The 50,199-nt window shown below is 67.8% G+C and carries 46 protein-coding genes and 6 pseudogenes; 22 read left to right on the top strand and 30 right to left on the bottom strand.

All coding sequences use genetic code 11. From position 1 onward, the window contains the following. The 5 genes and pseudogenes from E3O28_RS16460 to E3O28_RS14275 form a co-directional block, all read left to right on the top strand. A pseudogene (locus tag E3O28_RS16460) lies at window positions 1-418 on the top strand (hypothetical protein); the annotation flags it as partial. 273 nt (window positions 419-691) lie between these two features. Next, complete coding sequence (locus E3O28_RS14290) at window positions 692-2,815, top strand: APC family permease (RefSeq protein ID WP_104099145.1); 2,124 nt, start codon at window positions 692-694, stop codon at window positions 2,813-2,815. A gap of 3 nt (window positions 2,816-2,818) precedes the next feature. Then, window positions 2,819-3,235, top strand: coding sequence for a CrcB family protein (locus tag E3O28_RS14285; protein ID WP_134401837.1), 417 nt, complete (start codon window positions 2,819-2,821; stop codon window positions 3,233-3,235). After that, window positions 3,232-3,600: a fluoride efflux transporter CrcB gene (gene crcB / locus E3O28_RS16455; protein WP_166784841.1), complete on the top strand. Its 369-nt coding sequence runs from the start codon at window positions 3,232-3,234 to the stop codon at window positions 3,598-3,600. Before E3O28_RS14285 ends, crcB begins: the two co-directional genes overlap by 4 nt. A gap of 171 nt (window positions 3,601-3,771) precedes the next feature. Then, window positions 3,772-4,032 carry a DUF3073 domain-containing protein gene (locus E3O28_RS14275; protein ID WP_134401839.1) on the top strand — a complete coding sequence of 87 codons (261 nt, stop codon included), beginning with the start codon at window positions 3,772-3,774 and terminating at the stop codon, window positions 4,030-4,032. Window positions 4,033-4,195: 163 nt separating this feature from the next. Here E3O28_RS14275 and purM read toward each other — a convergent pair whose 3' ends face one another. The 6 genes from purM to E3O28_RS14245 form a co-directional block, all read right to left on the bottom strand. Beyond that, on the bottom strand, window positions 4,196-5,299 hold the full coding sequence (gene purM / locus E3O28_RS14270; RefSeq protein WP_104099463.1) for a phosphoribosylformylglycinamidine cyclo-ligase: 1,104 nt from the start codon (window positions 5,297-5,299) through the stop codon (window positions 4,196-4,198). Next, a complete protein-coding gene (purF, locus tag E3O28_RS14265) occupies window positions 5,296-6,903 on the bottom strand; it encodes an amidophosphoribosyltransferase (protein ID WP_104099462.1) in 1,608 nt (535 codons plus the stop codon). The genes purM and purF overlap by 4 nt, the downstream gene beginning before the upstream one ends. 116 nt (window positions 6,904-7,019) lie before the next feature. Then, the gene (locus tag E3O28_RS16565; RefSeq protein WP_174721915.1) at window positions 7,020-7,418 is read right to left on the bottom strand and encodes a hypothetical protein; all 399 of its coding nucleotides are present in this window, start codon (window positions 7,416-7,418) and stop codon (window positions 7,020-7,022) included. 270 nt (window positions 7,419-7,688) lie between these two features. Continuing rightward, window positions 7,689-8,141, bottom strand: coding sequence for a MarR family transcriptional regulator (locus tag E3O28_RS14255; RefSeq protein WP_104099461.1), 453 nt, complete (start codon window positions 8,139-8,141; stop codon window positions 7,689-7,691). Continuing rightward, on the bottom strand, window positions 8,138-8,770 hold the full coding sequence (locus E3O28_RS14250; RefSeq protein WP_134416565.1) for an SDR family oxidoreductase: 633 nt from the start codon (window positions 8,768-8,770) through the stop codon (window positions 8,138-8,140). The genes E3O28_RS14255 and E3O28_RS14250 overlap by 4 nt, the downstream gene beginning before the upstream one ends. 119 nt (window positions 8,771-8,889) lie before the next feature. Next, window positions 8,890-9,249, bottom strand: coding sequence for a sterol carrier family protein (locus tag E3O28_RS14245; RefSeq protein WP_134372374.1), 360 nt, complete (start codon window positions 9,247-9,249; stop codon window positions 8,890-8,892). A gap of 195 nt (window positions 9,250-9,444) precedes the next feature. On the opposite strand from E3O28_RS14245, the gene purD reads away from it, so the two are divergent. From purD to E3O28_RS14220, 4 genes are all read left to right on the top strand, one after another. Further along, on the top strand, window positions 9,445-10,722 hold the full coding sequence (gene purD, locus E3O28_RS14240) for a phosphoribosylamine--glycine ligase (protein ID WP_134416563.1): 1,278 nt from the start codon (window positions 9,445-9,447) through the stop codon (window positions 10,720-10,722). Window positions 10,723-11,077: 355 nt separating this feature from the next. Continuing rightward, window positions 11,078-11,998 (top strand): phosphoribosylaminoimidazolesuccinocarboxamide synthase, encoded by a 921-nt coding sequence (locus E3O28_RS14230; protein WP_134342005.1) that lies wholly within the window; start codon window positions 11,078-11,080, stop codon window positions 11,996-11,998. Window positions 11,999-12,126: 128 nt separating this feature from the next. Beyond that, window positions 12,127-12,510, top strand: coding sequence for a VOC family protein (locus tag E3O28_RS14225; RefSeq protein WP_134401841.1), 384 nt, complete (start codon window positions 12,127-12,129; stop codon window positions 12,508-12,510). Between the two features lie 298 nt (window positions 12,511-12,808). Next, complete coding sequence (locus E3O28_RS14220) at window positions 12,809-13,636, top strand: VOC family protein (protein ID WP_104099465.1); 828 nt, start codon at window positions 12,809-12,811, stop codon at window positions 13,634-13,636. Window positions 13,637-13,699: 63 nt separating this feature from the next. Here the strand turns inward: E3O28_RS14220 and E3O28_RS14215 are convergent, their stop codons facing one another. Continuing rightward, a complete protein-coding gene (locus tag E3O28_RS14215) occupies window positions 13,700-14,434 on the bottom strand; it encodes a TetR/AcrR family transcriptional regulator (protein ID WP_166784840.1) in 735 nt (244 codons plus the stop codon). Between the two features lie 136 nt (window positions 14,435-14,570). Here E3O28_RS14215 and kynA point away from each other — a divergent pair, with 136 nt between their 5' ends. The 7 genes from kynA to E3O28_RS14175 all read left to right on the top strand — a co-directional run bounded on the left by kynA (window position 14,571) and on the right by E3O28_RS14175 (window position 20,644). After that, window positions 14,571-15,425 (top strand): tryptophan 2,3-dioxygenase, encoded by an 855-nt coding sequence (kynA, locus tag E3O28_RS14210; protein ID WP_134416559.1) that lies wholly within the window; start codon window positions 14,571-14,573, stop codon window positions 15,423-15,425. A 115-nt stretch (window positions 15,426-15,540) separates the two neighbouring features. Beyond that, the gene (locus E3O28_RS14200) at window positions 15,541-16,545 is read left to right on the top strand and encodes an amidohydrolase (protein ID WP_104099454.1); all 1,005 of its coding nucleotides are present in this window, start codon (window positions 15,541-15,543) and stop codon (window positions 16,543-16,545) included. A 245-nt stretch (window positions 16,546-16,790) separates the two neighbouring features. Further along, entirely contained in the window at window positions 16,791-18,131 is a 1,341-nt protein-coding gene (locus E3O28_RS14195) for an aminotransferase class V-fold PLP-dependent enzyme (protein WP_174720230.1), read from the top strand. Window positions 18,132-18,170: 39 nt separating this feature from the next. Further along, window positions 18,171-18,440 carry a phosphoribosylformylglycinamidine synthase subunit PurS gene (gene purS, locus E3O28_RS14190; RefSeq protein ID WP_104099452.1) on the top strand — a complete coding sequence of 90 codons (270 nt, stop codon included), beginning with the start codon at window positions 18,171-18,173 and terminating at the stop codon, window positions 18,438-18,440. After that, window positions 18,440-19,138: a phosphoribosylformylglycinamidine synthase subunit PurQ gene (purQ, locus tag E3O28_RS14185; protein ID WP_104099451.1), complete on the top strand. Its 699-nt coding sequence runs from the start codon at window positions 18,440-18,442 to the stop codon at window positions 19,136-19,138. Before purS ends, purQ begins: the two co-directional genes overlap by 1 nt. Before the next feature lie 59 nt (window positions 19,139-19,197). Further along, window positions 19,198-20,301 carry a tellurite resistance/C4-dicarboxylate transporter family protein gene (locus tag E3O28_RS14180; RefSeq protein WP_104099450.1) on the top strand — a complete coding sequence of 368 codons (1,104 nt, stop codon included), beginning with the start codon at window positions 19,198-19,200 and terminating at the stop codon, window positions 20,299-20,301. A 10-nt stretch (window positions 20,302-20,311) separates the two neighbouring features. Further along, a complete protein-coding gene (locus E3O28_RS14175) occupies window positions 20,312-20,644 on the top strand; it encodes a cupin domain-containing protein (RefSeq protein WP_104194316.1) in 333 nt (110 codons plus the stop codon). A gap of 55 nt (window positions 20,645-20,699) precedes the next feature. Here the strand turns inward: E3O28_RS14175 and E3O28_RS14170 are convergent, their stop codons facing one another. From E3O28_RS14170 to pdhA, 3 genes are read right to left on the bottom strand one after another with little or no spacing between them, the layout of a single operon-like run. After that, on the bottom strand, window positions 20,700-21,992 hold the full coding sequence (locus tag E3O28_RS14170) for a dihydrolipoamide acetyltransferase family protein (RefSeq protein WP_174721914.1): 1,293 nt from the start codon (window positions 21,990-21,992) through the stop codon (window positions 20,700-20,702). Next, window positions 21,989-23,005, bottom strand: coding sequence for an alpha-ketoacid dehydrogenase subunit beta (locus E3O28_RS14165; protein WP_104099447.1), 1,017 nt, complete (start codon window positions 23,003-23,005; stop codon window positions 21,989-21,991). The genes E3O28_RS14170 and E3O28_RS14165 overlap by 4 nt, the downstream gene beginning before the upstream one ends. Beyond that, window positions 23,002-24,132 (bottom strand): pyruvate dehydrogenase (acetyl-transferring) E1 component subunit alpha, encoded by a 1,131-nt coding sequence (pdhA, locus tag E3O28_RS14160; RefSeq protein ID WP_104099446.1) that lies wholly within the window; start codon window positions 24,130-24,132, stop codon window positions 23,002-23,004. Before pdhA ends, E3O28_RS14165 begins: the two co-directional genes overlap by 4 nt. A 138-nt stretch (window positions 24,133-24,270) precedes the next feature. Between pdhA and E3O28_RS14155 the strand changes: the two genes are divergently transcribed. Further along, window positions 24,271-24,921 carry a TetR/AcrR family transcriptional regulator gene (locus tag E3O28_RS14155; RefSeq protein ID WP_134416553.1) on the top strand — a complete coding sequence of 217 codons (651 nt, stop codon included), beginning with the start codon at window positions 24,271-24,273 and terminating at the stop codon, window positions 24,919-24,921. On the opposite strand, the pseudogene E3O28_RS17080 reads toward E3O28_RS14155, so the two are convergent. Together E3O28_RS17080 and E3O28_RS14145 are read right to left on the bottom strand one after the other, a co-directional pair. After that, window positions 24,854-25,116 (bottom strand): annotated as a pseudogene (locus E3O28_RS17080) (hypothetical protein); the annotation flags it as partial. The gene E3O28_RS14155 and the pseudogene E3O28_RS17080 overlap by 68 nt on opposite strands. Window positions 25,117-25,149: 33 nt before the next feature. Continuing rightward, window positions 25,150-27,957 carry a vitamin B12-dependent ribonucleotide reductase gene (locus tag E3O28_RS14145; protein ID WP_134416551.1) on the bottom strand — a complete coding sequence of 936 codons (2,808 nt, stop codon included), beginning with the start codon at window positions 27,955-27,957 and terminating at the stop codon, window positions 25,150-25,152. Window positions 27,958-28,414: 457 nt separating this feature from the next. On the opposite strand from E3O28_RS14145, the gene E3O28_RS14140 reads away from it, so the two are divergent. Then, the gene (locus E3O28_RS14140) at window positions 28,415-28,966 is read left to right on the top strand and encodes a cob(I)yrinic acid a,c-diamide adenosyltransferase (protein WP_104099443.1); all 552 of its coding nucleotides are present in this window, start codon (window positions 28,415-28,417) and stop codon (window positions 28,964-28,966) included. A 52-nt stretch (window positions 28,967-29,018) separates the two neighbouring features. Here the strand turns inward: E3O28_RS14140 and E3O28_RS14135 are convergent, their stop codons facing one another. Further along, on the bottom strand, window positions 29,019-29,384 hold the full coding sequence (locus E3O28_RS14135; protein ID WP_134416549.1) for a hypothetical protein: 366 nt from the start codon (window positions 29,382-29,384) through the stop codon (window positions 29,019-29,021). Between the two features lie 164 nt (window positions 29,385-29,548). Between E3O28_RS14135 and E3O28_RS14130 the strand changes: the two are divergent. Beyond that, window positions 29,549-30,127, top strand: a pseudogene (locus tag E3O28_RS14130) (wax ester/triacylglycerol synthase domain-containing protein); the annotation flags it as partial. A gap of 516 nt (window positions 30,128-30,643) precedes the next feature. Here the strand turns inward: E3O28_RS14130 and E3O28_RS14125 are convergent. The 5 genes and pseudogenes from E3O28_RS14125 to mgrA form a co-directional block, all read right to left on the bottom strand. Then, the gene (locus E3O28_RS14125) at window positions 30,644-31,864 is read right to left on the bottom strand and encodes a type II toxin-antitoxin system HipA family toxin (RefSeq protein ID WP_134416545.1); all 1,221 of its coding nucleotides are present in this window, start codon (window positions 31,862-31,864) and stop codon (window positions 30,644-30,646) included. Continuing rightward, window positions 31,857-32,189 carry a helix-turn-helix transcriptional regulator gene (locus E3O28_RS14120; protein WP_134416543.1) on the bottom strand — a complete coding sequence of 111 codons (333 nt, stop codon included), beginning with the start codon at window positions 32,187-32,189 and terminating at the stop codon, window positions 31,857-31,859. Before E3O28_RS14120 ends, E3O28_RS14125 begins: the two co-directional genes overlap by 8 nt. Before the next feature lie 368 nt (window positions 32,190-32,557). Further along, window positions 32,558-32,821 (bottom strand): annotated as a pseudogene (locus E3O28_RS14115) (IS1380 family transposase); the annotation flags it as partial. A 121-nt stretch (window positions 32,822-32,942) separates the two neighbouring features. Continuing rightward, window positions 32,943-33,461: a hypothetical protein gene (locus E3O28_RS14110; protein WP_166805262.1), complete on the bottom strand. Its 519-nt coding sequence runs from the start codon at window positions 33,459-33,461 to the stop codon at window positions 32,943-32,945. A gap of 148 nt (window positions 33,462-33,609) precedes the next feature. Continuing rightward, entirely contained in the window at window positions 33,610-34,635 is a 1,026-nt protein-coding gene (mgrA, locus tag E3O28_RS14105) for an L-glyceraldehyde 3-phosphate reductase (RefSeq protein WP_134416541.1), read from the bottom strand. 152 nt (window positions 34,636-34,787) lie between these two features. Between mgrA and E3O28_RS14100 the strand changes: the two genes are divergently transcribed. From E3O28_RS14100 to E3O28_RS14090, 3 genes are all read left to right on the top strand, one after another. Further along, entirely contained in the window at window positions 34,788-35,249 is a 462-nt protein-coding gene (locus tag E3O28_RS14100) for a DUF3817 domain-containing protein (RefSeq protein ID WP_134341998.1), read from the top strand. A gap of 116 nt (window positions 35,250-35,365) precedes the next feature. After that, entirely contained in the window at window positions 35,366-37,675 is a 2,310-nt protein-coding gene (gene purL / locus E3O28_RS14095) for a phosphoribosylformylglycinamidine synthase subunit PurL (protein ID WP_134416539.1), read from the top strand. 185 nt (window positions 37,676-37,860) lie between these two features. Beyond that, window positions 37,861-38,814, top strand: coding sequence for a hypothetical protein (locus E3O28_RS14090; protein WP_134342000.1), 954 nt, complete (start codon window positions 37,861-37,863; stop codon window positions 38,812-38,814). A 114-nt stretch (window positions 38,815-38,928) separates the two neighbouring features. On the opposite strand, the gene E3O28_RS14085 is transcribed toward E3O28_RS14090, so the two are convergent. From E3O28_RS14085 to E3O28_RS16750, 12 genes and pseudogenes are all read right to left on the bottom strand, one after another. Beyond that, the gene (locus tag E3O28_RS14085) at window positions 38,929-39,882 is read right to left on the bottom strand and encodes an SDR family NAD(P)-dependent oxidoreductase (RefSeq protein WP_104099433.1); all 954 of its coding nucleotides are present in this window, start codon (window positions 39,880-39,882) and stop codon (window positions 38,929-38,931) included. Between the two features lie 107 nt (window positions 39,883-39,989). Further along, window positions 39,990-40,310, bottom strand: a pseudogene (locus E3O28_RS14080) (chorismate mutase); the annotation flags it as partial. Between the two features lie 211 nt (window positions 40,311-40,521). After that, entirely contained in the window at window positions 40,522-41,577 is a 1,056-nt protein-coding gene (locus E3O28_RS14075; RefSeq protein ID WP_347232391.1) for a DMT family transporter, read from the bottom strand. Window positions 41,578-41,922: 345 nt separating this feature from the next. Beyond that, window positions 41,923-42,582 carry a GNAT family protein gene (locus E3O28_RS14070; protein WP_233194019.1) on the bottom strand — a complete coding sequence of 220 codons (660 nt, stop codon included), beginning with the start codon at window positions 42,580-42,582 and terminating at the stop codon, window positions 41,923-41,925. 227 nt (window positions 42,583-42,809) lie between these two features. After that, a complete protein-coding gene (locus E3O28_RS14065) occupies window positions 42,810-44,096 on the bottom strand; it encodes an adenylosuccinate synthase (RefSeq protein WP_134416537.1) in 1,287 nt (428 codons plus the stop codon). Beyond that, window positions 44,097-44,591: a DUF3151 domain-containing protein gene (locus tag E3O28_RS14060; protein ID WP_233191138.1), complete on the bottom strand. Its 495-nt coding sequence runs from the start codon at window positions 44,589-44,591 to the stop codon at window positions 44,097-44,099. It lies immediately after the preceding gene. 8 nt (window positions 44,592-44,599) lie between these two features. Further along, window positions 44,600-45,193, bottom strand: a complete 594-nt coding sequence (locus E3O28_RS14055; RefSeq protein WP_104099429.1) for a TetR/AcrR family transcriptional regulator — start codon at window positions 45,191-45,193, stop codon at window positions 44,600-44,602. 61 nt (window positions 45,194-45,254) lie between these two features. Further along, the gene (locus E3O28_RS14050; RefSeq protein ID WP_104099428.1) at window positions 45,255-47,345 is read right to left on the bottom strand and encodes a YhgE/Pip domain-containing protein; all 2,091 of its coding nucleotides are present in this window, start codon (window positions 47,343-47,345) and stop codon (window positions 45,255-45,257) included. After that, window positions 47,346-48,056: an ATP-binding cassette domain-containing protein gene (locus E3O28_RS14045; RefSeq protein ID WP_134416535.1), complete on the bottom strand. Its 711-nt coding sequence runs from the start codon at window positions 48,054-48,056 to the stop codon at window positions 47,346-47,348. A 142-nt stretch (window positions 48,057-48,198) separates the two neighbouring features. After that, window positions 48,199-49,434 carry a hypothetical protein gene (locus tag E3O28_RS14040; RefSeq protein ID WP_134416533.1) on the bottom strand — a complete coding sequence of 412 codons (1,236 nt, stop codon included), beginning with the start codon at window positions 49,432-49,434 and terminating at the stop codon, window positions 48,199-48,201. Window positions 49,435-49,545: 111 nt separating this feature from the next. Continuing rightward, on the bottom strand, window positions 49,546-49,914 hold the full coding sequence (locus tag E3O28_RS14035; RefSeq protein WP_104099425.1) for a DUF4440 domain-containing protein: 369 nt from the start codon (window positions 49,912-49,914) through the stop codon (window positions 49,546-49,548). 84 nt (window positions 49,915-49,998) lie between these two features. After that, window positions 49,999-50,199: pseudogene (locus E3O28_RS16750) on the bottom strand (hypothetical protein); the annotation flags it as partial.

Below are 50,199 nucleotides of genomic sequence, written 5' to 3'. Positions count from 1 at the left end.
GGCCGCCGCCGGCGCGGCAGCCGGCGCCGCGGCCGGGGCCCGAGCCGGTGCGGCAGCCGCATCAGCCGCGGCTTCAGCCTCGGCCGGGGCGGGATGGCAGACCGGCCCAGCGGAATCGGCAGCGAGCGGCAGCACATCGGGAACCACATTCGACGGAACAGGTGCCCGCGCCGGAACCGTCGAAGGCGATTCGGGATCCAACGCCGCCTCGACGCCCGACCCGCGTCTCGAGTCCAACCGGGCGCTGCATGAGGCCGACCTGGTGCTGAACGAGTTCCGTCAGCAGCTGCGCGCGGACCTGCGCCAGGCTGCCACACGGTCCGGCGTGCCGACCACGCTCGTGCCGGAACTTCGGGCTCGCCTGGTCGAGGTGCGCGCGGACATCCTCGCCGCCCTGCACCGGCAGCGCGGCCACTAGCCCGGAGCGGTGCAACAGCACCCCGCACACAGAACACCCTCGCCAGCTGCGCGGGTGTTCTGTGTGTCACCGTCGCAACCGGGTCAGACGGGACGGGCCGCGATCTCCTCGGCGGTGGGGTGGCGCGGTCGGTGCATCCCCCCGAACGGTCGATCGCGTGCAGGGACATCAGGGCGCCGCAGATCGGGCAGACCGGGCGCACCCGACACGCCCGCACGGCGGCCGACTCCCCTGGATTTGACAGAGGAATCCAAGGGAGTAGTGTCGTCCCTCGTGACACCAGAGGGAACCCCCCAGGCACCAGAAACACGTTCACCGAAAAGGTGGATCATCGGCGACCCGCTCTCGACCGAAAAGCTCGACGGCCAGTTGCTGCCCAAGCACCTCGCCCTCCCCATCTTCGCGAGCGACCCGCTGTCGAGCGTCGCGTATGCGCCGCAAGAGCTCCTGATGATCCTGACGCTCGGCGGGCTGGCCTTTCTCAGCTTCGCGCCCTGGGTCGCGGCGTGCGTCGTGCTACTGCTCGTCGTGGTCGTCGCGTCGTACCGCCAGCTGATCAAGGCCTACCCGTCCGGCGGCGGCGACTACGAGGTCGCGCACAAGAACCTCGGAGAGAAGGCCGGCCTCGTCGTCGCGTCCGCCCTGCTCGTCGACTACGTGATGACCGTGGTCGTGTCGGTGGCCAGCGGCGTGGACAACATCATCTCCGCACTGCCGGGCCTGGCGCCGTTCCGGGTGGAGTTCGCGGTCTTCTTCGTGATCCTGCTCGCGGCGGTCAACCTGCGCGGCGTGCACGAGTCGAGCAAGGCTTTCGCCATCCCCACCTACCTGTTCATCGCCAGCGTGCTGCTGATGGTCGTCGTGGGCCTCGCCCGGGTCGCCCTCGGCGATACCCCGATGGCCGAGTCGGCGAACTACGACGTAGAGGCCCAGAGCCTGGCCCAGTCGGCGTTCATCCTGCTGCTGCTGCGCTCCTTCGCGAGTGGGTGCAGCGCGCTCACCGGCGTCGAGGCGATCGCCAACGGGGTGCCCGCGTTCAAGCATCCGAAGGTCAAGAACGCCCAGCGCACGCTGGTGCTCATGGGCGGCATCGCCATCACGCTCTTCATCGGCCTGACCGCGCTCGCCCTGTTCTCGAAGGTGCACTACGCGGAGAATCCCTGCGACCTGATCGGCTGGGAGGAGTGTGCGACTTCCCCGCAGCGCAGCCTGATCGCCCAGATCGCGGCGGCCACCTTCGGCAACAACTCGATCATGTTCTTCGTGCTGCAGGCCGCGACCGCGGCGGTGCTGCTGCTGGCCGCCAACACGGCGTTCAACGGCTTCCCGCTGCTCGGCTCGGTACTCGCCAAAGACTCCTACGCCCCGAAATCGCTCAGCACCCGCGGCGACCGCCTGATCTACTCCAACGGTGTGCTGCTGCTGGCCCTCTTCGCCTGCATCATCCTGGTCATCTACCAGGCCAACCTGACCGTGCTGATCCAGCTCTACATCATCGGCGTCTTCGTCTCCTTCACACTCGGGCAGACGGGCATGGTGCGGCACTGGCTGACCCTGCTGAAGACGAACCCGCCGAACCGGGCATCCATCATCGCCAGCCTCTCGATCAACGGCTTCGGCGCGCTGCTCACCGGCGTGGTGCTGATAGTGGTCACCATCACCAAGTTCACCCACGGCGCCTGGCTCGTCTTCGTTTTGATGCCTGTGCTGTTCACCCTCATGCTCGGCGTCAACCGGTACTACCGCGACGTCGCCAAGGAAATCGAAGTGGATGCCGACACCATCTTCGGCTCGTCGGGCGACCACGCGATCGTGCTGGTCGGCAAGATGCAGAAGCCCGTTCTCAAGGCGTTGGACTACGCGATCGCGGCCCGCCACGAGAGCATCGAGGCCGTACACATCTCCGTCGACGTCGACGAGACCAAGGCGCTCAAGCGCGCCTGGGTGCAGCAGAATATCCAGGTGCCGTTGCGCATCGTACAGTCGCCCTACCGGGATATCAGCTGGCCTCTGATCAGCTACATCAAGGATCGGCGCGAGGACCACGGCTCCGAGGTCGTCACCGTGTACACCCCGATCTACATCGTGGGCCACTGGTGGGAGGGTCTGCTGCACAACCACAAGGCCCGGCGGCTGCGCCAGAAACTCATGCTCGTGCACGGCGTCACCATTGCCCTGGTGCCGTGGCTGCTCGACTCCTCCGAGCTCATCTACGGCCGGCGCTCCCGGCCCGTGCCCGGCCAGGACCGCCGCGGCGAGCCCGTGCGCCCCCGACCGATCCCGCGCCGCCCGCTCGCTCCGGCGACCAAGGACATCCCGATCCGACCCACGCCGGTCGTCGGCACGGTTCCGCCGAATTCCCGGCCGTCCGCCGCGCGGCGCCGCAAGAGGAAGTAACGGATGCGCCTTGCTCCCGGCGTCTTTCTCGGCGGCATGGTCGGCACGGGCCTTCGACTCGGCATCGATCAGGCTCTCCCGCACGCCGACACCGACTTCCCGGCGAGCACGCTGATCGCCAACACGATCGGCGCGTTCATCCTCGGCTGGCTGGTGGCCGGCCTGTGGACCCGCCCGGGCCTGTCGGCCTGGGTCAAGGCCGCCCTCGGCACGGGGGTGCTCGGGTCGTTCACGACCTACTCCGCCGTCATGGTGTCCCTGGTCGCGCTCGGCGCGGCCGGATTCCCGACTCTCGGCTGGATCTACCTGGCGGCCACTCTGCTGATGGGGTTCGGGGCCGCGGCCCTCGGCCTGCAGCTGGGGGCGCAGCTTCGACACCGCGTGTTGCCGGACATTCCGGATGCCGGGAGCACTCTGTGAGCACCTGGCTGGTCCTCGGCGTACTCGTCACCGGTGGCGCGGCGGCGGTCATCCGTTACTTCGTCTCGCGTGCCCTCCCCGTCGGCCCCGGGCGGCTGCCGCTCGGCGTGTTGATCGTGAACGTGGCCGGATCGTTGATCGGCGGCGTGGTGCTCGGTCTCTCCGAGCGTGCCGCGGTGTCCGCCGACGTGCAGCTGATCCTGTTGACCGGGGTCTGCGGCGGCCTGACCACGTTCAGCACCTGGAGCGTCGAGACCGTCGAACTGACGCTCACCGGGCGTCGGCGAGCTGGCATTGTCAACCTGATCGGCACTCTCCTGCTCGGGTTCCTGGTCTGTGGTGCGGGCTACCTCCTCTCCCGCTGAGGTACAGTGAAGGAACGCTGATTGTGAACGTGCTCGGCGAACCGCTGCTCAGGATTTGCATCCTCGGCCCGTTCGGCCCGCCATGCTAAACTGACGGCTAGTTTTCACCATATTCGGCAACTCCCGGGAGACGTTCCTCTCACCCGGCCTGGCATCGTTAGGGGGTCTCGCATGGGGCGCGGCCGTCAAAAAGCAAAGCACACCAAGGTTGCCCGCGAGCTGAAGTACTTCAGCCCGGACACCAACTACAACGCGCTTGAGCGCGAGCTCACCGGGCATCCGGCCAACGACCCGCGCCTCGATGAGGACCTGGCGAAGTGGCCGGAGTACGAGGCCGGCAAAGACGCAGACACCGACGACGAAGCCGAAGCCGAAGCCGCCGACCAATACGTCGACCATTACGCCACCGAAGACGAGCAGAAGCGCGCCTGACGCTCGGCTCATCTCGGCTCGGCTCGCCGAGCTTTGCTCCTCCGCGGCCCCGTGCCTCAGCGGGTGCGCGCAAATGGCCGCCATCGTTTCACCGATGGCGGCCATTTACGCGCACGGGGCGCCGGGCGGGGCGCCCGACGGGCCGCCCCGCCGGGCGGCCTGGCTAGAGCGCGTAGCCGCCGACCAGGCGCACGGCGCCGCCGTTCACGCCCTTGGCACCCTGCTCAAAGCCCGCGAGGTCGTGCGGGGCGGTCGAGACACGGCCGGCCACCCAGGCCGGCACTCCCTCGGTGGCGAGGCGCGCGATGACGGATGACGCCGATTCGGCCGCGACGACGGCGAACATGCCGACACCCAGGTTCCAGGTGCCCTCCGCGCTCTCGAGCGAGGAGCCGGCGAGTTCGCTGAGCACCCGGAAGACCGGGGACGGCGACCAGGTGGACCGGTCGACCTCCACCCAGGCGCCGAGCGGGAGCACGCGAGCGAGGTTCGCCGCGATGCCGCCGCCGGTGACGTGGCTGAGCGAGTGCACGACGCCGGCGAGCTCCGGGTCGGAGATCACGCCGAGCAGCGGCCCGGTGTAGAGCCGCGTCGGCTCGAGCAGGACCTCGCCGACCACGCCTCCGAAATCGGCGGACGTGTCGGTGTAGCCGATGCCGCGGTTGGCGAGGATGTGCCGCACGAGCGAGTAGCCGTTGGAGTGCAGGCCCGAAGAGGCCAGCGCCACGACGACGTCACCGTGGCGGACCTTCTCCGCGCCGAGCACCTGGTCGGCTTCCACCACGCCGGTGGCGGCGCCGGCCACGTCGTAGTCGTCAACGCCGAGGAGGCCGGGGTGTTCGGCGGTCTCGCCGCCGACGAGTGCGGTGCCGGTGGCGGCGCAGGCGCGGGCGATGCCCGCGACGATGTCCGCGATCCGCTCGGGGACGACCTTGCCGCACGCAATGTAGTCGGTCATGAAGAGCGGGCGGGCCCCGACGACGATGATGTCGTCGACGACCATGCCCACAAGGTCCTGGCCGATCGTGTCGTGCTTGTCGATGGCCTGGGCGATCGCAACCTTGGTGCCGACGCCATCCGTTGACGTGGCCAGCAGCGGGCGCGTGTAGCCGGTGAGGAAGGAGACGTCGTAGAGGCCGGCAAAACCGCCGAACCCGCCGAGCACCTCGGGACCGTGCGTGTTCGACACGGCCTCCTTCATCAGGGAGACGGCGAGGTCGCCGGCCGTGGTGTCCACTCCGGCCGCCGCATAGGATGCGTTGCTCATTCTTGTCTTCCTGGGTCGCCGATCGGGGGCTTACCCTGTGTGACCAAGGATTCTTCGCGCAGTGCTTCCTGGCGCAGTGAGGTGGGGGCAAGCAGAGGCTCGAATTCCGAGTCGGGGCCTGGGTCACATCCGTTCGAGGCGGCGGCCGGACGTTCCAACAGGTTCTTGCCCAGGTGTGCTGAGTCGGGCAGCGGGATCGGATAGACCCCGGTGAAGCAGGCCGTGCATAGGCGTTCGGGCGGCTGCTCGGTCGCGGCGATCATGCCCTCCGGTGAGAGATACCCGAGCGAGTCGGCGCCGATGGCCTGGCGCACCTCGTCGACGCCGAGGCCGGTCGCGATCAGTTCCGCGCGGGAGGCGAAGTCGATGCCGTAGAAGCAGGGCCAGGTGATCGGCGGGCTCGAGATGCGCACGTGCACCTCGGCCGCACCGGCCTCCCGTAGCATGCTGACCAGGGCACGCTGGGTGTTGCCGCGCACGATCGAGTCGTCGACGACGATCAGCCGTTTGCCCTTGATCACGGCCTTGAGCGGGTTGAGCTTGAGCTTGATTCCCCGCTGGCGGATGGTCTCCGACGGCTGGATGAAGGTGCGCCCCACGTAGGAGTTCTTCACCAGACCCTGGCCGAACGGAATTCCGGATGCCTGCGCGTACCCGATCGCGGCCGGCGTGCCGGACTCGGGGGTCGGGATGACGAGGTCGGCCTCGACGGGGTACTCCTGGGCGAGGCGACGGCCCATCTCGACCCGCGCCTCGTGCACGCCGCGGCCGGCGATGGTGGTGTCGGGCCGGGCCAGGTAGACGTACTCGAACACGCAGCCGGCGGGCTTCGCTTCGGCGAAGCGCTGCGTACGCAGGCCGTCTTCGTCGATGGTGATGAGCTCGCCCGGCTCGACCTCGCGCACGAAGCTGGCGCCCACGATGTCGAGGGCGGCGGTTTCGGATGCGACCACCCAGCCACGCTCGAGGCGGCCGAGCACCAGCGGGCGCACCCCCTGCGGGTCGCGGGCGGCGTAGAGGGTGGTCTCGTCCATGAAGACGAGGCTGAAAGCGCCGCGCAGACGCGGCAGAACCTCGAGCGCCGTGGCTTCGAGGGTGTGGTCGAGATCGCCGGTGAAGAGGGCGGTGATCACTGCGGTGTCGGTGGTGTTGCCGCGGGCGAGCTCGCCCTCCACCTTCGGGTAGCGTTCGTGCACGAGCTGCAGGAGCTCGGCCGTGTTGGTGAGGTTGCCGTTGTGGCCGAGGGCGACCGTGCCGCCCGAGGTTCGGCCCAGGGTGGGCTGGGCGTTCTGCCAGCTGGACGATCCGGTGGTCGAGTAGCGGGTGTGCCCGACGGCGATGTGGCCGATCAGTGTGCTCAGCGCGGCCTCGTTGAAGACCTGGGAGACCAGGCCCATGTCCTTGTAGATCAGGATCTTCGAGCCGTCACTCGTGGCGATCCCGGCCGACTCCTGGCCCCGGTGCTGCAGGGCATAGAGGCCGAAATAGCTGAGCTTAGCCACCTCCTCACCGGGAGCCCAGACGCCGAAAACGCCGCAGGCATCCTGCGGCCCCTTCTCTCCGGGGAGTAGATCATGGCCTAAAAGTCCGTCGCCGCCAGCCAAATCGGTGCCTCTTCTACTATCAGTGCTCGGGGAAGTGTGTGCTGAGAGTTGTGGGGTAACCGGGAGCTTCTCCGCTTCGGTCCGGTGAGCCGTGTTGTTGGGACGGGCGGGTTGAGCTAGCCCCGATCAGAATTCGACGAGTCGGATACGGCATCCGGAGACTCGGAATCGCTCGGACCGACAGCTGCCATTCTATCGACGACGACCGTCTTCCCGCGGCGGGAGATGACACGGTCGATGATGATGGCGACGACGGCACCCAGGGCGACGCCCAGCGTGAGGAACGCGAGCAACAGGAATCCGAAGACCTGGGTAGCCCCGAACTCGGCGTTCTCGGGAAACACGACCGTGAGAACCAGGGCCGCGATCGCACCGATCAGGGCGCCGAGGAGCATGAAGTTGAAGAAGCGGGGCGAGCGCCGCACGGTGACGGTGGACTTGTCGACGATCGATTCGCCGGCACTCTCAACGGTGCCGGAATCGGACTCCTGCTCGGGCTGTTGGTCTGAGATCACGCTTTCATTCTCGCACGCCTGGTCGGTCCTGCGGCTGTGTGTTGGCTCTGCCCGGCGGATGCCAGCCTGCCCGGATGAATGAGATTGCGGTACGCGGGAGCGCGAACATCGACCTCGTCGTGCGGCAGCCGCGGCGGCGCGTCAGGGTGGCGCGGTGGACTTCCGCGGACACGGAGGTTCAGTGTTCGGCGATCACCGCGGCGGCCGGTGGACGATCCACCACGGCAGAGCCGAGCGACCCGGTCGCGCCTGTCACAATGACCGCACCCCTCAGGATCCCTTGACCTGTGCGAGCAGTCCAGCGAGCTCGGTCAGTGCGTCATCGGTCAGCGTGTCGAACCATGGTGCGGAGCGTTCTATCGCGAGAGTTTCGAACGCCTCGACCTGGGAACGCGCGAATCCGGTGAGCCTGAGGAGCCGCACCCGTCCGTCCTGGTCGGATGCGAACTGCTCGACCAGGTCATGCTCGCGCAATTGGTCGACGAGTTGAGTGATGGCCCCCGGTGTGACGTGCAACAGTGCGGCAAGCCGGCCCGGAGTGACAGAGTCCTGCGCGTGAGCGAGGACGAAGAGGACATCCAGCTGGGTGCGTGTGAGGACCGTGCTACCGAACGGAGTCGATCGCGGGCTCGCGATCGACCGCGACAGACGAACGACCGCCGCCAGGACCTCCCCCATCTGCCTGGACCGGTGCGAGGTGAGCAGGCGCGCCGATTGTGTCATGCGCTGATAAACGGCATCTGCCCGATGAAGGTGCGATCCTCCACCTGGGTGAGGATGAAGTCCGCGAGATCATCTCGACTGATCTGGGTGCTCGCGTCAACGCCCACCCATCCCACCCGGTAAGTTCCAGCACCCGGCTTCTCGGTCAACCGCGGACCACGAACGACCGTCCACTCCAACCCGGACGCCTCGAGCACCCGAAGGTGCTGCTCCGCGTCGGCGAGAACATGCCCGGACAGGGTCTTCAGCAAGAACCTGATGACGCGGTCTGCGGGCCCGGGCCGGTCCAGTGGAGCGGTTAGCCCGCCGCCCGACAGGGTGACGATCCGCTTTACTTCGTGCCGCCCCATCGCGTCCACGATGAGCTGGTTGCCCTCGGTCTGCAGGGTCGGCGGCGACCCCTTGACCTGCCCGAACAGGCTGAGCACGGCGTCTGACCCCGCCACCGCCTGATCCACGGCATCCGCGTCCAACACGTCACCGCGAATAACCGTCAGAGCCGGCGACGTGGTGACGAGCTTGGCCGGATCACGCACCAGAGCCCGCACCTCGCATCCCGCGGCAAGAGCTCGCGTCAGCACGCGATGACCGGTCTTACCGGTCGCACCGAACAAAGCAATCACTGTCATGAGAATTAGTTTAGTCGCTAAATGTTGTGATCGGATGATGCTGCCACCGAACCACAACGACGGGGAAAACTAACGAGGGAGAAAAGGGGGAGTCGCGTCCGAGACGGAGGTGGGAGGCGTCAGAGAAGCGGTAGGTGCCCGACCAGGTCGGCGCGCTGGCCGGAGGCGGCGATGCGACCGGATGCGATGCCATCAGCCCACGAGAGCGTTCCGATGGCGAGGGCGAGCCAGGTGGGAGCATCCGTCTCAATGACGTTCGGCGGTGTGCCGCGGGTGTGGCGCGGACCGGCGATGCATTGCACGGCCCCGAACGGCGGCACGCGAACCTCGAGTGTGTTGCCGGTGGCCTTCTCGGCGAGCAGCTGCAGCGTGTACCGAACCGCCAGGGCACGGATGTCCCGGCTCGCCTCACCCTGCTGCGCCGCGTATTCGCGCACCGCCGCGCGCCCCACGCCGTCGTCAATCCTCGCTCGTGCCACGCCACCAGTCTGCCTCCTGTCTGCGGTCCGTGCCGGCCGCTCCTTGCGCCGCCAGCCCACCTCGCGCGCATGCTGCGCCGCTGCGCGCCTGGCACACCATGCGCGTATCAGCGCAGCACGGGCGCAGCGCTCTTGCGCCAATGCCCGCTGTCCGCCGCCCGCGCGGGGCTACGCGGCATCCGCTAATCTGACGGGGTGAAGATTCTGGTCCTCGGTTCCGGTGCCCGCGAGCACGCCATCATCACCGCGCTGCTCCGCGAGGAGCCGCGCCACGACATCGTGGCGGCGCCAGGCAATGCCGGCATCGCCCGGGATGTGCCGGTGATTCCGCTCGACCCGGCCGACCCCGAGCAGGTCACGAACTACGCGAACCTCAACGGCATCGAGCTCGTCGTGGTGGGGCCGGAGGCGCCGCTCGTCGCCGGGGTCGCCGATGCGCTGCGCACCCGGGGCATCCCGGTATTCGGTCCGGACCGGGCCGCAGCCGCCCTCGAAGGCAGCAAAACCTTCGCCAAACGCATCATGGACGCCGCGGGCGTGCCCACCGGACGCGCTGAACGCGCCGGGTCGCTCGCCGAAGCCACGTCCGCACTCGACGAGTTCGGGGCGCCCTACGTGGTGAAGGCCGACGGCCTCGCCGCCGGCAAGGGCGTGCTCGTCACCGTGGACCGTACGGCCGCGATCAACCACGCCACCTACTGGCTTCAGCACGGCAGCGTGCTGATCGAAGAATTCCTGGACGGGCAGGAGGTCTCCCTCTTCCTGCTCAGCGACGGCCACAGCGTGCTGCCGCTCTCCCCCGCCCAGGACTACAAACGCCTCGGCGACGGTGACCTAGGCCCGAACACCGGCGGCATGGGCGCCTATTCGCCGCTGCCCTGGCTCGACGCCGAATTCGGCAGTGAACAGACTTTCGTAGACGAGGTCATCGAAACGATCGCGTTGCCCACGGTGCGCAAGCTCGCCGCCGAGGACACCCCCTTCATCGGTCTGCTCTACTGCGGCCTCATTCTCACGACCGAGGGCATCCGGGTGATCGAATTCAACGCCCGATTCGGCGACCCGGAGACCCAGGTGGTTCTACCGCGCCTGGTCACGCCACTGTCGGGTCTGCTGCTCGCGGCCTCCACCGGCGGCCTTGGCGGCCTGGCCCGCCCGGTATTCTCGGCTGACGCCTGCGTCACGGTCGTGCTCGCGAGCGAGAACTATCCAGATGCGCCGGTCACCGGACGCGCTCTCACCGGCCTGGCCGCGGCATCCGCTGTGCCCGGCGTCAGTATTGCGCATGCGGCGACGGCCGTCGTCGACGACACCCTCGTGTCCACCGGCGGACGCGTGCTCAGCGTCGTCGCGGTCGGCGACGGCTTTGCGGATGCCCGCGCCCGCGCCTACGAGGCGCTCACCCTGATCACGCTTGAGGGTTGCCAGTTCCGCACCGACATCGCGGCCCGCGTCGCCGCTGTCGCCCGCTGAGCCCGCGTCGCCGGTGTCGCCCGCTGAGCCCGCGTCGCCGGCGTCGCCCGCCGAGCCCGCCGAACCCTCGTCTCACTGGCCCGGCTGAGCTGTCGCCGCCCGCCGTTTCCGTGGCCAACTCAGGAGATCCATTCGGCGAGCGCTGAGAACACCCGAGAACACCAGGCCGGATGACACCGGCAGCGCAGATCTCCTGAGTTAGCCCCTCCCCCTGGGATCCTCGGCGCGGAAGCGCGGCACGCCGCGGGCGGCACGAGCCCGGCACGAGCCCACACCGGCACCGCGTTGGCGCGGGCACCGGCCGGTGCGCAAGAATATAGCCGTGACCGCACTAGACCAGCCCGCCGCATCCGCTCTGCCCGACCTGCCGGGATGGCGTCACGCCTACTCGGGCAAGGTGCGCGACCTCTATGTTCCGGATGCCGCGGCCGACCTCGCGACCGCCGCACGCGTGCTCGTGGTCGCCAGCGACCGCGTCAGCGCGTTCGACCACGTTCTCGAGCCCGGCATCCCGGGCAAGGGCGAACTGCTCACCACTCTCAGCCTCTGGTGGTTCGACCAGCTCGTGGGCTTCCCCAACCACCTCGTGCCGGACCACACCGTCAACGGGGCTGTGACCAGCCTGCTCCCGTCCGCCGTTGCCGGGCGCGCCATGCTCTGCAAGACCCTCGACATGTTCCCGATCGAATGCGTCGTGCGCGGGTACCTGACCGGATCGGGCTGGAAGGAATACCAGTCCACCCAGACGGTGTGCGGCATCCAACTGCCTGCCGGCTTGCAGAACGGCGACCGCCTGCCCGAACCCATCTTCACCCCGGCGTGGAAGGCCCCGATGGGCGAGCACGATGAGAACATCTCGTTCGAGCGCACGGTGGAGCTGGTCGGGGCCTCCGTTGCCGACGAGCTGCGCCGCCTGTCGCTGGAGATCTTCGGCCACGCCTCGGCGATCGCCGAGAAAGCCGGGGTCATCCTGGCCGACACGAAATTCGAGTTCGGCGCCGACCGCCTCACGGGCGCCATCACGCTCGCCGACGAGGTGCTCACCAGCGACTCGAGCCGCTATTGGGACGCCTCGCTCTGGCAGTCCGGCACGACCCCGGAACAACGGATGGCCAGTTTCGACAAGCAGATCGTTCGCGACTGGCTCGCGGCCAACTGGGACCTGACCGGCACACCGCCGGCACTTCCGGCGGAGATCATCGGGCAGACCGCGGCCCGTTACCTGGAACTGCTGGCGCGGCTGACGCACGCGGCTTCCGCGGCCGGCGCGGCGTAGGCGAGGCCGCGGTGGCCCGCGTTTCTCCGCGGGCACCGCACCGTCGCTGGGTTTCCCCGCAGCCGGGCGTGCCGTCGCGAGGCGTCACGGCCCGGCGGCCACGGGCCGCAAACTGATACGCTCCGGCCATGCGAATCAAGATGTGCAGCGTCCACGTGAACGATCCGTCCGCCGCGTTCGACTTCTACACGTCCGTGCTCGGATTCGAGAAGCTGATATCCATGCCGGAGCACCAGCTGTACATCGTGAAGTCCCCGGAAGACCCCGACGGGGTCGGCCTCCTCCTCGAGCCGAGCGACAACAAGGTCTACCAGAAGTACGCTCAGGGCATCCGCAGCCTCGGGCTGCCGGCCATCGTGTTCGGCACACCGGATGTGCAGGCCGAGTACGAGCGACTCCGCACCCTGGGCGTTCAGTTCGCCGGCGCCCCCAGCACGGATGCCTACGGCACCTCCGTCATCTTCGACGACACCTGCGGCAACCTGATCCAGCTCCACGAAGACGAGCAGTAGCGAGCGCCCTGACTGCCGGGTCGCGTTCTGCGCTCCGACCCGCTCCCGACTCCCGATCCCCCTACAACTCCCGACTCCACCTCCCGACTCCAATCTGGGGCTAACTCAGGAGATCCCGACCAAGGCCGTCCCCGGGGCCACTGTTTCCGCGGCGGATGGCGTCCGATCGCGACCGTGCCGCCGGATCTCCTGAGTTAGCCCCCGCCACGCGGCGCACGGCCGGAATACCGGGCCCGGATCATCCGTTGGGGCCAGTGTGAATCGATTTGCGAACGATCTGCTGCCCGCATCCACCGGCATGGGCGCGGTGACCCTGCGGGTGGGCGACCTCGACGCCATGATCACGTATTACCGCGACGCGGTGACCCTCGAGCTACAGAGCCACGAGGGGCCGGTCGCCGTGCTCGGGCGCGGAACCACACCGATCGTTGTTCTGCAGCACGCCCCGGAGCTGGCCGCCGCCGAGCCCCGCTCGAGCGGGCTGTTCCACACCGCCATCCTCTTCGATACGCAGGCGCAGCTCGCCGCGGCCGTCTACTCGGTGGGCACAACGCATCCGGGATCGTTCACCGGCAGTGCCGATCACCTGGTCAGCCAGGCCTTCTACTTCACCGACCCGGAGGGCAACGGCATCGAGCTGTACTGGGACCGCGACCGCACCGAGTGGAGCTGGACCCACGGCCAGGTCGAGATGGCCACCCTCTACCTCGACCCGAACACCTTCATCGGCGAGCACCTGACCCGGGACGGTCAGGCGCATCCGTCGGTCGGCAACGCCATCGTCGGGCACGTGCACCTTTCCGTCGGCGACGTGGGCACGGCCCGCGAGTTCTACGTGGACCGCCTCGGCTTCGAGGCGACGGCGACCCTCGGCGGCCAGGCCCTGTTCGTCTCGGCCGGCGGCTACCACCACCACATGGCCATGAACACCTGGAACAGCGCCGGCGCCGGCAAGCGCCGACTGGCCCTCGGGCTCGGCGAGGTCGATATCATCCTGCCGGGCTCCGACGACATCGGTGCCCTCAACGAACGGATGTCCCACTTCGGCGTGCAGACCCGTCACGACGGGCAGACCCTCGGCTTCGACGACCCGTGGGGCAACCAGATCGTGGTGCGCACGAAGTAGCCCGCACGGCGTCAGCGCACGGCGTCAGCGCGGCTCACCCCGCCGACGCCGAACGCAGATGTCCTATGCGCCGGCCTCGGGCGCAGCACCGGCTCCCGGCGCCGCACCCGTGCCGCGGGAGGCCGCCCGGGTGGCACGGCGGCTCAGGCCGTGCACGGCCGCCTGGTATTCCTTGGCTCCCAGCGGACGTCCCGGCAGCTTGGGCCGGCCCCGGTCGACGGCCCGCAGCCCGTCGAGCACGATCGACAGCTGGCGCCGCCACTGGCCGGTGTAACCGCCGCCGAGGGTGCCGAGCGAGCCCACCATGGTGACGAGGACCGCGAGGTCGACCGCATCGACATCCGTTCGGAGGTCGCCGTCGCGTTTGGCCTGCGTGACGAGGGCCGACAGCACCGCTTTGAACGAGGCCGCCTTGCCGCGCGCTGGGTCGACCGTCTCCATGCGCTTGAGGATGGGCGGCAGCGACGGGTCGGCGACGAGCCACTCGGCGACGCGTTCGGTGTAGACGACGATGCCGTCCCACGCGGTGGGGGCAGCCGCGATCTCGTCGCGCACCGAGGCCAGCTCGGCGAGGGAGATGTCGTGCAGGGCCCTGACGAGGTCGTCCCGGGTGGAAAAATTGCGGTACAGCGTGGCCACGCCCACGTCGGCGCGGCGGGCGATCTCCTCCAGCGAAGCGTCAACGCCGTGCACCGCGATCAGTGCCCGCGCCTCAACGAGGAGACGCTCACGGTTCTGCCGGGCGTCACGCCGTCGAGGCTGCGCCCCATCCTGCGGGGTCGATTCGGGCGAAGTCATGACCCTGAGTCTAGGTCTCGAACCTTGGCATCGCGGAGGCTCACCTCCACGCCTCCCCCTGGCAGGTGTCAGCCAGTTGCGCCGGGCCGGGGCTGTCCCGCACAATGCAGTCAGCACCCGAACGAAACGGAGCACCATGTCGGTCGAGCACAACACCCGCGAGTTCGATCCCGAGATCGTGACGGATTTCCGGGAGCGGATGAGTTACGGCTCCTACCTCGATCTGGACACCCTGCTCGGTGCGCAGAAGCCGGTCAGCTCACCCGAGCACCACGACGAGCTTCTGTTCATCATCCAGCACCAGACCACCGAGCTCTGGCTGAAGCTCGTGCTGCACGAGCTGCGCGCCGCGACCGCGTTCCTGCGCCAGGACCAGATCGCCCCGGCCCTCAAATGCATCGCCCGGGTCAAGCACATCCAGCGCACCCTGACCGAGCAGTGGTCGGTGCTGGCCACGCTCACGCCCAGCGAATACGCCGAGTTCCGGCATTTCCTGGGCAACTCGTCCGGGTTCCAGTCGTATCAGTACCGGGCCGTCGAGTTCGCGCTCGGCAACAAGAACCGGCGCATGCTGAGCGTGTTCGAGAGCGATCCGGATGCTCACGCGCTCCTCTCCGAGATGCTTGCGGCCCCCAGCATCTATGACGAGTTTCTGCGCTACCTGCACCGGCAGGGGTTCGCTATCCCGGCACCCGTGCTGGAGCGCGACGTCACGGAGGCGTGGGTGCTGCATCCGGAACTCGTGGCCACCTTCCGCGGGATCTACGAGAACGCGGGCGAGCACTGGGGTGCTTACGAGGCCTGCGAGGAACTCGTCGACCTGGAGGACAACTTCCAGCTCTGGCGGTTCCGTCACCTCAAGACCGTGCAGCGCATCATCGGCATGAAGACCGGTACCGGTGGGTCGAGCGGGGCCACCTTCCTGCAGAAGGCGCTCGAGCTGACCTTCTTCCCCGAGTTGTTCGCCGTGCGCACCGAACTCGGCACATGAGGCACGGATGACCGGCGGCCGGCCAGGCGGATCGGTGCCGGGCGAACCGGTGCCGTGCGGATCGGTGCCGGGCAGGACGGTCGGCAGGACCGTCGGCAGGACGGTCGGCAGGACCGTGCTCCCGGGCTTCCTCGATGCGCATGTGCACCTCGCGCTGATCGACCCGGCCCCGCTCACCGCGGCCGGCATCGCCCGCGTGCTCGACCTCGGCGGGTGGACGCCGCCGAGGTCGACGCTTCCGGTCGAGTCCGACCCGGGTGCTCGACCTCGGCGGGTGGAGCTGGGCGCGGGAGAGCCCCAGCGAGCTGGGCGTCCCGCGAGCGCGGTCCTTCCCGAGACCGTGTTCGCGGGGCAGTTTCTCGCCGCGCCGGGCGGCTACCCGAGCGAACGGTCCTGGGCCCCGGCAGGCAGCGTGCGCTTCGTGGCCCAGGCGACGGATGCCGCGGCCGCCGTCGACGACCAGCTGGCGCTCGGGGCATCCGTGATCAAGGTCACGCTGAACGGCGACGCCGGGCCAGTGCTGCCGCGCGCGGTTCTCGCGGCCATAGTCGGGCACGCCCACGATCGCGGGGCCCCCGTTCTCGCCCACGCCGAGGGGGCCGGCCAGGCGCTCCGCGCGTTCGAGGCCGGGGTGGACGCCCTGGCGCACACGCCGTTCAGCGAGCGGCTGGGCGACGAGGTGATTGCGGCCATGGCCAGGCGAATGGCATGGATCAGCACCCTCGACATCCACGGCTGGGGCGAGCCGACCGACGACTTCGATCGCGCGGTCGACAATCTGCGCCGCTTCCACCGGGCCGGCGGACAGGTGCTCTACGGCACCGACCTCGGCAACGGCCCGCTGCCGCTCGGGCTGAACCGGCGGGAGATCAACGCGCTGCTCGGCGCCGGCCTGAGCGGCGACGACGTGCTGCGGAGCCTGACCATGGGAAACCTCGGCGGCTTCCGGACCGTGCTGCGCGGCCCAACAGGCACCGAGCGCCTGGTCACGGTGCTGCGTGGCAAGCGCCCGGCCGACCCGGCCGCGTTCAGCGCCTGGCTCGGCACCGCCCGGGCGATCAGCCCGGCCGACCTCGGCGACCTCGGCGACCTCAGCACCCTCGACCCGCCGGATTCCTGAGCGCACCCCCGACCGCATCCACCGCCGCACGGCCGTCCGCGCTTTCCGTAGTCGCGCGGTCACCCGCGTGGGTGGGATACTTCCAGCGCGGCACGGTGTCGGCGAGTCCCCGGGAAGCGCGCATCGCTGCGAGAGATGGCTGCCCATCATCCGTTCGACCTCGAGGAATCCAGATGACCCCCCACACCGACACCAGCCCCGCCGGCAACGGCAGCCAGGATGCCCAGCTCGCCTTCGCCCGCCGGATGGACCGCATCGACGGGCTCGGACACTACCGGCGGCAGTTCGTCGGCATCGAACCCGACAGCGCGACCGGCGCGACCGGGCACACCCCGAGCCTCGTCGCCTACCTCGACGGCAACTCCCTCGGCCGGCCCACCCGGGCCAGCGTGGCCCGCATCACCGAGTTCCTCACCCACGACTGGGGCACCCGCCTGATCCGCGGCTGGGACGAGGCCTGGCTGGACCTTCCGCTGAAAATCGGCGACGACATCGGCCGCGCCGCCCTCGGTGCCGCGCCCGGCCAGGTCTTCGTCGGCGACTCGACCACCGTGCTGCTCTACAAGTTGGCGCGGGCGGCCGTCGACTACCTTCGCGTCGACGCGGAACCGACGCGCACCGAGATCGTGCTGGACACCGACAACTTCCCCACCGACCGCTACCTGCTCGAGGGCATCGCGGCCGAACGTGGCATGACGCTGCACTGGATCCACTCCGACCCCGCGAGCGGCGTCACAGTGGAGCAGGTGCGGCAGGCCGTGGGCCCGCAGACAGCGCTCGTGCTGCTCAGCCACGTGGCCTACCGCTCCGGTTTCCTTGCCGATATGCGCGAGATCACCGCGGTGGTGCACGCCGCGGGCAGCCTCGTGCTCTGGGACCTCAGCCACTCGGTCGGCTCCGTGGTGGTCGAACTCGACCTGTGCGACGTGGACCTGGCCGTCGGCTGCTCCTACAAATACCTGAACGGCGGCCCCGGCGCCCCCGCGTTCGCCTATGTGCGCAGCGACCTGCAAGACGTTCTCACCCAGCCGATTCAGGGCTGGATGGGAACGAAGGATGTCTTCACGATGGGCCCGGGGTATGTGCCGGCCGACGGCATCCGTCGTTTCATGAGCGGAACCCCGCCGATCGTGGGGATGCTGGCCATGCAGGATTCGCTCGCGATGATCGAGGAGGCGGGCATCGACCAGGTGCGCGCCAAGTCGGTGGCGCTGACCGAGTTCGCGCTGACCCTCGTGGATGTCTGGCTTGCCCCGATGGGCGTGACTGTGTCGTCGCCGCGAGAGCCCACGCACCGCGGCGGTCACGTGACCGTGAACCACCCCGCCATGCGGCAGGTGACGCAGATTCTGTGGGAGCACGATGTGATCCCCGATTTCCGCATGCCCGACGCACTGCGCATCGGCCTGTCCCCGCTGAGCACAAGCTTCGTCGAGACCTTCGAGGGGGTCGCGGCGATCCGGGACGTGCTGCGCGGTGTGCTGCTCGGGCAGAGCGGGCTTGCCGGCGGAGCCAACGGTGGTCTCGGCACCGGCCTGGGCACCGGCCTGGCCGGTGCGCTCGGCGGCCCGGGGGTCGGCCTGTAGGATCGTGGAATCCACCCCCCGACGCCTCCGGAGTGAGCTATGCCAACAATCGTCGTAGAAGTTATGCCCAAGGCCGAGCTGCTCGACCCGCAGGGGAAGGCCGTCGCCGGCGCCCTGGGTCGCCTCGGCAAGACCCGTTTCACCAGCGTTCGCCTGGGCAAGCGGTTTGAACTCACCATCGACGGCCACGTCGACGACGCCGTGCTCGCCGAGGTGCAAGAACTCGCCGACACCGTGCTGTCCAACACGGTGATCGAGGATGTCATCGGCATCCACGTGCTGGAGGCACCCGCCGGAGAGACTCACTGATGCGCATCGGCGTCGTCACGTTCCCCGGTTCGCTCGACGATCGCGACGCCGCGCGCGCGATCCGCCTGGCCGGCGCCGAGCCCGTCGCCCTCTGGCACGGCGAGCACGACCTGCACGGCGTGGACGCGCTCGTACTGCCCGGCGGCTTCAGCTACGGCGACTACCTGCGCTGCGGCGCCATCGCGAGCCTCTCTCCGATCATGGCGGAGGTCATCAGCGCGGCCAACAGCGGCATGCCCGTGCTCGGTGTCTGCAACGGCTTCCAGATGCTGACCGAGGCGCACCTGCTCGAGGGCGGCTTGATCCGCAACGACCACGGCTCGTTCATCTGCCGCGACCAGAAATTGCGCGTCGAGAGCGCCCTCACCGACTGGACCGGTGGTTTCGCGGCCGGCCAGGAGATCACCATCCCGCTCAAAAACGGCGAGGGCGGCTTCATCGCCTCCGCCGACACGCTCGAGCGCCTCGAGGGTGAGGGCCGCGTGGTCGTGCGCTACGTCGGCATGAACCCGAACGGCTCGCTCAACGACATCGCCGGCATCAGCAACATGCGCGGCAACGTCGTCGGCCTGATGCCGCACCCCGAGCACGCGGTCGAGCCGGGCTTCGGCCCCGACACCGTCGACGCCATGCGCAGCGGCACCGACGGGATCACCTTCTTCACCTCCGTGATCGAACGGATGCTCGTCAGCGCGTAACAGCGTCCGCACCATGCGGTTGTCGGCGCGCCGGAGCGCCGGCGCGCTAGCCTGTCAGGGTGACGTCTAACAGCGGTGTGCGTGTGGGTGCCGCTGTCCGAGGGATGCCGCCTGGCTACTTCGCGTTGGTCATGGCCACGGGGATCATCTCGGTCGGGATGCACCTGATCGGCGTCCAGACGCTCAGCTTCATCCTCATGGTCGTGTGTGCCGCGGCCTACCTGATTCTCGTGGCGCTTACCGGGTGGCGGCTCATCGCCTATTCCGCGGCCTTCCTTGCGGACATGCACGATCCCCACCGCGGATTCCAGTTCTTCACTTTCGTCGCCGGCACCAACGTCCTGGCTGCCCGTCTCGCCATCGAGGGCTGGTTCGGCCTGGCGACAGTTCTCCTCGGGGTGTCCGGAATCACCTGGCTGTTGCTCGGCTACGCTCTCCCGTGGTTCGCGGTCCTGGGCCGCAGCGTGCGCCCCGTGCTCAACGCCGCGAACGGGACCTGGTTCATCTGGGTCGTCGCCAGCCAGTCGGTCGCCGTCGTGGCGGCCTCGTTGGAGCCCGTGTCGGGCGATGCCAGGGCACTGCTCGCAGTCCTCGCGATCTTGTCCTGGTCGGTGGGCATCTTCCTCTACGGTGCCGCGGGTGTTTTCGTATCCTTACGGCTGGTGCTCTATGACATCCGGCCTGAGCAGTTGGACCCGCCCTACTGGGTGTCTATGGGCGCGTGCGCGATCACGGTGCTGGCCGGTGCCCGCATCGTCGAAATGGCGGACGCCCCGATGGTGACCGCGACCCGGGGGCTCGTTGCGGGCGTCTCCGTCATGTTCTGGGCGTTCGCCACCTGGCTCATCCCCGTGCTCATCGCGGTGGGGTTCTGGCGTCACGTCACACACCGAGTGCCACTGCGCTACGAAGCGACGCTGTGGAGCATCGCATTTCCCGTCGGGATGTACGCGGTCGCCGGAATCTACCTGGGCCAGGCCGATGACCTTCCACTGGTCGGGCAGATCGGGACCGTCTCACTCTGGGTGGCTCTCGTGGTGTGGTTGGTCATGTTCACCGCGATGGTCCGCCAGCCGCTGCGGGCAGGTGGACTGTTTCGTGGATCCCCTGACCCGCGGCACCTGACCGTTGAGCCCGCAGTCACCGGCCAACCGAGAAAGTGAGAACCGACCCGTGCAGAAAATTTCGATCGAGGCGTTCGCCCGCGAACACCTGAAGGCAGCCGCAGCCGGCACCAGTGGTCGCGCAGCCGGAACGGTCTTCGGCGGCCACGAGAAGGTGATGCGTCAAACCGTCATCGCGCTGCTGGCCGGAATCTCCCTGAGCGAGCATGAGAATCCGGGTGAGGCGACGGTCTATGTCCTCAGCGGGCGCGTGCGGCTAAGAGCCGGCGACGACGTCTGGGAGGGGCGCGCCGGTGATTTCCTGATCGTTCCGGACGCACGGCACAGCCTTGAGGCGGTCGTAGATTCCACGGTCCTGATGACCGTTGCCAAGAAGGGCTAGAACGCCAGATCGAGGACCGCCGCGACAGGCGCGCAGCGGTCCCCCGTGCCGGTGATCAGGCGATGATCGTCCACGGGTTCTCGATCAGTCGGGTCAGCGTTTGCAGGAACTGTGCGGCCACAGCGCCGTCGATGATCCGGTGGTCCGCCGACAGGGTGTAGCGCATCCTGTGCCGGGCAACGATCTCGTCCCCGACCACGACAGCCTCGCGGGCGGTGCCGCCGACGGCCAGGATCGCCCCTTCGGGCGGGTTGATGATCGCGGTGAACTGCTCCACACCGAACATGCCGAGGTTGCTGATGGTGAACGTGCCGCCCGACATCTGACCGGCTGTGAGCTTCTTGGCGTTGGCCAGGGAGACGAGCTGCTTGGCTTCCGTACCGAGCTGGCTGACGGTCTTCTGGTCCGCGTCCTCGATCACGGGAACCACGAGGCCGTTGCCCGAGGCGACAGCCACACCGATGTTGACGCGGTGGTGCACCAGCATCTCGACGCTCGCGTCGTCGATGTAGGACGCGTTGACCTCGGGGTGCTCGCGGAGGGCGAGCGCGCTCGCCCGAATCAGCAGGTCGTTGATGCTCACCTTCGGCCGACCGGCCTGAACGAGTTGCGCGTTCAGCTCGGTGCGCAACTGCACGAGGTTCTCGGCGTCGGCCGCGGCGGTGACGAAGAAGTGCGGAATGGTGCGGGCGCTCTCACCCAGCCGCCGCGCGATGATGCGGCGCATGTTGCTCAGCGGGATCGCCTCGGACGCGCGCTTGTCGAGGGTGTCCGGTGAGGGTGCGGCGGCTGCCGCGCTCGGAGCGACCACGGTCGCGTTAGGGACGGCGGAGTCGGCACCGGGCGCGGTCGCCTGGGCGAGCAGTGCGTCGGTATCCGAGCGGATGATGCGGCCGCCGGGGCCCGTGCCGCGCACCTGGCTCAGGTCGAGATGGTTTTCCCGCGCGAGCTTGCGCACCAGCGGTGACGCGAAGAGGCGCTCACCGCGCCCGGCGGCGTTCCCGTCCGCATTGCCATCGATCGGAGGAACTGCCGGTGCGGCCTCGGCCGCCGGCGTAGCCGCCGGTGCGTCGGCAGCGGCGGCCGGCGTCGCCCCCGGCATGACACTCGGCTTGCCGTCGTCCAGCAGTGCGATGGGCTCGCCGATGGAGACCAGCTTCCCCTCTGCCACGAGATGCTCCGAGAGTGTGCCGGCCTCATAGGCTTCGTACTCCATCGTGGCCTTATCGGTCTCGATCTCGACGAGCAGGTCCCCGACCTCGACCCGGTCACCGGGCTGCTTGTGCCAGATCGCGATCGCGCCTTCCTCCATCGTGTCGGAGAGGCGGGGCATTGTGATTTCGATCATGATTTTTCACCCATCGGGTAGCGGCGGCGACCGACGGCGTCGAGGGTCTGACGGATGGCGCCGATGACGTCCTCCGCCGACGGCAACGCGGCCGTCTCCAAAGGTTTTGAGTACGGGAGCGGCACCTCTGCCATCGCGACGCGTCGAACGGGCGCGTCCAGGTAGTCGAAGGCGCCATCGGAAATCGTGGCCGCGATCTCAGCGCCGATTCCATAGGTCAGCCAGTCATCCTCGAGGATGACGGCGGCATGCGTCTTCTTGACGGACTCCACAACCGTTTCGCGGTCCAGTGGACGCAGACTGCGCAGGTCGATGACCTCGATGTCGAGGCCGTCCGATTCCGCGAGCTGCGCCGCGACCTGCGACGCGACGTGGGCCATCCGTGAATAGCCGATCAGAGTGATGTCGCTTCCCTTGCGGGTGACGGCAGCCTTGCCGATTTCGGCCGACACGTCGCCGTCAGGCACCTCGCCCTTGATGTTGTAGAGCGACAGGTTTTCCAGGAACAGCACGGGGTCATCGTCCCGGATCGCCGCGATCAGAAGCGCCTTGGCGTCGGCCGGCGTGCTGGGTGCGACGACCTTCATCCCGGGGACGAAGGCGTAGAAGAGCTCGATGTTCTGCGAGTGGGTCGCACCCAGCTGCTGTCCGCCGCCACCCGGCGTGCGGATGACGAGAGGCACTCGGGCCTGTCCACCGAACATGCCGTAGATCTTGGCGGCGTGGTTCACGATCTGGTCGAGCGCGAGCAGGGAGAAGTTGATGGTCATGATCTCGACCACGGGGCGGAGCCCGAGCATCGCGGCGCCGATGGCGGCACCGGTGAAACCCTCTTCGGCGATCGAGGTGTCCCGCACGCGCTTCTCGCCGAACTCGTCGAGCATGCCCGCGGTGATCTTGTACGCGCCTTCGAAGAGACCGATCTCCTCACCCATCAGGAACACATTCTCGTCACGCAGCATCTCGGAACGCAGCGTGTCGTGCAGTGCCTGGCGATAGGTCATGATGCTCATTGGTTGACTCCGTAGTCGGGGATCGGTGCCGGCTCGAACAGAGGCTGCCCGGGCAACCGATGGGAGTCATTGGCCACGGCTGTGGCGTAGGTGTAGTCGAACAGGGTCGACACATCCGGGAACGGGCTGTTCTCGGCGAACGCCGCCGCCTCGGTTGCCTGAAGGGTTACTTCCTCGTCGATCTTCGCCAGTTCCTGCTCGTCAAGCAGACCGTCTGCGACCAGCTTGGCGGCGAAGGTGTGCACCGGGTCTCGTTCCTTGACCAGGGACATCTCCTCGTCGGAGCGGTACTTGGCCGGGTCGACGACGGAGTGCCCACGCAGTCGTTCCGTCACGACCTCGAGAAGGAAGGGCTTACCGCTGCGAGCCTGAGCAACGGCACGCTGGGCGGCCTCGAACACGGCGACGGGATCGAGCCCATCGACGCGTTCCGACGCCATCCGGTACGCGGATGCGCGCTTGTAGAGGTCCGGCTCAGCCGAAGCCTTGTCGACCGTCGTGGCCATTCCCAACCTGTTGTTGATGATGACGTAGACGATCGGAAGGTTCCAGAGAGACGCGATGTTCAAAGACTCGTGGAATGCTCCGATGTTCGTGGTGCCATCGCCCATCGTGCACAGCACGATCTCGTCGCCGGCGCGGTAGTCGATGGCCAGGGCGGCCCCCGTCGCCAGCGGGATCTGGCCGCCGACGATGCCGTAGCCGCCCAGCATCCGCTTCTCGAAGTCGAACATGTGCATCGAGCCGCCCCACCCCTTGGACACCCCGTCGGATCGGCCGTACAGTTCGGCCATCACCCGGTTGGGGTGGATGCCGCGGGTGATCGCGTAGCCATGCTCGCGGTAGTTGGTGAAGAGGTAGTCGCTCGGGCGCAGCGCGGACATGAGCCCGACGACCGCAGCCTCCTCGCCGAGATTCAGGTGGCAGTAGCCGCCGATCAGCGCTTGCGTGTAGGCCCGTGCGGCTCGCTCTTCGAACCGGCGGATGAGCATCATCTGGCGATAGAACCCGGTCAAGAGTTCCCGGTCGGCCGGGGAGACATCGGGTTTTGCGCCCGGGGTCGGCCGACCCGGGGAGGTGGTTGGTCGGGACTGGGTCGCCACGGATGTACGCGCTCGAGTGGTCATGAAAGAACTCCCTGCTCGGCCTTCGTGAGGTCGGAGATCGAAGAGTCGCATCGAATTTTAATGATACGAATTAGTTTCATTCTACATCCGAGAGTACGTTTGCGTTTAACGTTTTTTTGAAGATCCGAAGGGCCGGACATGGACTCAGCGACCCCAGCGAGCCCGGTTCGCAAGCGCGGCCGACCCACGGAGGCGGGGCGCGTCGAGCGTCGAGGCCAGATCCTCGACGCCGCGTTGCCGGTCTTCCTCGAATATGGCTTCGGCAAGGCGACGGTGGACCGGATTGCCGCCGCGGCCCGCGTCACCAAGCGCACCATTTACACCTACTTCGGTGACAAGGATGGCGTCTTCACCGAGATGCAGCGACGCCTGGCCGCGAACGTCAGTGGCGAGCCTCTCCGCACGGAGACGCTGGAATCACTCGCCGCGCGTATCGTGTACGGGTTGCACTCGGCCCAGATGATCGGACTACACCGCCTCGTGATCGCCGAGTCGCTGCGTTTTCCCGAACTCGCCCGACGGCTGCACGACAACGGCGACATGCGCCACATCGCGCGCCTCGCAGACCACATTCGGGCCGAGCACGGCCAGGCGGCCGCTGCCCATGCCGAGCAGCTCTACGCACTGCTGCTGGGCGAAGACTACCGGCGGCGGCTGCTCGGGCTGCTCGAACCGGTGACCGCCGCCGAGGCCGCGGTCCACGCTCGGTCCGCGCTGGCCGTCATCCAGTTGACGACGGCGAGCACCCTGTCCGGCGCCGCATCGGCAGCGGGTGCGCCGAGTACGTGATGACGACCCGGTCGTCGATCCTGCCCTGGCGCATCTCGTCGAGGACGTCGGTCAGCTCCTCGAGGCGGCCAGTGGCGACAGCCGGGTGGAGCACTCCACGGTTGTGGAAATCAGGGCTTCGACAAGGTCACGGCGGGTGCCCCCGATCGAACCGCGAATGGTGAGGCCCTTGAGCACGATGTCGAAGATCGGCGCCGACAGCCCACCGCCGTCAGGCAGCGATGGGCCTCAGCTGCAGCCGCTCGTGCTGCCACAGCTTTCGCAGACGTAGCACGAACCGGCCGGACGCATGGCGGTGCCGCACGACATGCACAGCGGCGAATCCAGGCTGAGACCCTGCTGAGCCTCGAGTAGTTCCGCCGAGGAATGCACCGCTCGAGTCGCCCCTGCAGGCGGCTGGGCCGGAGGCAGCACCTGGCTCGGTGGCGCCGTTTCCGTTGCTTCAGAGCCACCCGCATCGAGCTGGGAAACGCGCTCGGCGGTCGTGAAGATCCCCATCGACGAGCGCGTAGCGAACGGCAGGTGGTCCAGGGCCAGGCGGCGGAAAATGTAGTCCATCATCGACTGCGCCATCCGGATGTCCGGGTCATCGGTCATCCCCGCCGGTTCGAAGCGCAGATTGGTGAACTTCTCGACGTAGGTCGGCAGCGGCACCCCGTACTGTAGGCCGATCGAGACCGCGATGGAGAATGCGTCCATGACCCCGGACAGAGTAGAACCCTGTTTGCCCAGCCGGAGGAAGATCTCGCCGAGTTCGTCGTTGGGGTACAACCCCGCCGTGAGATGCCCCTCGGCGCCGGCGACGGCGAAGGACGTGGTGATCGACGTGCGGGACTTCGGAAGTCGCCGCCGGATCGGCGACGCGGGCTGCACGACCGGCACGGACGCCGGGGCGGCCTTGCCGGTCGATAGGGGCTGACCGACCTTGCAGTTGTCGCGGTAAATGGCCACCGCCTTGAGCCCGAGCTTCCAGCCCTGGAAGTAGACCTCCTCCACTTCGTCGACCGTTGCGCTCTGCGGGAGGTTGACGGTTTTGGAGATGGCTCCGGAGAGGAACGGCTGAACCGCGGCCATCATGCGCACGTGGCCCATCGGCGCGATGGCCCTCTTTCCCATGGCGCAGTCGAAGATCGCGTAGTGTTCCGGTTCGAGCCCGGGGGCACCGATGACCTGTCCGTGCAGGGCGATGTGTTCGACGATCGCTTCGGCGGCCTCCTGCGGGTACCCCAGGCCGCGCAGCGCTCGGGGCACGGTCTGGTTGACGATCTGCATGGAGCCGCCACCCACCAGCTTCTTGAACTTCACCAGTGAGAAATCCGGTTCGATTCCCGTGGTGTCACAGTCCATCATGAAGCCGATCGTGCCGGTGGGAGCGAGAACACTGGCTTGCGCGTTTCGCCAGCCGGACACCTCCCCCAACATCAGGGCCTGCTGCCAGGCCGCCGACGCCCGATCATGGATCTCGCCGCTCATGCCACCCGAGGTCTGCAGGGCGATGTCGGCTGCCTCGTGCTTGCGCATGACTCTCGTGTGGGCCTCCGCATTGCGCGCGAAGCCCTCGTACGGGCCAACCACCCCGGCCAGTTCGGCCGAACGCCGGTAGGCGGTTCCGGTCATCAGGGAGGTGATCCCGGCGGCCACGGCCCTGCCCGACTCGGAATCGTAGGCGTGACCGGCGGCCATCAGGAGAGCACCGAGGTTGGCGTAGCCGATGCCCAGCTGGCGGAACGCGCGGGTCGTCTCACCGATGGCCGGCGTCGGGAAGTCGGCGAAGCAGATCGAGATGTCCATCGCCGTGGTGATCAGCTCGACCGCCCGAACGAAGGCATCCGTGTCGAACACGTCCTCCCCCGGGACGGCGTCGGCGCGCAGAAACTTGAGCAGATTGAGCGAGGCCAGGTTGCAGGACGAGTTGTCGAGCGACATGTACTCCGAGCAGGGATTCGACGCCGTGATCCGACCCGATTCGGGATTGGTATGCCAGTCGTTGATGGTGTCGTCGTACTGGATTCCCGGGTCGGCGCAGTCCCACGCCGCTTGGGCGAGTTGACGGAACAGGCCCGGTCCGTGCACTGACTCGATCTCGCTTCCGTCCTGCCGGGAGGTGAGGGAGAAGCTGGTGCCGTTTTCCACGGCTCGCATGAACTCGTCACTGACCCGAACGGTGTTGTTGGCGTTCTGGTACTGCACGCTCGCCATGTCCGCACCGCCGAGGTCCATGTCGTAGCCGGCATCCCGCAGAGCACGGATTTTGCCTTCCTCCCTCGACTTGGCCTCGATGAATTCCACGATGTCCGGGTGGTCCACGTCGAGCACCACCATTTTGGCAGCACGCCGGGTCGCCCCGCCGGACTTGATCGTGCCCGCGCTGGCATCGGCGCCGCGCATGAACGAGACGGGCCCACTGGCCGTTCCGCCGGAGGAGAGCAGTTCCTTGGAGGAACGCAGTTGGGACAGGTTCACCCCCGCCCCAGAACCGCCCTTGAAGATCATCCCCTCATCGCGGTACCAGCCGAGAATGGACTCCATTGTGTCCTCGACCGAGAGGATGAAGCAGGCGCTGACCTGCTGCGGCGATGGCGTCCCGACGTTGAACCACACCGGGGAGTTGAACGAGAAGACCTGATGCAGGAGCAGCCAGGTCAGTTCCGCACCGAAGACCTCCGCGTCGCCGTCCCCGGCGAAGTACCCGTTCGCCGACCCGGCAACCACATACCGCGTGACCACCCGGTCGAGCAGCTGCTTGAGGCTGGACTCCCGCTCGGGCGACCCGATGGCCCCGCGAAAGTACTTGGTGCTCACAATGGTGGAGGCGTTCGCCGACCAGGTGTCCGGGAACTCGACACCCTTCTGCTCGAAGACGGTTTCGCCATTCTTCCAGTTCGTCTGCACGACATCGCGAAGCTCCCAGACCACCTCGTCGTACGGGTGGACCCCGGGCGTGCTGAAGTGGCGCTCGATGGCCAGTCCGGCACTATGCGCACCCTGATCGCTTCCGTCAGACCCGGCTTCGGCGTTCTGATTCCTGCTACTCACGTTCGCTCCCCACTCTCGACACCCGAATGCCGAATTACTACCAGTGGGCGTCAACTCCTCAGTGAACCACTACATGTAGTGATTGTGTTTTTCTGCTTCGGCTCGGGCGTGTCCTCGACGGGCAGTGCTGCAGAAAAAAGCCCGCCTGGCGGTGCGGAGCAGGGCTGCACGCACAGGCCGGCCGATCAGTGCCGCGCCGTCGGCCAGGACGACGGCCCGCATCAGATCCCCACCAAAAAACGTTGCGCTGCTGAAGGGGAAAATCTGAGCCCCGCGGCGCAACCACGTCGATAGAGGGGTGGTGTTCCGTGCGGTGTGCAGCATCCCGACGGTGGCCGGGCACCCGCGCACCGACGGCAGACAGTCGCACCGGCACGCGAATGCATGAAACGATGGATTTGTCCGGAACCGGCCCAGCTTCGTCAACCTAGTCCGGCGATCAACGGGAGGCCACGAAATGGCAAGAATCTACACCAGAACCGGCGACGCCGGCAGCACCGGGATGCTTCATGGCGGCAGGGTCTCCAAGGGTGATGAACTCATGGACGCGGTCGGCGACATCGACGAAGCGGTGTCTGCCCTCGGTCTGGCGCGAGCGGGATGCGCCGAGCCCGAGCATGCCGCGATCCTGTTCCGCGTGCAGCGCGATTTGTTCGTCGTCGCAGCTGATCTGGTCGTGAACCCAGCTCACCGCGACCGCCTCGTCCCGCGCATATCGCTGGTCGTTCCGGACATGGTCACTGAGCTGGAGGGAATCATCGACGGGCTGGTGACCGCCCGGCCGCTGCGGCCGGTTTTCCTCATCCCCGGGTCGACGCCCACCGAGGCCGCCATCGATCTGGCCAGAACGGTGGTGCGGCGGGCCGAGCGGCACACGGTGCGGGCCGGTGTGGTCGGGCATCCGGTCAGCGACGACGCGCGGCACTACCTCAACCGGCTCTCCGACCTGCTCTACGTGCTTGCCCGGCACTCGGCGGGCCCCGAAACAGAGCCTGCCAGCCACGACTGAGGACGACTCAAAATTGAATTCTCTCCCTCGCCGGTTCCTCCTCCGCTTAGCCTCAATACCGTTCAGTTAAGCGGTTGAGTGGTGATTTCTGGCTCGTGGAGGGGTAGTACACGGTCGCGAGTTCTATCGCGGAGGCCTCGGCCGGATCAAGGATCGTGGTCAGCAGCCGGTCGGCGTCAGGGTTGTCGCGTCCGTCGTCGATCGTGTAGTCCACGACCCGCACGGTCAATGGTGGTGTCGACTGCCGCCCCGGGCCCGAGGTCGGGATGATCGTCGCCAGCCAGGACCCGTCAGCGAGGGTCTCCTGATGCCGAGGGCGGAGGTTCGTCTTGACCCACCAGAGCAGGTCAGCACCCGTCGCTGCCGCTTGAGCCCACAACCGGAAGCCGGAGAAGCCGCGGTCGGCGAGGACCACCATGCCCGGTTCAAAGCGTCCTGCCAGCTCTCGGGAGAGTTCAATTTCCGACGTCGTGCACGGGCCCATCACCGCGTCCAGAATGGCATGCGTTCCGCACTCAGCCAGGGCCACCAGGCGTGCTTGCGGGAAAGCAGATTGTTCGCCCCGGCTGACCGGCCCCCGGGGGCGAGCAGGCGGTACTCGATCTAGCCGCAGTGCTGCTCGTCACTCCGCTGCCGCGCACCCGTGCGCTCTGGGCAGCCACTCTTGTCACCGGAGTAGCGCGGCACCAAGCCGCGTTGATCGTCGTCTTTCACCACGTGCTCGCCGACGGCGTGGCTGGCCTGGTCGTGCTGGGCGGGCTCGTAAACCAGTCGGACGCTACCGGGACGCCCAGGGCCGTGGGCCCGAAGACGCGTGAATCCGATTTCCCGCGGCCGCAAGCCTCCATTCGCCAGCTTGCCATCGACGCCTGGACCCGCCGGCTAGGTTCACTGCGAGCTCTCCCCGCTCTGCTGCGCCGCCTCCGCGATGCGGCCCGGGAATTGCGGTCGGTGCGGTGGACGCGCCTGAGGTCAACCTCGCTCAACCGGCCGACCGGCCCGCGACGAAGCCTCGCTACGGTCACGGTGACGCTGGACGGGATCCGCAACGCCGGTCACGCCCAGAAAGCCACGGTCAACGACGTCGTGCTCACCGCGATCGGTGGCGCACTGCCGAACTCTCCTGCCACTGGCCAAGGCCCTGCACGAAGGTTTTACTGAGGCAATTTGGGAAAGTCGCGTCGGGGCCGCTGCCGGGTAACGTTCCGACGAGACCGCCCAGGATGCACCGGTCGATCGCGACGAGTCGCCCGAGTCCCCGCAATAAATTCCTTAGCCGACATTCAGCCCTAGAAGTCGGGCACGTCGGGCAGAAACTGCTGCGGGCGCGGGCTGTGCCATCCACCAATAACGTTGTTCCCGACGATCTGCACGACGCCAATGGTCGGCCGGGCGAGTCCGGTCAGTATCTAACGGAATCCAATCCTCGCAGAACCCTCAGCGAATATGGAGCGAGGGAGAGCTCCATCGACCGAGTCTCTGTTGCGCGCGGTTAGCCTCCGCGCAACAATGCCCCTCGAACGGCTTATCCGATTAGTCCTACGCCTGGTCTCGGAAATCGCGGATACCGTGCTCGCTCCGGCTCTTCAGCGCCAGCGTGAGCAGATGAATCAGATCGCGAAACCCCCGCTACCGGCGTCGGGTACTTGAACACTCGGTCCGTCCAGCCTTCTGGGCTCATCCGGCAACGAACGCGCAAGCCATGAGGTCAATTTCGCTTTCCGAGATGTTGAGTCGGCGGGCTTCCACGACCCACCCGGAAACAGCGGCCTTGACTTCTAACAGCAATGCGACGGCGTCTTTCACACGGAAGTACCGAGCCACGTCTAGGAGGGCGGCGGTGTCCGCGAAAAAGGTGTCGTAGTCGATGGACGTGGACAACTCCTTGGGTCCCGCTGCCGGGTTGGGGTTGAGGTCGAACGCGGGTGACAAGTCCCAGCTGCGTGTGGTGTCCGACCGGAGGAACCCGTGGTTTCTGAGATGGTCGTCGGTGTTAGAGATCAGGATTGAGAACGCGATCCGGCGCCACAGCTCGCGAAGGTCACGCGTCGCAGATGAGGATGACTGCTCAATGACCTCGGCGATTTCCAAGTAGCTGCGGTGCTCGCCATCAACTGCTTCGAGCATCGTCATAGCGCTCACATATCCGATGCGACGATCCCCGACTCTGTCGAACCTGTTGAGCAGCAGCACGTTCCGGCCTGCGACACTCATCAATTCAGTGCGCGGCGTTCGAATGCCTGCCCGGCTGGCCAGCGTCAGAGCAAGCTGCTCCCACGCCATGACGTCCCATTCGTCGGAGGCAACACGGGGGAACTTCGCAATGAGCAATGCACCCCGGCCGTTGACAACGGCAGCTTTGGGCCGGGCACCACCGATAGAGCTTCCCGCACGCAGGAGTAGCCGCAACGATTCGTCATCGGGATGGTCGCTCTCAACAGATTCAACAGCGTGGAGAAGTCTCGGCAGGCCGACCAGGTGCGGCACGCTTGCAGCCGCCGGCCCCAGCCAATCAGTGGTCCCCGGACGACGGAACCGGAAGGCGCCCTGACGAAGGTCGTCGCGAACACCGAGCGTGTAATCAAGTTCGCCGAATTTGCGTGCAGCTCCACCGCCTTGTGCGGCACGGTGGTGTTCGGATCTTTCGATGAGTTTGCGTCCCCAGCGGTCGGGAGCGCAGTCCGTGAACGCCCCGAAAAGGCGACGCCCGTCCGCAGTGTTGAAAGACCCGGATGAGAGGGGTAGTCCCGGATCGAGCGAGTACGCGTCTGGTCTGGCCAGATAATCGATGTCGTAGGTGAAAGTGGCGCTCTCGGAGTTGCGTCGACGATGCGCGTAGACCGTGCCCGCGCGGACGTCGACACCGTCTATTTGCACCCAGACTTCCGCGTCAGACATCGGCCTGTTTCTTCGGCCGGCTCTGACGCACACGCTGCGGGAGAAGTTCCTCGGAGCGAAGCCGGCCGATGTCGCTGCGATAAGGGTCGGCGCTCTCAACGACCGTGTCCATGATTCCAAGTGCCCGGAAGACACGCAGCGCGGTCTCGAGGCTGACGCCTCCCAGCCCCGATTCCAGCTTGTGGAGGGTTGCCCGGCTCATGCCCGCGCGATCGGCGACCTGCGCAGCAGTCAACCCGAGAAGTTTCCGCCACGTCTGAACGTCTGTACCAAGTTCACGGAGAGCACGCCGGACGGGGATGGGGGTTAATCGCTTCTCAACCATTGACTCTCCTCCCTAACGTCTATTATTTTATACACTAACGTTTATAAAGCATTTGATACTTCGCCTTAGATTGGTTTCCCGTCTGCGGCGGATCGCAGCGCACCGGACGAGTGTGCCGCGTGTCGGGCGTGTGGCGGGCAGACTCCGGTGCCTTTACGGGCGGAGAGGTTCACGCGTGCCCACATTTGGCAGGAATGTCGGGTGCGGCCCAAGCTCACACGACTCACAAATCGCACCAGACTCACAAGACTCACGAGGGACTGCCTCGAGTTCAGTTGACTCCAGGGGTGAGTGGTTTCAGGCGGCCGCGCGAGCCGGGCGAATGGCCCCTTCGATCTCCGCGCAGGCGCCTGATGTCTGGCATCGGCGAAGAGTTTCTTCATCCCGCCGTGGCGGAGCAGAGCCATGTCATCGATCGAGTCCGCGCCGGCGAGCATCCCCGCGACCAACGCGGTGACTTTCAACCCTGCGTTCGCCCCGAGGTACCCCGGCAACGTCAATCACCGGCTGGCAAGCTCGCCTAGGCCCGTGGAGGCGGCCAACATCATCGCAGGGACGAGTCCGGCGGCCGACACGAGATTGGTGTCATCGAGGGACGCTGACAAGGCCGTGGACCTACGGAAAAATTGCATCTACGAGATGCCTTTCGTGTCAGTCGAAATGAACCCTGAGTGAGTTCTATTTTTCCTGATCTGGAAGGCATTCTCTGTTTAACGCGCCGTCAACTCCCCAGCCTCACCGGTGGATTGAGGCTTAGGACACCGTGACCAACACCGGGGGGACCGGCAGACGAGGTGACGGCGTGCGTCGAGCACCCCAGGTTCGCCGCCATCCGGCACGGTCGGGACCGGATGCCGCCGACAGGCCCCCCGGTGGAACCGTGCGTGCTCGGGCGGTCGGCCGTGCACTGACGTCGGTGAACTCCGGGACCGCAATTTCGTGGTCGATGACCGCACCGTCGGCGATGAAAGCCCCACGGCCGATGTCCGTGTTGCTGGCCAGGCGCGCCTCGTTTCCGACAATCGCATCGGCCCCGACATGCACGTTCGCGCCGACGAAGACCCGCGCGCCGATGATCGCCCCGTGGTCGATCCAGCTCCCCTGCCCGATCCACGATTCAGGCCCGACCTGGGCGTCACTTTCCACATACGTTGCGCTCGACACGTAGGCGCTCGGGTTCACTTGGGCACCGGGCGACACCAGTCCACGCCCGTTCTCGTGACGCCGGTACTTCGTCACCTGGCCCTTCTCGAGTTCCACTTCCACACTCATTCTTGCCACTAGCAGTCTCCTCGATCTCATCGTGTGATTTATTAAAAGGATAACTCTGCTTTTAATAACCTGTCCAGGAAAGTTGCCCGGCGATCACGGCGCGGGCGCCGCAGCGGCCCGCCCGAATCATCCGTCGATGTCACCCGGGCTAGACGGCGCTGGACGGCTCCCACAGGTTGATGCCCATGTCGACGGCGTGCTCGTCGATCGCCGTGATCTCGGCGTCGGTGAACGCGAGGTTGTCGATCGCGGCGATGTTCGTCTCCAACTGCTTCACCGAGGAGGCGCCGACGAGCGCCGTGGTGACGGTTTCGCGTCGCAGCACCCACGACAGGGCGAGCTGGGCGAGCGACTGACCGCGGGCATCCGCGATCTCGGTCAGGGCACGGATGCGCCCCACCGTCTGGTCGTTCACCATGTCGCGGCTCATCGAGCCGGCCTGCGAGGCTCGGGACCCCTCGGGCACCCCGTTCAGGTAGCGGTCGGTGAGCAGCCCCTGCGCCAGCGGGGAGAAGGCGATGCAGCCGACGCCGAGGTCGTCCAGGGTGCCGAGCAGTCCGTCTTCGACCCAGCGGTTGAACATCGAGTACGAGGGCTGGTGGATCAGCAGCGGCGTGCCCATCTCGGCCAGGATCGCGGCGGCCTGCCGGGTGCGCTCGGGCGAGTACGAGGAGATGCCGGCGTACAGCGCCCGACCGCTCGTGACGGCCGTGTGCAGCGCACCCATCGTCTCCTCGAGCGGGGTGTCCGGGTCGGCCCGATGGGAGTAGAAGATGTCGACGTAGTCCAGGCCCATGCGGCCGAGGGACTGGTCGAGGCTCGAGAGCAGATACTTGCGGGAACCCCACGAGCCGTACGGGCCCGACCACATGCCGTAGCCGGCCTTGGTCGAGATGACCAGCTCGTCGCGGTGCGGGGCGAAATCCTGCGCGAGGTGCACGCCGAAGTTGCTCTCGGAGCTGCCCTTGGGCGGGCCGTAGTTGTTGGCCAGGTCGAAGTGGGTGACGCCTAGGTCGAAGGCGCGGCGCAGGATGGCGCGCTGCGTCTCCATCGGTGCGGTGCCGCCGAAATTCTGCCAGAGGCCCAGCGAGATCGCGGGTAGTTTGAGGCCGCTGCGCCCGGTGCGGCGGTAGGGCATGGAGTCGTAGCGGGTGTCCGCGGGAAGGTACGTCATCCCTTCAGACTCGCACAGTCGGCTGGGTAGCCCTCTGCCCCACTGATCCGCCGTGTCATCCGTTCGGCCGATGCGCGGCTCCCCCGCAACCCTGCGAAGATCGAAGCTCCCCCTTCTTTCGTCCCGTTCCCCACCCCCTGGAGTGTTCCCCCGTGTCTCCCCGCCTCTTCTACCGCACCATCGCCATCGCTGAGGCGGTGACCTGGACCCTCCTGATCGGCGGCATGCTGCTGAAATACGTGGCGGATGCCGGCGGCACCCCGGTGCGGATCGCCGGCTCCCTGCACGGGTTCGTCTTCATCAGTTACGCCCTGACCGCCGTGCTGGTGGGCCTGAACCAGCGCTGGCCGGTCCGGCTGATGGTGCTCGCCGTCGCCACGGCGATCGTGCCCTACGCAACGGTGCCGTTCGACATCCGTCTCGACCGCAGCGGCCGGCTCGACGGCGACTGGCGCCGCGTCGCCACCGACGACCCGCGCGACCACACCTGGGTGGGCACGCTGCTGCGCTGGATGCTGAACCGTCCGGTGATCCTGATCAGCAGTTTCGCCGTGGCCGCGGTGGCGATCATGACGGTGATGCTGTCGCTGGGTCCTCCCGGCGGGCGCAGCTAGCGGGCGGCCAGGCCGCTGCCAGGCTTTAGCCGGGCGGCCTCGGAACCGGTGCTGGAGCGGCGCGGCGGGTAGACTCGCCAGGTCAAGCATCCGTTATCTCTGGGAGAACGCCACTCGTGACCGCTGTTACCACTACACCCTCCCGCGGCATTGCCGACACCGTTGCAAACGCGATTGCGACGCCCGAGAAAGAGCAGCCGTTCGACGCGCTGGGGCTGACCCCGGGCGAGTACACCGAGATCCGACAGATCCTCGGCCGCCGCCCCACGAGCGGCGAGCTCGCGATGTACTCGGTGATGTGGAGCGAGCACTGCTCCTACAAGAGTTCGAAGAAATACCTGCGCTCGTTCGGCGAGAAGGTCTCCCCCGCCATGAAGAAGAACCTCATGGTCGGCATGGGCGAGAATGCCGGTGTGCTGGATGTCGGCGAGGGCTGGGCGGTCACGTTCAAGATCGAGTCGCACAACCACCCCTCCTACATCGAGCCGTTCCAGGGTGCCGCGACCGGCGTCGGCGGCATCGTGCGCGACATCATCTCGATGGGCGCCCGCCCCGTCGCCGTGATGGACGCCCTCCGTTTCGGACGTCTCGACGACCCCGACACCGCCCGCGTCGTGCACGGCGTCGTGTCCGGCATCTCCTTCTACGGCAACTGCCTCGGCCTGCCCAACATCGGCGGCGAGACCTGGTTCGACAAGGTCTACCAGGGCAACCCGCTCGTCAACGCGCTCTCCGTGGGAGTGTTGCGCCACGAGGACCTGCACCTCGCCAACGCCACCGGCACCGGCAACCAGGTGGTGCTCTTCGGAGCCCGCACCGGCGGCGACGGCATCGGCGGGGCATCCATTCTCGCCTCGGACACCTTCTCCGAAGGCGGCCCCACCAAACGCCCCGCCGTGCAGGTCGGCGACCCGTTCGCCGAGAAGGTGCTGATCGAGTGCTGCCTCGAGCTCTACCGCGAGAAGCTCGTCGAGGGCATCCAGGACCTGGGCGCCGCAGGCATCTCCTGCGCCACCAGCGAGCTCGCCTCCAACGGCGACGGCGGCATGTTCATCGAGCTCGACAAGGTGCTGCTGCGCGACCCCACCCTGACGGCCGAAGAGATCCTGATGAGCGAGAGCCAGGAACGCATGATGGCCGTCGTCACCCCGGAGAAGCTCGCCGGTTTCCTCGCCATCACCGCCAAATGGGATGTCGAGACCAGCGTGCTCGGCGAGGTCACCGACTCCGGCCGGCTCATCATCGACTGGCACGGCGAGGAGATCGTCAACGTGGACCCGCGCACCGTCGCGGTCGACGGGCCGGTCTACGACCGCCCGGTCGCCTACCCCACCTGGCTCGACGCGCTGCAGGCCGACAGCGCCTCCGCGCTGCCCCGCCCGACCTCACCCGAGGTGCTGCGCGAGCAGTTCCTGGCCTTGCTCGGCTCGCCGAACCTGGCCGACCCGAGCTGGATCACCGACCAGTACGACCGCTACGTGATGGGCAACACGGCCCTCTCGTTCCCCGACGACGCGGGCATGATCCGGATCGACGAGGAGTCGGGCCTCGGCTTCGTCATCGCCACCGATGCGAACGGCCGTTATTGCCAGCTTGACCCGTACCGCGGCGCGCAGCTCGCTCTGGCCGAGGCCTACCGCAACGTGGCCGTGACCGGCGCGGTGCCGGTCGGCATCAGCGACTGCCTCAACTTCGGTTCGCCGGAGAACCCCGAGGTGATGTGGCAGTTCGCCCAGACCGTCGACGGTCTGGCCGACGGATGCCTGGCGCTCGAGATCCCGGTCACCGGTGGCAACGTGTCGTTCTACAACCAGACCGGCGACCAGCCGATCCACCCGACCCCTGTGGTCGCCGTGCTCGGCGTGATCGACGACGTCGCCCGCCGCGTGCCCAGCGGCTGGCAGGACGACGGCCACAACATCTACCTGCTCGGCGTGACCCGCGAGGAACTGGACGGCTCGGCCTGGGCCGAAGTCATCCACGACCACCTGGGCGGGCTGCCGCCCGTCGTCGACCTGGCCGGCGAAGCCGCCCTGGCGGGGCTGCTGCACGCGGCGTCGATCGAGGCGCTCATCGACAGCGCCCACGATCTCAGCTCGGGCGGGCTGGCGCAGACGCTGGCCGAAGCGGTGCTTCGGTTCGGGGTCGGAGCCCGCGTGTGGCTCGGCGACATCTGCGAGCGCGACGGGATCGACGCATCCGTCGCCCTGTTCTCGGAGTCGGCCGGGCGCGTGATCGTATCGGTTCCTCGGGAAGACGACGTGAAGTTCCTCGGCCTCTGCGAGGGGCGAGGCTACCCGGTGCTGCGCATCGGCGTGACGGACTCGACCTCGGCGAGCCTGGAGATCCAGGACCACTTCACGGTGTCGCTCGCCGACTTGCAGACGCGTCACCGCAGCACCCTCCCCTCCCGTTTCGCGCAGTAGGGGTTCCTCCTCCGCCCGTTCTCCCGCTCCCCTCCGACCGACCGACCCCGTTTCGCCCCTGCGTGCGACCAATCGGCCGCCATCGCCGGGATCAAAGTGGCACTTTCCGCGCACGCGCGAGCGCCTGCGGTCGGCGCCTGTGGATAGAGCACCGTGCGAATCGCAGTGGGTGGCATCATCGTGCGATGAGACCGCCTTCTGAGCTGCCGGCCGAGCTCGGTGATGGGCCGTTTTCCGTCGCCGACGCTCGACAGCGGGGAGTCAATTCCGGGCGACTGCGGCGCAGCGACCTCGCGCGGCCCTTCCACGGCGTGCGGGCGCCTGTGGGGCGCGGCCCGTCACCGGCCCCCATCAGCGACGCGGACAGGTGGGCACGGATCCGTGCAGCAGCGCGCACCCGGGCCTATGACTACGCGGTGCGGATGCCGTCAGATCAGTTCTTCAGCCACGCGACGGCCGCGCTTCTCCACGGGCTGCCTCTCCCCGCGCGACTCCTCGAGCGGTCAATCGTGGATGTAGGCACAGGCATTCGGACCCGGCGCCGCCGGGGCAAGGGCGTGCGCGGACATCTGATTCCGCTGGACCGGGTGCGCGTCGTTTCGGTGGGACACCTCGCCGTCGCTTCAGCGGTCGACGCGTGGGTCCAGCTGTCGACGGTCCTCACCCTCGATGAGTTGATCATCATTGGCGACTCCCTCGTGCGCCGCCAGCGGCCTGCGGCCACGATGGCGGAACTTCACCTGGCCGTTGCGCGGCACGCGGGCTTGCCCGGTGCCTGTCGTCTCCGCGAGGCCCTCGCCCTGGTCCGTCCGCGCACCGATTCTGCAAAGGAAACAGTGCTGCGACTTCTCATCGTGCGGGCAGGCCTGCCGGAGCCGGAAGTGAACCTGACCCTCGTCAATCGATACGGCGCCTTCATGGCCTTGGGTGATCTCGCCTACCTGCGCTACAAGGTCCTGATCGAGTATGACGGCGGCCAGCACCGCGAAGACGAACGACAGTTTCACCGCGACATCGACCGGCTGGACGAGCCCATGGAAGAAGGGTGGCGGGTCATCCGTGTCAACAAATCCCACTCTCCCCATGCGGTCATCGCCCGAATTCGCACCGCCCTTCTCGATCGCGGTTGGATCCCCTAAATCCCACCTCCAGCCCCACACCCTCTCCAGGGGTCGCGTGCGCTAGAAACGCCGCCATTCCCCGTCGTATGGCGGCATTTTGAGCGCACGCGGGGCCGTGCAGCGGGGCGCCCGCTAGATCGAGAAGGGGGCGCCGAGGTGGAGCTCCGAGCGTGACCAGAGCGACTCTGCGACCGCGGGGTCGAGCGAGGTGCGCGTGGGCTCCTGCAGCGTCGGCAGGCCGCGCGTGAGATAGCGAGGGCCGTAGTAGTCGCCGCCACGGGCATCCGGGTCGACGGCCGCACTCACCGTGGGCCAGGCCCCGGCGTCCTTGCCCTGAGCACCGAAGGACTGCAGGGTGTCGGCGAATCGGCTCGCACGCGACGGCTGATTGACCCCGCGGATGCCCGGCGTCAGACCCGAAATCGAGTAACCGGGGTGTGCGACGAGGCTTTGCACCCCGTCAGTGCCGCCGGCTCCGGCCGCCCGCAGCCGTCGATCGAGCTCGAAGCCGAACACCTGCATGGCGATCTTCGACTGCGCGTAGGCCTTCCACCGGTTGTAGCCGGACTCCAACTGCAGGTCGAGCAGCGGCGAGTCCAGCAGCCGCGAAATCATCGACCCGAGCGCGACGACCCGGCTGCCGGGCGTGCGCCGCAGAGCCGGCAGCACCCGCGCGGTGAGCGCGAAATGGCCGAGGTAGTTGGTCGCGAAGACCAGTTCGTGCCCGTCGGGGCTCAGCTCGCGCGTGCGCGGCGGGTGCACGATGCCCGCGTTCAGGATCAGCCCATCGATCCGCGGCAGCTCCAGCAGCGCGTCCGCGGCACGGTGTACCTGGGTGAGGTCGCTCAGGTCCAGCGGTATCGCCGACACGGATGCCCCGGGCACCCGGGCGTGGATGGCCGCGACCGCGGCTTCCGTCTTCGCGAGATTGCGGCAGGCCAGCACGACGTGGGCGCCCGCGGCGGCGAGTTGCTCGGTGGTGAAGTAGCCGAGGCCGGCGTTGGCGCCGGTGACGACGAAGGTCTTCCCGAACTGGGCCGGAAGGGCGCGCGACGCCCCGGGGAGCGCGGAGGTCTGAGAAGTCATGAGGTGGCCGGCGACGTGGTGGCGGAAGAATCGGGGCTGGTGCCCACGACCGGCCGTGCGACATCCGTTCGTGCCCCCGCAGCTCGCGGCGCGGACCCGTTCGCCGACTCGGTGCCGGCGATCTTCTCGTGGTGGTGGATGACCTCGGCGATGATGAAGTTCAGGAACTTCTCGGCGAAGGCCGGGTCGAGCCGAGCCTCCTCGGCCAGTCCGCGCAGTCGCTGGATCTGCAGCAGCTCCCGCTCGGGGTCGGCGGGGGGCAGGCCGTGCGTGGCCTTGAGCCGTCCGACCTGCTGGGTGAACTTGAACCTTTCCGCCAGCAAGTGGATCAGCGCGGCGTCGATGTTGTCGATACTCTGACGGATGCTGCCCAGTTCGTCGATCGCTTCCTGCCCCGCGCCGGCGGGCAATTCCTCGTGTGCAGCCATGGTTCGACGATACCGTTTCGCGCGCGGTGACCGCACGACCGGCACTGCCCGCCGTCTTCGATGGAGGCCGCGGGCTACCACCCGGAAGCGGTCACCCGCTCCAACGCATTCCACGCCCGCTCCGCCGAGGTCGACAGTTCCGGTCGACTTCGCCCGGCGCGCGAGTCGATCTCGACCGGAAGTGTCGATTCCGGCGCCATACCGGTCGCCATTAACTCCGTGACCGCTGCAGCGGCGCGGGCGACTCCGCCGACCCGGACGACCCGGACGACCCGGACGACCCAGACGACTCCGCCGACCGGGCCGCCCTCACCGGCCGCGCCAACCGCCGCGCCGACCCCGCCCGCCCAGGCAAGCGCAGCCGCCGCTGGGTCAGCAGGATGCCGAGCAGCACCAGCGCCGCCCCGGCCGGCTCGTGCCACGAGAAGGTCTCCGAGAGCACGAGCACCCCCAGCAGCACCCCGACGACGGGTGTGACATACGTCACCGTCGACGCGTTCGTCGGTCCCCAGGCGCGCAGCACGTTGATGTGCCAGATGTAGGCCACGCCAGTGCCGAGCGCGCCGAGAGTGAGCAGTCCGGCCACGATCGGCACGGTCAGTGCCACCGGATGCGCCGCCACCACCGGGGTGGCCACAAGCATGATCGCCCCGGCGATGCCGATGTTCAAGAACGCGAAAGTCGCGGGGGCGATCGGCCGGCCGCTCAGGAACCGGCGGGTGTAGCCGAACGTGAAGCCGTAGCAGACCGCCGCGCCCAGGCAGGCCAGCTGGCCCCAGAGGTCGCCGGTCAGGGCCGCGTAGCGCCACGGCGCGATGATCACGACCACGCCGGCGATGCCCACGAGGATGCCTGCCACCTGCCCGCGCGCGAGCCGCTCCACCCGGAACGCGAGCGTCGCCATCACCGCGGTCATGATCGGCGTCACGGCGTTGTAGATGCTGGCCAGACTCGACGACACGTACTGCTCCGCCCACGCGAACAGAAGGTGCGGCACGACGCATCCGGTGATCGCGATCACCAGGAAATGCAGCCAGACCATCTTCTCGCGCGGCAGCACCGGCCCATTGGCCACACGCGGACGGCTGGTCAGCACGATCAGGCCGAGCGTGAAACCGCCGAGCACCAGCCGCGACCACGCCACTTGGCCGAACGTGACCCCCTCGAGGGCCACTTTCATGAACAGGAAACTGGATCCCCAGACCACACCCATGCCCAGGAACTGCAGGGTGACCCGGGTTCGTCCGGCGGCGGGAACGTCTCTCACCTGCCGACTGTACCGCGCCCCGCCGACACTCCGCACGGGTGCCGGACTGGTGCCAACCGCCGCGGCCGAAAGCCGCCGATCATTGGCAATGAGTGACCCGCCGCGCGCGCGAACGAATTCGACGGAGATTTTCACGAAAACGGATGCTGCGGGCCGGTTTTCGGCTCTTGGCGGCAAAATCTCCGTCGAATTCGTTCGGGCATTGAGCACGGAACCCACTCCGCACGGACGCGCTCGACCGCGGCCCGCTGCACACGCCGGAGCACGCCGGAACGCGCCGGAACGCGCCGGAAGACGCGCCGAAGCGCGCCGGAGCACGCAAACGGGCATCCGGCGGTGCCGCCGTCAGGCCACGTCTCTCGTCTCGAGCGGCCGCACCCGGTACTGAACCGAACGCGCGCCGTACCCGTCGAGCCGCGCCCGCAGCCCGGCCCGCACCCGAGGCCACTCGCTGTCGAGGATCGAGTAGATCACGGTGTCCCGCCAGCTGCCGTCGGCCCGCCGCCGCTCCCGGCGGATAATCCCCTCATACGTGGCCCCGATGCCCGCGATAGCCGCGCAGGACCGTACGTTCATCACATCCGCCTGGATCTTCACCCGCCCGAATCCATGGTCGAAGGCCAGCCCGAGCAGTAGTAGCTTCGTCTCCGCGTTGACGGCGGTGCCCCAGACCCGCGGATCGTAAGCGGTCCAGCCCACGTGGGCCGACTCGTGTTGCAGGTGCAGGTCGCCCAGCGTGGACATGCCCACGAGGTCACCGGCGTGCGGGCCGCCGGCCAAGCGCACCGCATAGGGCAGTCCCGCCCAGTGAACGTAGGCATCCGCCCAGTCGGTGAACTCGGCCGGGTCCGTGCGGAGCCCGCCCGGGCCACCGCCAAAACCGCCGTCGAAAACCATTGGATGCGCGATCGCGCCGTGCAGCTCGGACAGCAGCGCACGGGTGAGAGGTTCGAGCCGCACATAGTGGCCCACGATGGCGATGCTCTGAGGTCGTTCGGCAGTCATGCCGACACTGTGGCAGCGCCAGGTTGCCACCGAATGAACGGCAGCGGTCAGGTCGGCGCGAACGAATTCGACGGAGATTTTGGCGAAACCGGATGCCGCGGGCCGGTTTTCGCCCTCCAGCAGCAAAATCTCCGTCGAATTCGTCAGGGCACCGAGCGGAGGCCTTCAGCACCGCCCGCAGCCCGCCGTTCACAGCCCGTGGCCCGCGGCCCACAGCCGCGCTTGCCTCAGTCGACGAGATCGTGGCGCGAGATGATCTCCTCGCGGCCAGGACCGACGCCGATCGCCGAGATGCGGGCGCCGCTCATCTTCTCGATCGCGAGCACGTAGGCCTGCGCGTTCCGCGGCAAGTCCTCGAAGGTGCGGGCGCCGGTGATGTCATCGGTCCAGCCGGGGAAGTCCTCGAAGATGGGCTTTGCGTGATGGAAGTCGGACTGCGACACGGGCACCTCGTCGAAGCGCACGCCGTCGACGCTGTACGCGACGCAGACGGGAATCGTGTCCAGGCCGGTCAGCACGTCGAGCTTGGTCAGCACGAAGTCGGTCACCCCGTTGATGCGGGCCGTATAGCGGGCGACGGGCGCGTCGTACCAGCCGCAGCGGCGCGGGCGCCCCGTGGTGGTGCCGAACTCGAAACCGTTGGCGCGCAGGAACTCGCCCGACTCGTCGAACAGTTCGGTCGGGAACGGGCCGGCGCCGACGCGGGTCGTGTACGCCTTGACGACGGCGATGATCCGGTCGATCCGGTTCGGGCCGATGCCCGAGCCGGTCACGGCGCCGCCGGAGGTCGCGTTCGAGGAGGTGACAAACGGGTAGGTGCCGTGGTCGACATCCAGCATCGTGGCCTGGCCGCCCTCGAAGAGCACGGTCTTTCCGGCGGTGAGGGCCTTGTGCAGCAGCAGGGCGGTGTCGGCGACCATCGGGCGCAGACGCTCGGCGTAGCTGAGCAGGTCCTGGACAATTTCGTCGACCGTGATCGCGCGACGGTTGTAGACCTTAACCAGCAGGTGGTTCTTCTGGGCCAGGGCACCCTCGACCTTCTGGCGCAGGATGTTCTCGTCGAACAGGTCCTGCACGCGGATGCCGACGCGGTTGATCTTGTCGGCGTAGGTCGGGCCGATGCCACGGCCGGTGGTACCGATCTGGCGTTTGCCGAGGAAACGCTCGGTGACCTTGTCGACCGTGCGGTGGTACTGGGTGATGATGTGAGCGTTGGCGCTCACCTTGAGTCCGGACACGTCCACGCCGCGGGAGATCAGCGCGTCAAGTTCTTCGAAGAGCACCTCAATGTCGACGACCACGCCGTTGGCGATGATCGGCGTGACACCGGCGGTGAGGATGCCCGACGGCAGCAGGTGCAGCGCGTACTTCTCGGTGCCGATGACCACGGTGTGGCCGGCGTTGTTTCCGCCGTTGAATTTGACCACGTAGTCAACCCGGCTACCGAGGAGGTCGGTGGCCTTGCCCTTGCCCTCGTCGCCCCACTGGGCTCCGATTAGAACGATCGCTGGCATTTAGTTTTCTCCTCGGATAAAGAACGCCTCGGTGGGCGGGGCCGGGTCGGTGGCCCGGTAGCCGTCCGGTGTGCTGGTCTCCTGATCAAGGCGGCTGATCACCGTGGGATCGGCGCCGTTCAGGAAGGTGGTGAGACGGTCGAACTCGTTCTGTTCATTGATCTCGCCCGCGGCCCGGCGCAGCGCATAGAGCGCCCGCAGGAATCCGCGATTGGGTTCGTGGGTCCAGCGCACCGGGCCCTGGCCGTGCCAGCCTGCCTTGCGGAGCGCGTCGAGGCCGCGGTGGTAGCCCACGCGCGCATAGGCATAGGACTCCAGGGTTCGACCCTCGAGGTACGTGGCGTCGGCCAGCACGGCCCACGCCAGGGAGGACGTCGGATGGGCCTCCACCACGCCGGAAATACTGCCGCTATCGGCTCGGCGGAGCGCCTCGATCACCTCCGGTTCCGCGGGAAGAAGGGTCTCGGGCTGCTCAATCAAATTGTCGCCGGTCACACTCGATCCTAACAAGGCCCGGACCGCTCCTCGCCGAACAGGCCACCGGAGAGGGAACCGAGGATGGCCGCGGCGACCTCGTCCCGCGGCCGGTCCGGTTCGAAAACGAGCCATTCCAGGCCCGCCATCAGCACGGCACCGAACACGCTCGACGCCATCAGACCGCAGGTCGCGTCGGCACGGCTGCCCGGCTTCGCCTCCGCGATCGCGTCGGCGAACACGGCGAGGGCCTCGTGCCGTAGCGCAAAGAGCGTCTTTTGCCAGGTGCGGTCGGTGCGGAAGATCTCCGCCGCCATCAGCTTGGACAGTGCTGTGTTCGCCGCGATCCGGTCGAGCAGCGCGCGCACCAGCGCCTCGAGGGCCGCGCTGCCGTGCAGGCCGGCCGACGCGGCGCGGAGGGTTTCGGCGAGCGCGCCGACCCCCTCCTGCAGCAGTTTCTCAAACAGTTTGTCTTTGGAGCTGAAGTTGTAATACAGGCTGCCCTTGGCCACCCCGGCCCGCTCGGCGACCTCATCCATCGTGGTGCCGCTGATGCCCCTGGTCGCGGCCAGCTCCAGCGTGGCGTCGAGGATGGCGCGTTTCGTTCCGGTGGCGCGTGCCATTGGAGTTCCTTTCCACGGGCAGGTTCGGTGCCGGCAGGTTCGGTTCGGTGCCGGGGCCGCGCTAGATGGTCAGTTCGGGGTGCAGCCGGCCCACGGTCCAGATCCTCTGGCGGCCGGCGCTCCAGGCGCTGATCGCGATCGAGCCGACCAGCATCACGGCGAGGACGGCAACCGAAACCCACAGTCTAGAGTCGATGCCTCCGGTGATCAGTTCGCGCAGCCCGGTCACGACGTACGACGCCGGCATGAACGGATGCAGCACCTGGAAGAACACGGGCGTGGTCTCCACCGGATAGGTGCCGCCCGACGAACTCAGCTGCAGCATGAGCAGCACGAGGCTGACCACGCGGCCGGCCGCGGTGCCGAGCAGAATGATGAACATCTGCTGCAGAGCCAGGAAGGCGAGCGTCGTCAGGTAGAGGAACGCGCTCATCCCGAACCAGTGTTCGGGCTGCAGGCCGATGCCGTAGACCAGCACGAGCACCATGATCACGACCTGGGCGAGCCCGATGGCCATCGCCGGCAGGAAGCCGGTCATGGTCGAGCGCAGCCCGGAGGCGGCGCTGGCGAGGGCCCGGGTTGGCAGAGCCCGCAGGATCAGCCAGGTGATCAGCCCGCCGACGAAGGTGGCCAGGGCCAGGAAGAAGGGTGCGAACCCCTCGCCGAAACTGTCGGAGGCGTTCTCCCACTTCTGCACGAGCGTGACCGGGCTGGCGATTACGGCCGTCTTCTTTGCAATCTGGTCCGCGGTGAGGTCGGGCGCACTTTGCCCGCCCGTGGTGAGGGAGTCGGCGAGGGTGCCGCTGCCGGCGGCGAGTTCGGCGGCGCCGGTGTTCAGGCTCACGCCGCCGTCGACGAGCTGCCGGGTGCCGTCGGACAGTGACCCCGTGCCCTCGCCCAGCAGCTCGCTGCCGGCGAGTACGGAGTCCGCCCCGGAGGCCGCGGTGGCGGCCCCCTCGGCCAGGGAGGCCGCGCCGGCCGAGAGTTGCCCGGCACCGGTGGCCACCTGGGCGGCGCCGGAAGCCCCGGCGATCAGCTTGCCGGAGAGTTCCCCGGCTCCGGTGGAGAACTGGTCGCTGAGCCCGGCATAGGTCTGGGTCTGGGTGAGCGCGCCTTGGGCACCCGCGTTCACGGCGCCGGCGCCGGCGTCGAGGTGCTCCACGGCCGGCAGGAACGCCGACGCGGGGGTGCCTTCCGGTGCCGCCTGTATCTGCAGGAGCAGGTCGTGCAGTCCGGTCGACACCGAGGCGGTGCCGCCGGCCAGCGTGCCGGTTCCCGCGGCGATCTGGTCGGCGCCGTCGGCGAGCTGCACCGATTTCTCGGAGAGGGTCGCGGCACCCGTGGCGGCGGCCTGCATCCCCTCGGACACCTGCACGGTGCCGTCGGAGAGGGTCACCGAGGAGCCGGCGAGCGCCCGGGCGCCGTCGGACAGCGTGTCCAGTCCGGTCGCCAGGGTGCCGGCGCCGTCGGTGAGGCGCGCAACGCCGTCGTCGAGGGTGAGCGCTCCCTCGGCAAGGGCATCGAGGCCGACCAGGAGGGAGCCGGTCCCGGCCGACGCTGTGGTGAGCCCGTCGAACAGCCGGCCGGCGCCACCCGCTGCCGAACGGATGCCGTCACCGGCCTCGTTCACCCCCACCAGGAGCGCATTGACGGTCTGGTCGCCGATCTCGGTGGCGACCGCGTCCCGCAGTTGAACCATGGCCTGCTTGCCCATGGTCGTGGCGAGAAAACTGTTGCTGTCGTTGTAGTCGACCTGCACGGTGGCCGAAAGCGGGGTGTCGGTGCCGGCGGAGACGGCGCTGGCCGAGAAGTCGCTCGGGATGGTGACCGAGAAGTAGTAGTCGCCGTCCCTGACGCCCGCGGCGGCATCCGCCCCGTTCGTCACGGTCCAGCCGAGCTCGTGGCCGTCGACCAGCTCGTCAACCAGGTCCTGGCCGGCGGTGACCGGTTCGCCGTCCCGGCTGGCGCCGGCGTCTCCGTTGACGAGCGCCACGGGGAGGTGGTCGAGTTCGTGGTCGGGCGCCCAGAAGGCCCAGAGGTAGAGCGCCCCGTAAATGAGCGGGATGAACATAAGCACGACGAGGGCGATCTTGGGCATCTTGCCCTTGCCGAAGCGGTGCAGTTCGGTGCCGGAGGAGAGGAAGGCGAACATTCAGCGGGTCTCCTGATTCAATGGGAGGGCCGAGGTCATCCCGGCCTTGGTCATCACGACAACGGCCGGGTCGATGCCGAGCTCGGCCCACATCTCGGTTTCGGGCGCGGTCGCGGACGCGATCACGCTGGTTCCGGCGGCGGCGACACAGGCGAGGCGCTGCCAGAGGATGCGCCGGGACTCCGGTGCGTGCACCTGCTCGACCTGGTCGAAGAAGAGGATGCTCGGCTCGTTCATGACCGCGAGCGCGGCCCTCAGCAGCACGGTCTGCACCTCATTGAGGTCCCAGATCACGGTGTCGGCAGCCGGAATCGGCACGCCGCCGAACACGGGGGCGCAGACGCGGCGCACCTCGGTGTCGTCGACCGAGCGGATGAACGCCCACCAGGGGGAGATCCAGGCCGTGCGCTCACGGATTGCGGCGCCGACGGTGACCGATTCCTCGAGGGTGTCGATGTCGTGGAAGCCGGAGATGCCGGTGCGCTTCTGCACCCGGCGGGCCCGGCGGGGCAACTCGTGACCAAGCACCTCGAGGGTTCCCTCGCTCGGCTTCATGCGACCGGCCAGGGTCAGCATCAGGCTGGTGCGGCCGCTGCCGGTGGGGCCGCAGAGCACGGTGAGGCCGGTGCCGGCCTCAAAGCTCAGGGGCCCGTAAACCGAGCCCCGCTTGAATCGCAGGGCCAGGTCGTGCGCCCTCACTGTCGACTGCACGTCGATCCTCTCGTTTGTACTGACTAGTCAGTCTAGAACAAGGGATTGACGTGCCGCGTGCCACGGCTCAGGCCGGCGCGCCCCGGGTGCCGCCCGGACGGTGACGTGGCCTTCGCCACGTTGAACGCCGTTCTGGCCGCGGCTAAGACTCCGGAGTACCGGATGCTGCGCGGCGACGCGGGAATGTCACCGCGTCGCCGCGGCTGGGAAGCTTCGCGAGCTCGGCCTCCGCGGGGGTGGGAGCTTCGGCCGGGGCCGGGAGGGTCGACCAGCGCAGCAGAGCGGCGGCGCTCGTCTCCGCCGGAAGCTCCCCGGGAGACACCACCATCACCCGCGCATCCGTCAGCATCGCCGCCCGGATCAGCGCGTCGGCGGCCGGCACCGAGCCGAGCTCACTTGCGCCGAGGGCATCGGCCGAGGTGGCTGCCAGCCACGGCTCGCGGTCGAGGGCGATCAGAGTCGTCCCCGCCATCCGGTCCGGGGCCAGCATCAGCACATCGACCTGGCCCTGCTGCAGGGCCCGCACCACGGCCGCGAAGTCGAGCTCGGAGAGGCCGCTGCCCTGTCCCGTCCCCAGCCGCTCGAGGGCGTCGTGCTCCTCCTGCGCGAGAATTGCCGCGAGGTGGCGATTGAGGTCACCTTCGAGTTCCTCCTGCGTGGCACCATCCGGGCGGGTGTTCGTGGCAACGACGTGCAGCACCTCGCGGCTGGCGGGAGAGAGCTGGTCGACGAGCAACTGGCGGGCACGCACGTCGCCGGTGAGCACGATCAGCTCGGCCTTACTGTCCCGCACGACCTCGTCGATCGCGGCAGCGATCTGGCCCTCGTTGCGCTTCCACACCTCCTCGGTGCGGTGCTGATAGCGCCCGTTCGCAAGGAAGTCGTCTTCGGAACCCACCTTCGTGAGAAACTCCGTGTCGCCCTCCACCTTCACCTTGGAAACCGGGTGCGAGCGGCTGAGCCGGTAGAGGGTGACCTCGCCGCCGTCGCGCCCGGCCTCGGCCACCACGTACCTGAGGTCCCGTGGGCGGTGGATCAGCAGGGGGATCAGAGCGGGCACCGGCCCGTAGGAGACCAGCAACTCGCCGAGCGGCTCCCCCGAGAGCACCTCGTTGAATTCGACCACGCCCTGCCGCACGAACATCAGCCTGCCTATCGAACCGCCCACGCCCGGCGGCTCCTCAATCAGCTCGATGATGGTGCTGATGTCGATCTCCGGGGCACCGGCATCGGTCAGCGCTTCCCGCAGGGTGCGCTGGCGCAGGGAAGAGGTTCGCCGGGGGTTCTGCGCATCCTGGGTCACGTCAACGTAGGCACTCGACACCGAACCGGATCGACGGTATAAGTCCGCGAGCCCCTCATTACCGAAATCAGCCATTGCGGAGTCCTTTCTGTGGCAGTTTATTAACCACGGTATCCCCGGGTTCCGGCGTTCACAACCCTGCCGGACGGTCCGCAGCGGAGCGGAAAAGCTGCCCCTCTCCGGTCGTTACAGGGCGGTCTGCTGGTGCGTCGCGACGCACCAGCCGCCGTCGGCGAATACGTAGGTCGTGGCCGCGTTCGCCTCGATCACCTCGTCGCCGCGGTGGGCCAGGAGCCGGTAGACGAGCACCCCGGCGTGTTCGTTCTGGCGCACCACGGCCGGCTCGCGGAGCTGGTAGCTCGTGATGGCGGGCATCTCCTTGAAGAAGGCGATCGCTTCGTTGCGGGTGACGATCCTGCCCGGCAGGATCAGCAGTCCGTCCGCGGTCATCGTTCGCCGGTAATAGTCTCCGCCGCGGCCGGCGAGAATCGCCTGCCACCCTTCGTGCTCTTCGTGAAGGAGGCGGGCGGGCAGATCGTCAGTGATCGCAGTCATGACCCAACGCTAGCCCCTCAAAGCACCGACTGAGCCTCTGGGAGCGGGACTGAGTTCTGGATCTGCGGCCGGGCGAGCCGCCCGTCAGTACGGCGCCGGGTCGAGCTCGGGATCGGGATCGGACTCGGGCTCGGGCTCGGACTCAGCCGCAGGCGTGCGCGGTTCCGGTGCGGGTCTCGGCGCAGGCGACGCCGAGCGGATGACCGTGGCCGGCTCACTCACGAACGTGCGCCCGGTCGGCGACGTCCACTCAAGCGTGCCGTCACCGAGGTGCAACACCCGCCA

Source organism: Cryobacterium sp. TMT2-14 (assembly GCF_004402465.1).
GTDB lineage: Bacteria > Actinomycetota > Actinomycetes > Actinomycetales > Microbacteriaceae > Cryobacterium > Cryobacterium sandaracinum.
The sequence above is the reverse complement of the archived record's forward strand: the minus strand, read 5'-3'. Positions and strand labels throughout refer to the sequence as shown.

Bases quoted from the DNA above. Each gene is read 5' to 3' on its own strand.
- E3O28_RS14255 (WP_104099461.1), bottom strand. From the start codon at position 8,141: ATGACACAATCGGCGCGCCTGCTCACCTCGCACCGGTCCAGGCAGATG.
- purQ (WP_104099451.1), top strand. From the start codon at position 18,440: ATGCGCATCGGCGTCGTCACGTTCCCCGGTTCGCTCGACGATCGCGAC.
- E3O28_RS14040 (WP_134416533.1), bottom strand. From the start codon at position 49,434: ATGGCTGATTTCGGTAATGAGGGGCTCGCGGACTTATACCGTCGATCC.
- E3O28_RS14165 (WP_104099447.1), bottom strand. From the start codon at position 23,005: ATGAGCATCATGACCTATCGCCAGGCACTGCACGACACGCTGCGTTCC.
- E3O28_RS14220 (WP_104099465.1), top strand. From the start codon at position 12,809: ATGGGCGCGGTGACCCTGCGGGTGGGCGACCTCGACGCCATGATCACG.
- E3O28_RS14085 (WP_104099433.1), bottom strand. From the start codon at position 39,882: ATGACTTCTCAGACCTCCGCGCTCCCCGGGGCGTCGCGCGCCCTTCCG.
- E3O28_RS14195 (WP_174720230.1), top strand. From the start codon at position 16,791: ATGGACCGCATCGACGGGCTCGGACACTACCGGCGGCAGTTCGTCGGC.
- mgrA (WP_134416541.1), bottom strand. From the start codon at position 34,635: ATGACGTACCTTCCCGCGGACACCCGCTACGACTCCATGCCCTACCGC.
- pdhA (WP_104099446.1), bottom strand. From the start codon at position 24,132: ATGACCACTCGAGCGCGTACATCCGTGGCGACCCAGTCCCGACCAACC.
- purM (WP_104099463.1), bottom strand. From the start codon at position 5,299: ATGAGCAACGCATCCTATGCGGCGGCCGGAGTGGACACCACGGCCGGC.
- E3O28_RS14055 (WP_104099429.1), bottom strand. From the start codon at position 45,193: ATGGCACGCGCCACCGGAACGAAACGCGCCATCCTCGACGCCACGCTG.
- E3O28_RS14110 (WP_166805262.1), bottom strand. From the start codon at position 33,461: ATGAGTGTGGAAGTGGAACTCGAGAAGGGCCAGGTGACGAAGTACCGG.
- kynA (WP_134416559.1), top strand. From the start codon at position 14,571: ATGTCGGTCGAGCACAACACCCGCGAGTTCGATCCCGAGATCGTGACG.
- E3O28_RS14170 (WP_174721914.1), bottom strand. From the start codon at position 21,992: ATGATCGAAATCACAATGCCCCGCCTCTCCGACACGATGGAGGAAGGC.
- E3O28_RS14250 (WP_134416565.1), bottom strand. From the start codon at position 8,770: ATGACAGTGATTGCTTTGTTCGGTGCGACCGGTAAGACCGGTCATCGC.
- E3O28_RS14285 (WP_134401837.1), top strand. From the start codon at position 2,819: ATGCGCCTTGCTCCCGGCGTCTTTCTCGGCGGCATGGTCGGCACGGGC.
- purS (WP_104099452.1), top strand. From the start codon at position 18,171: ATGCCAACAATCGTCGTAGAAGTTATGCCCAAGGCCGAGCTGCTCGAC.
- E3O28_RS14215 (WP_166784840.1), bottom strand. From the start codon at position 14,434: ATGACTTCGCCCGAATCGACCCCGCAGGATGGGGCGCAGCCTCGACGG.
- E3O28_RS14135 (WP_134416549.1), bottom strand. From the start codon at position 29,384: ATGGTGGTCCTCGCCGACCGCGGCTTCTCCGGCTTCCGGTTGTGGGCT.
- E3O28_RS14155 (WP_134416553.1), top strand. From the start codon at position 24,271: ATGGACTCAGCGACCCCAGCGAGCCCGGTTCGCAAGCGCGGCCGACCC.
- E3O28_RS14275 (WP_134401839.1), top strand. From the start codon at position 3,772: ATGGGGCGCGGCCGTCAAAAAGCAAAGCACACCAAGGTTGCCCGCGAG.
- E3O28_RS14225 (WP_134401841.1), top strand. From the start codon at position 12,127: ATGCGAATCAAGATGTGCAGCGTCCACGTGAACGATCCGTCCGCCGCG.
- E3O28_RS14035 (WP_104099425.1), bottom strand. From the start codon at position 49,914: ATGACTGCGATCACTGACGATCTGCCCGCCCGCCTCCTTCACGAAGAG.
- E3O28_RS14140 (WP_104099443.1), top strand. From the start codon at position 28,415: ATGGCAAGAATCTACACCAGAACCGGCGACGCCGGCAGCACCGGGATG.
- E3O28_RS14120 (WP_134416543.1), bottom strand. From the start codon at position 32,189: ATGGTTGAGAAGCGATTAACCCCCATCCCCGTCCGGCGTGCTCTCCGT.
- E3O28_RS14065 (WP_134416537.1), bottom strand. From the start codon at position 44,096: ATGCCAGCGATCGTTCTAATCGGAGCCCAGTGGGGCGACGAGGGCAAG.
- E3O28_RS14050 (WP_104099428.1), bottom strand. From the start codon at position 47,345: ATGTTCGCCTTCCTCTCCTCCGGCACCGAACTGCACCGCTTCGGCAAG.
- E3O28_RS14090 (WP_134342000.1), top strand. From the start codon at position 37,861: ATGAGACCGCCTTCTGAGCTGCCGGCCGAGCTCGGTGATGGGCCGTTT.
- E3O28_RS14070 (WP_233194019.1), bottom strand. From the start codon at position 42,582: ATGACTGCCGAACGACCTCAGAGCATCGCCATCGTGGGCCACTATGTG.
- E3O28_RS14125 (WP_134416545.1), bottom strand. From the start codon at position 31,864: ATGTCTGACGCGGAAGTCTGGGTGCAAATAGACGGTGTCGACGTCCGC.